This window comes from Arthrobacter sp. 8AJ, assembly GCF_902506025.1.
Lineage (GTDB): Bacteria > Actinomycetota > Actinomycetes > Actinomycetales > Micrococcaceae > Arthrobacter.
This window is the reverse complement of record NZ_LR733289.1, coordinates 3,786,654-3,841,870: the sequence shown is the minus strand read 5'-3', so window position 1 is coordinate 3,841,870 and position 55,217 is coordinate 3,786,654. Positions and strand designations below refer to the sequence as shown.

Annotated in this window: 54 protein-coding genes and 2 pseudogenes (1 of these 56 only partly in view); 32 read left to right on the top strand and 24 right to left on the bottom strand. The window is 67.2% G+C overall.

Going from position 1 to position 55,217, the window contains the following annotated elements:
- On the bottom strand, window positions 1–76 hold the beginning of the coding sequence (locus BACI349Y_RS17845; RefSeq protein ID WP_159633893.1) for an aldo/keto reductase. Its footprint begins 896 nt before the window's first position; 76 of the gene's 972 nt are visible here — the first part of the coding sequence; it begins with the start codon at window positions 74–76; the stop codon falls past the left edge of the window.
- 54 nt (window positions 77–130) lie between these two features.
- Window positions 131–952 (bottom strand): aldo/keto reductase, encoded by an 822-nt coding sequence (locus BACI349Y_RS17840; protein ID WP_159633890.1) that lies wholly within the window; start codon window positions 950–952, stop codon window positions 131–133.
- Between the two features lie 214 nt (window positions 953–1,166).
- Here BACI349Y_RS17840 and BACI349Y_RS17835 point away from each other — a divergent pair, with 214 nt between their 5' ends.
- Together BACI349Y_RS17835 and BACI349Y_RS17830 are read left to right on the top strand one after the other, a co-directional pair.
- Window positions 1,167–2,066 carry a helix-turn-helix domain-containing protein gene (locus BACI349Y_RS17835; protein WP_159633886.1) on the top strand — a complete coding sequence of 300 codons (900 nt, stop codon included), beginning with the start codon at window positions 1,167–1,169 and terminating at the stop codon, window positions 2,064–2,066.
- 152 nt (window positions 2,067–2,218) lie between these two features.
- A complete protein-coding gene (locus BACI349Y_RS17830; RefSeq protein ID WP_159633882.1) occupies window positions 2,219–2,425 on the top strand; it encodes a hypothetical protein in 207 nt (68 codons plus the stop codon).
- A gap of 76 nt (window positions 2,426–2,501) precedes the next feature.
- On the opposite strand, the gene BACI349Y_RS17825 is transcribed toward BACI349Y_RS17830, so the two are convergent.
- The gene (locus tag BACI349Y_RS17825; RefSeq protein ID WP_159633879.1) at window positions 2,502–2,714 is read right to left on the bottom strand and encodes a dodecin; all 213 of its coding nucleotides are present in this window, start codon (window positions 2,712–2,714) and stop codon (window positions 2,502–2,504) included.
- Window positions 2,715–2,827: 113 nt separating this feature from the next.
- On the bottom strand, window positions 2,828–3,532 hold the full coding sequence (locus BACI349Y_RS17820) for a FadR/GntR family transcriptional regulator (RefSeq protein WP_159633876.1): 705 nt from the start codon (window positions 3,530–3,532) through the stop codon (window positions 2,828–2,830).
- 173 nt (window positions 3,533–3,705) lie between these two features.
- Between BACI349Y_RS17820 and BACI349Y_RS17815 the strand changes: the two genes are divergently transcribed.
- The 7 genes from BACI349Y_RS17815 to BACI349Y_RS17785 all read left to right on the top strand — a co-directional run bounded on the left by BACI349Y_RS17815 (window position 3,706) and on the right by BACI349Y_RS17785 (window position 10,973).
- Window positions 3,706–5,202 carry a four-carbon acid sugar kinase family protein gene (locus BACI349Y_RS17815; RefSeq protein WP_159633873.1) on the top strand — a complete coding sequence of 499 codons (1,497 nt, stop codon included), beginning with the start codon at window positions 3,706–3,708 and terminating at the stop codon, window positions 5,200–5,202.
- Between the two features lie 81 nt (window positions 5,203–5,283).
- On the top strand, window positions 5,284–6,183 hold the full coding sequence (locus BACI349Y_RS17810) for an NAD(P)-dependent oxidoreductase (protein WP_159633870.1): 900 nt from the start codon (window positions 5,284–5,286) through the stop codon (window positions 6,181–6,183).
- Between the two features lie 168 nt (window positions 6,184–6,351).
- Window positions 6,352–7,818, top strand: coding sequence for a GntP family transporter (locus BACI349Y_RS17805; RefSeq protein ID WP_159633867.1), 1,467 nt, complete (start codon window positions 6,352–6,354; stop codon window positions 7,816–7,818).
- Entirely contained in the window at window positions 7,818–8,693 is an 876-nt protein-coding gene (locus BACI349Y_RS17800) for a class II fructose-bisphosphate aldolase (RefSeq protein WP_159633864.1), read from the top strand. Before BACI349Y_RS17805 ends, BACI349Y_RS17800 begins: the two co-directional genes overlap by 1 nt.
- 124 nt (window positions 8,694–8,817) lie before the next feature.
- Window positions 8,818–9,222 carry a DUF1304 domain-containing protein gene (locus BACI349Y_RS17795; protein WP_159633861.1) on the top strand — a complete coding sequence of 135 codons (405 nt, stop codon included), beginning with the start codon at window positions 8,818–8,820 and terminating at the stop codon, window positions 9,220–9,222.
- An 86-nt stretch (window positions 9,223–9,308) separates the two neighbouring features.
- Window positions 9,309–10,628: an acyltransferase family protein gene (locus tag BACI349Y_RS17790; protein ID WP_159633858.1), complete on the top strand. Its 1,320-nt coding sequence runs from the start codon at window positions 9,309–9,311 to the stop codon at window positions 10,626–10,628.
- 15 nt (window positions 10,629–10,643) lie between these two features.
- Window positions 10,644–10,973, top strand: a complete 330-nt coding sequence (locus tag BACI349Y_RS17785) for a GNAT family N-acetyltransferase (RefSeq protein WP_159633855.1) — start codon at window positions 10,644–10,646, stop codon at window positions 10,971–10,973.
- Between the two features lie 33 nt (window positions 10,974–11,006).
- Here BACI349Y_RS17785 and BACI349Y_RS17780 read toward each other — a convergent pair whose 3' ends face one another.
- A complete protein-coding gene (locus tag BACI349Y_RS17780; RefSeq protein ID WP_159633852.1) occupies window positions 11,007–11,330 on the bottom strand; it encodes a hypothetical protein in 324 nt (107 codons plus the stop codon).
- 193 nt (window positions 11,331–11,523) lie between these two features.
- On the opposite strand from BACI349Y_RS17780, the gene BACI349Y_RS17775 reads away from it, so the two are divergent.
- Window positions 11,524–12,297, top strand: a complete 774-nt coding sequence (locus BACI349Y_RS17775) for an SDR family NAD(P)-dependent oxidoreductase (protein ID WP_159633849.1) — start codon at window positions 11,524–11,526, stop codon at window positions 12,295–12,297.
- Here the strand turns inward: BACI349Y_RS17775 and BACI349Y_RS17770 are convergent.
- Complete coding sequence (locus tag BACI349Y_RS17770; RefSeq protein ID WP_159633846.1) at window positions 12,265–13,401, bottom strand: FUSC family protein; 1,137 nt, start codon at window positions 13,399–13,401, stop codon at window positions 12,265–12,267. The two genes, BACI349Y_RS17775 and BACI349Y_RS17770, sit on opposite strands and share 33 nt — an antisense overlap.
- A gap of 205 nt (window positions 13,402–13,606) precedes the next feature.
- Window positions 13,607–15,196, bottom strand: a complete 1,590-nt coding sequence (locus BACI349Y_RS17765; protein ID WP_159633843.1) for an MFS transporter — start codon at window positions 15,194–15,196, stop codon at window positions 13,607–13,609.
- A gap of 431 nt (window positions 15,197–15,627) precedes the next feature.
- On the opposite strand from BACI349Y_RS17765, the gene BACI349Y_RS17760 reads away from it, so the two are divergent.
- Window positions 15,628–15,885 (top strand): hypothetical protein, encoded by a 258-nt coding sequence (locus tag BACI349Y_RS17760; RefSeq protein ID WP_159633840.1) that lies wholly within the window; start codon window positions 15,628–15,630, stop codon window positions 15,883–15,885.
- Window positions 15,886–16,048: 163 nt separating this feature from the next.
- Here the strand turns inward: BACI349Y_RS17760 and BACI349Y_RS17755 are convergent, their stop codons facing one another.
- Complete coding sequence (locus BACI349Y_RS17755) at window positions 16,049–18,553, bottom strand: ATP-dependent DNA ligase (RefSeq protein ID WP_159633837.1); 2,505 nt, start codon at window positions 18,551–18,553, stop codon at window positions 16,049–16,051.
- A gap of 40 nt (window positions 18,554–18,593) precedes the next feature.
- Here BACI349Y_RS17755 and ku point away from each other — a divergent pair, with 40 nt between their 5' ends.
- The 3 genes from ku (at window position 18,594) to BACI349Y_RS17740 (ending at window position 21,217) form a co-directional block, all read left to right on the top strand.
- Window positions 18,594–19,766 (top strand): non-homologous end joining protein Ku, encoded by a 1,173-nt coding sequence (gene ku, locus BACI349Y_RS17750; protein ID WP_159633834.1) that lies wholly within the window; start codon window positions 18,594–18,596, stop codon window positions 19,764–19,766.
- Window positions 19,767–19,940: 174 nt separating this feature from the next.
- Window positions 19,941–20,789 (top strand): class I SAM-dependent methyltransferase, encoded by an 849-nt coding sequence (locus BACI349Y_RS17745; RefSeq protein ID WP_159633831.1) that lies wholly within the window; start codon window positions 19,941–19,943, stop codon window positions 20,787–20,789.
- Entirely contained in the window at window positions 20,786–21,217 is a 432-nt protein-coding gene (locus tag BACI349Y_RS17740; RefSeq protein ID WP_159633828.1) for an SRPBCC domain-containing protein, read from the top strand. Before BACI349Y_RS17745 ends, BACI349Y_RS17740 begins: the two co-directional genes overlap by 4 nt.
- Before the next feature lie 118 nt (window positions 21,218–21,335).
- Here the strand turns inward: BACI349Y_RS17740 and BACI349Y_RS17735 are convergent, their stop codons facing one another.
- The 5 genes from BACI349Y_RS17735 to BACI349Y_RS17715 all read right to left on the bottom strand — a co-directional run bounded on the left by BACI349Y_RS17735 (window position 21,336) and on the right by BACI349Y_RS17715 (window position 26,090).
- The gene (locus BACI349Y_RS17735; protein ID WP_015935750.1) at window positions 21,336–21,614 is read right to left on the bottom strand and encodes an HPr family phosphocarrier protein; all 279 of its coding nucleotides are present in this window, start codon (window positions 21,612–21,614) and stop codon (window positions 21,336–21,338) included.
- Window positions 21,615–21,679: 65 nt separating this feature from the next.
- Window positions 21,680–23,779 (bottom strand): PTS fructose transporter subunit IIABC, encoded by a 2,100-nt coding sequence (locus BACI349Y_RS17730; protein ID WP_159633825.1) that lies wholly within the window; start codon window positions 23,777–23,779, stop codon window positions 21,680–21,682.
- 2 nt (window positions 23,780–23,781) lie between these two features.
- Window positions 23,782–24,762, bottom strand: a complete 981-nt coding sequence (locus BACI349Y_RS17725) for a 1-phosphofructokinase family hexose kinase (RefSeq protein ID WP_159633822.1) — start codon at window positions 24,760–24,762, stop codon at window positions 23,782–23,784.
- Window positions 24,759–25,565 carry a DeoR/GlpR family DNA-binding transcription regulator gene (locus BACI349Y_RS17720; RefSeq protein ID WP_159633819.1) on the bottom strand — a complete coding sequence of 269 codons (807 nt, stop codon included), beginning with the start codon at window positions 25,563–25,565 and terminating at the stop codon, window positions 24,759–24,761. Before BACI349Y_RS17720 ends, BACI349Y_RS17725 begins: the two co-directional genes overlap by 4 nt.
- 267 nt (window positions 25,566–25,832) lie before the next feature.
- Window positions 25,833–26,090, bottom strand: a complete 258-nt coding sequence (locus BACI349Y_RS17715; RefSeq protein WP_159633816.1) for a DUF6458 family protein — start codon at window positions 26,088–26,090, stop codon at window positions 25,833–25,835.
- Window positions 26,091–26,263: 173 nt separating this feature from the next.
- Between BACI349Y_RS17715 and BACI349Y_RS17710 the strand changes: the two genes are divergently transcribed.
- From BACI349Y_RS17710 to BACI349Y_RS17700, 3 genes are all read left to right on the top strand, one after another.
- Window positions 26,264–26,881 (top strand): alpha/beta hydrolase, encoded by a 618-nt coding sequence (locus BACI349Y_RS17710; RefSeq protein WP_159633814.1) that lies wholly within the window; start codon window positions 26,264–26,266, stop codon window positions 26,879–26,881.
- Between the two features lie 202 nt (window positions 26,882–27,083).
- Window positions 27,084–27,821, top strand: a complete 738-nt coding sequence (locus BACI349Y_RS17705; RefSeq protein WP_159633811.1) for an HAD family hydrolase — start codon at window positions 27,084–27,086, stop codon at window positions 27,819–27,821.
- Between the two features lie 137 nt (window positions 27,822–27,958).
- Window positions 27,959–30,304 (top strand): glycoside hydrolase family 65 protein, encoded by a 2,346-nt coding sequence (locus BACI349Y_RS17700; RefSeq protein ID WP_159633808.1) that lies wholly within the window; start codon window positions 27,959–27,961, stop codon window positions 30,302–30,304.
- Between the two features lie 127 nt (window positions 30,305–30,431).
- Here the strand turns inward: BACI349Y_RS17700 and BACI349Y_RS17695 are convergent.
- From BACI349Y_RS17695 to BACI349Y_RS17685, 3 genes and pseudogenes are all read right to left on the bottom strand, one after another.
- Window positions 30,432–30,578 (bottom strand): annotated as a pseudogene (locus BACI349Y_RS17695) (lipoyl synthase); the annotation flags it as partial.
- A 2-nt stretch (window positions 30,579–30,580) separates the two neighbouring features.
- Window positions 30,581–30,841 (bottom strand): annotated as a pseudogene (locus BACI349Y_RS17690) (phage holin family protein); the annotation flags it as partial.
- The gene (locus BACI349Y_RS17685) at window positions 30,841–31,809 is read right to left on the bottom strand and encodes a hypothetical protein (protein ID WP_159633805.1); all 969 of its coding nucleotides are present in this window, start codon (window positions 31,807–31,809) and stop codon (window positions 30,841–30,843) included. The gene BACI349Y_RS17685 and the pseudogene BACI349Y_RS17690, both read right to left, overlap by 1 nt.
- A 185-nt stretch (window positions 31,810–31,994) precedes the next feature.
- Here BACI349Y_RS17685 and BACI349Y_RS17680 point away from each other — a divergent pair, with 185 nt between their 5' ends.
- Entirely contained in the window at window positions 31,995–32,834 is an 840-nt protein-coding gene (locus BACI349Y_RS17680) for a hypothetical protein (protein WP_159633802.1), read from the top strand.
- Window positions 32,835–32,942: 108 nt separating this feature from the next.
- Here BACI349Y_RS17680 and BACI349Y_RS17675 read toward each other — a convergent pair whose 3' ends face one another.
- Complete coding sequence (locus tag BACI349Y_RS17675) at window positions 32,943–33,983, bottom strand: NAD-dependent epimerase/dehydratase family protein (RefSeq protein ID WP_159633799.1); 1,041 nt, start codon at window positions 33,981–33,983, stop codon at window positions 32,943–32,945.
- 146 nt (window positions 33,984–34,129) lie between these two features.
- On the opposite strand from BACI349Y_RS17675, the gene BACI349Y_RS17670 reads away from it, so the two are divergent.
- The 10 genes from BACI349Y_RS17670 (at window position 34,130) to rfaE2 (ending at window position 45,083) form a co-directional block, all read left to right on the top strand.
- A complete protein-coding gene (locus tag BACI349Y_RS17670; RefSeq protein WP_159633796.1) occupies window positions 34,130–35,089 on the top strand; it encodes a sigma-70 family RNA polymerase sigma factor in 960 nt (319 codons plus the stop codon).
- Window positions 35,090–35,218: 129 nt separating this feature from the next.
- Window positions 35,219–35,755 (top strand): D-glycero-alpha-D-manno-heptose-1,7-bisphosphate 7-phosphatase, encoded by a 537-nt coding sequence (locus tag BACI349Y_RS17665; protein WP_159633793.1) that lies wholly within the window; start codon window positions 35,219–35,221, stop codon window positions 35,753–35,755.
- Window positions 35,755–36,843 carry a glycosyltransferase family 9 protein gene (locus BACI349Y_RS17660; RefSeq protein ID WP_159633790.1) on the top strand — a complete coding sequence of 363 codons (1,089 nt, stop codon included), beginning with the start codon at window positions 35,755–35,757 and terminating at the stop codon, window positions 36,841–36,843. Before BACI349Y_RS17665 ends, BACI349Y_RS17660 begins: the two co-directional genes overlap by 1 nt.
- Entirely contained in the window at window positions 36,840–37,874 is a 1,035-nt protein-coding gene (locus tag BACI349Y_RS17655) for a glycosyltransferase (RefSeq protein ID WP_159633788.1), read from the top strand. Before BACI349Y_RS17660 ends, BACI349Y_RS17655 begins: the two co-directional genes overlap by 4 nt.
- Complete coding sequence (locus tag BACI349Y_RS17650; protein WP_159633785.1) at window positions 37,871–39,136, top strand: glycosyltransferase; 1,266 nt, start codon at window positions 37,871–37,873, stop codon at window positions 39,134–39,136. Before BACI349Y_RS17655 ends, BACI349Y_RS17650 begins: the two co-directional genes overlap by 4 nt.
- On the top strand, window positions 39,133–39,858 hold the full coding sequence (locus tag BACI349Y_RS17645) for a D-sedoheptulose-7-phosphate isomerase (protein WP_442858419.1): 726 nt from the start codon (window positions 39,133–39,135) through the stop codon (window positions 39,856–39,858). Before BACI349Y_RS17650 ends, BACI349Y_RS17645 begins: the two co-directional genes overlap by 4 nt.
- Window positions 39,855–41,249 carry a PfkB family carbohydrate kinase gene (locus BACI349Y_RS17640; RefSeq protein WP_159633782.1) on the top strand — a complete coding sequence of 465 codons (1,395 nt, stop codon included), beginning with the start codon at window positions 39,855–39,857 and terminating at the stop codon, window positions 41,247–41,249. Before BACI349Y_RS17645 ends, BACI349Y_RS17640 begins: the two co-directional genes overlap by 4 nt.
- 43 nt (window positions 41,250–41,292) lie before the next feature.
- Entirely contained in the window at window positions 41,293–42,009 is a 717-nt protein-coding gene (locus tag BACI349Y_RS17635; RefSeq protein ID WP_159633779.1) for an SDR family oxidoreductase, read from the top strand.
- A 93-nt stretch (window positions 42,010–42,102) separates the two neighbouring features.
- A complete protein-coding gene (locus tag BACI349Y_RS17630; protein ID WP_159633776.1) occupies window positions 42,103–43,551 on the top strand; it encodes an aldehyde dehydrogenase family protein in 1,449 nt (482 codons plus the stop codon).
- Window positions 43,548–45,083 (top strand): D-glycero-beta-D-manno-heptose 1-phosphate adenylyltransferase, encoded by a 1,536-nt coding sequence (rfaE2, locus tag BACI349Y_RS17625; RefSeq protein WP_159633773.1) that lies wholly within the window; start codon window positions 43,548–43,550, stop codon window positions 45,081–45,083. Before BACI349Y_RS17630 ends, rfaE2 begins: the two co-directional genes overlap by 4 nt.
- 6 nt (window positions 45,084–45,089) lie before the next feature.
- Here rfaE2 and BACI349Y_RS17620 read toward each other — a convergent pair whose 3' ends face one another.
- Window positions 45,090–46,064 carry an IS481 family transposase gene (locus BACI349Y_RS17620; protein ID WP_159633770.1) on the bottom strand — a complete coding sequence of 325 codons (975 nt, stop codon included), beginning with the start codon at window positions 46,062–46,064 and terminating at the stop codon, window positions 45,090–45,092.
- A 157-nt stretch (window positions 46,065–46,221) separates the two neighbouring features.
- On the opposite strand from BACI349Y_RS17620, the gene BACI349Y_RS17615 reads away from it, so the two are divergent.
- A complete protein-coding gene (locus tag BACI349Y_RS17615; RefSeq protein WP_159633767.1) occupies window positions 46,222–47,130 on the top strand; it encodes a spermidine synthase in 909 nt (302 codons plus the stop codon).
- 48 nt (window positions 47,131–47,178) lie between these two features.
- On the opposite strand, the gene BACI349Y_RS17610 is transcribed toward BACI349Y_RS17615, so the two are convergent.
- Entirely contained in the window at window positions 47,179–48,075 is an 897-nt protein-coding gene (locus BACI349Y_RS17610) for a LysR family transcriptional regulator (protein WP_159633764.1), read from the bottom strand.
- 127 nt (window positions 48,076–48,202) lie between these two features.
- Here BACI349Y_RS17610 and BACI349Y_RS17605 point away from each other — a divergent pair, with 127 nt between their 5' ends.
- Together BACI349Y_RS17605 and BACI349Y_RS17600 are read left to right on the top strand one after the other, a co-directional pair.
- Window positions 48,203–49,582, top strand: coding sequence for an MFS transporter (locus BACI349Y_RS17605; RefSeq protein WP_159633761.1), 1,380 nt, complete (start codon window positions 48,203–48,205; stop codon window positions 49,580–49,582).
- Between the two features lie 75 nt (window positions 49,583–49,657).
- Entirely contained in the window at window positions 49,658–50,407 is a 750-nt protein-coding gene (locus BACI349Y_RS17600) for a 3-hydroxybutyrate dehydrogenase (RefSeq protein ID WP_159633758.1), read from the top strand.
- A gap of 4 nt (window positions 50,408–50,411) precedes the next feature.
- On the opposite strand, the gene BACI349Y_RS17595 is transcribed toward BACI349Y_RS17600, so the two are convergent.
- Both BACI349Y_RS17595 and BACI349Y_RS17590 read right to left on the bottom strand, forming a co-directional pair.
- The gene (locus tag BACI349Y_RS17595; protein WP_159633755.1) at window positions 50,412–50,675 is read right to left on the bottom strand and encodes a hypothetical protein; all 264 of its coding nucleotides are present in this window, start codon (window positions 50,673–50,675) and stop codon (window positions 50,412–50,414) included.
- 167 nt (window positions 50,676–50,842) lie between these two features.
- Window positions 50,843–51,217 (bottom strand): winged helix-turn-helix transcriptional regulator, encoded by a 375-nt coding sequence (locus BACI349Y_RS17590; RefSeq protein ID WP_159633752.1) that lies wholly within the window; start codon window positions 51,215–51,217, stop codon window positions 50,843–50,845.
- A gap of 121 nt (window positions 51,218–51,338) precedes the next feature.
- Between BACI349Y_RS17590 and BACI349Y_RS17585 the strand changes: the two genes are divergently transcribed.
- The gene (locus BACI349Y_RS17585) at window positions 51,339–52,202 is read left to right on the top strand and encodes an SDR family oxidoreductase (RefSeq protein WP_159633749.1); all 864 of its coding nucleotides are present in this window, start codon (window positions 51,339–51,341) and stop codon (window positions 52,200–52,202) included.
- Window positions 52,203–52,326: 124 nt separating this feature from the next.
- Here the strand turns inward: BACI349Y_RS17585 and BACI349Y_RS17580 are convergent, their stop codons facing one another.
- The 3 genes from BACI349Y_RS17580 to BACI349Y_RS17570 form a co-directional block, all read right to left on the bottom strand.
- Complete coding sequence (locus BACI349Y_RS17580; RefSeq protein ID WP_159633746.1) at window positions 52,327–53,403, bottom strand: ABC transporter substrate-binding protein; 1,077 nt, start codon at window positions 53,401–53,403, stop codon at window positions 52,327–52,329.
- Between the two features lie 65 nt (window positions 53,404–53,468).
- The gene (locus tag BACI349Y_RS17575) at window positions 53,469–54,335 is read right to left on the bottom strand and encodes an ABC transporter permease (protein WP_201302472.1); all 867 of its coding nucleotides are present in this window, start codon (window positions 54,333–54,335) and stop codon (window positions 53,469–53,471) included.
- On the bottom strand, window positions 54,332–55,171 hold the full coding sequence (locus BACI349Y_RS17570) for an ABC transporter ATP-binding protein (RefSeq protein WP_159633742.1): 840 nt from the start codon (window positions 55,169–55,171) through the stop codon (window positions 54,332–54,334). The genes BACI349Y_RS17575 and BACI349Y_RS17570 overlap by 4 nt, the downstream gene beginning before the upstream one ends.
- Window positions 55,172–55,217 lie beyond the last annotated feature (46 nt).

The window sequence follows — 55,217 nt, the reverse complement described above, 5'->3', positions numbered from 1 at the left end:
GCGGCCCAAAGTTCATGGTGCCGAGGCAGAGGCGGGAGACTTTCAGGCCGGAGCGGCCCAGATGGGTGTACTGCATGGAAGATCCTTTCAACGGTGGGCCTGCCAAACCGGTGGGTGGGCCGGCTGGAACCTACATCTGGGTGAAGGAGGCGACGGCGGGATCGGAGCCAATGCGCGCGCCGGACTCCAGTGCGGTGATGGCGGACAGTTCGTCTTCGGACAGCTTGAGGGACGAAGCCGCGAAGTTTTCCCGGATGCGGCCCGGATTCGCGGATTTGGGAATGACGATGTTGCCGTTGGCGAGGTGCCAGGCGAGCACTACCTGGGCGGTAGTGGCGTCGTGGGCGTCGGCGATTGCGGTGACGGCGTTGCCGTTAAGGTCACCGCCCTGCCCCAGCGGGCTGTACGCCTCCACGGCGATGCCCAGGCTGCGGCACTTGGCCGCAAGGTCCGCCTGCTGGTAGCTGGGGTGAAGCTCGATCTGGTTGACGGCGGGCACTGTTTCCGCGGATTCCAGCAGGGTGTCCAGGTGGTCGGAGAGGAAGTTGGAGACGCCGATGGCGCGGATCTCCTTGTTTTCGTACAGCCGCTCCATCTCCTTCCATGCCTGGACGAAGAGGCCCTGCGAAGGAACCGGCCAGTGGATGAGGTAGAGGTCGATGAAGTCCAGGCCCAGGGCCTTGCGGCTGTTCTGGAACGCTTCCTGCGCCCGGGCCTGCTCGCCATTGCGGAGCTTGGTGGTCACGAAGATTTCCCCGCGGGGGATCCCGGTAGCCGCGAGGGCCGCCCCTACGCCTGCCTCGTTGCGGTACGCCGCAGCGGTGTCGATGTGGCGGTAGCCCGCTTCCAGCGCATCCTCCACGGTCCGCTGTGTATCCTCCGGCGGGACCTGGAAAACGCCGAAGCCAAGCTGCGGAATGGTGACGCCGTTGTTGAGTGTCAGCTCTGACATGGGTGTACTCCTTGGACGTATGGTGCTGGGATCGATGCCGGTTGCTCGACGAGTGGGGAAACACAGTGAGAAATCGGTTTCCACCGGCTCACCCCTGAGCCTATGCACTTTCCGCCATCAAGTCAGCAGCCAAGGCTGATCCTGTTTTTCCTAGGACCGCCAGTCCTACCTTCGTTGTAGAGCAGGCCACGCCAACGCAGGCACAATGGTCTGCATGGGTCAAAGCGCCGAGTTCGGAAAATTCCTCAAAGCCATGCGGTCCCGGTTGAGCCCGGAAGTCGCAGGGACGGGCCCCAGTACGGGCGCCCGCAGGGTTCCGGGCCTGCGGCGTGAGGAAGTGGCGCGCCTGGCCGGGGTCAGCACCGACTACTACGTGCGGCTGGAACAGGGTCGCAATATCCACCCGTCACGCACGGTCCTGGACGCCGTTGCCAGGGCCCTGCGGCTGGACAGCAGCGAGCACGCGCACATGCTGGACCTGCTCGAGAACTGCGCGGGCGCTCCGCGCGAACCGGGTGCCAATGCAGCCCAGGGCGTCCGGCCGGCGCTGCGCCAACTCCTGGACGCGGTGGGTGAGGTGCCCGCGCTGGTGCTGGGCCGCCGCAACGACGTGCTGGCGGGCAACAGGATGGCGTTCCTCTTGTTCGCCGATTTCCCCGCGCTGCCGCCCGCGGAGCGGAACCTCACACGCTGGACCATCCTTGACCCGGCTGCGCGGGAACTGTTCAGGGACTGGAAAACCGTGGCGGCAGAAGCCGCGGGCTCCCTTCGCCTGGACGTGGGCCGGCACCCCAATGACCCCCAGGCGAACCACCTGGTGGGGGAGCTGGCGGTCCACAGCGAACACTTCCGCCAGTGGTGGGCGGGGCACCGGGTTGCCACCCGCGCTGCAGGCACCGTCCGGCTGCACCATCCCGCGGTGGGAGACCTGGAACTGAACTTTGAAAACCTGGTCCTGCCGGAGGACCCCGACCAGACGCTCCGGGTGTACTCCGCCCGGCCCGGATCGCCGTCGTCGGACGCCCTGGCACTGCTGGGAAGCCTCGGGGCAGCCCCGGATGCCGGCCTGGAACGGGACCCTGCCGCGGTGGCCGAAAGCGGCGACGCGGGCTGACCGGCCGTGCGCGCGCCCACGCCACTGTACATTCGTCCAGCGAAGTGGGGTGATTCTGGCCAGCCGCCCATTGGTGGCGGGCCGGCCCTTTCCTAGGGTGGGAGTACCAGCTTTCCCTGCCCAGTTCTTATCACCCCAGGATGGTCTCAACGATGAAACGCATCGCCCTGCTGAAGGAGCGCCAGGCCTCTGCCGGCGCCGCCTCCACCGCCACCGGTTCCCACTGCCCGGCTTCCGGCCTCTGGAGCCCCGACATCGATCCCCACACGGTCCTGTCCTTCTTCGAGGGCCACGTGTTCCCGGCATTCGACGGCGTGCCCACCGTCTGGCGGCGGCGCAGCCCCGGCACGGCAAACTAGGTCCTGCCTTAAGCGCAACTGACCCGCAGCCAACATCGTCAGGAACGTGTTGGCTGCGGGTCAGTCGTGTTTGGCGTTAGTGATCTTCCAGGCGGAAGCCAATCTTGATGGTGACCTGCCAGTCTGCGACCTTTCCGTCCTCCAGGTGGCCGCGGACCTCCTTGACCTCAAACCAGTCGAGGTTCCGCAGGGTCTGGGATGCCTTGGCAATGCCGTTGCGGACGGCGTCGTCCACGCCCTCGGTGGAGGTGCCGACAATTTCAGAAATGCTGTACGTGTGGTTGGACAACTTCGCTCCTCGTGATCGTCGATGCTCCCGGTTGCGGGCCGTTCCTGAAGCCTAGTAGGACTGCGGGAGCGTTGAACAGGGGCCCGGGGCAATCAGGACCGCGGCACGGGAGGCTACTTGGCGTCCAGCACCAGCTGCTTCAAGTCATCGAGGGTCTGCTGCATGTGCGCGTCCATGGCTTGGCGTGACCGGTCGGGGTCACGGGATTCCAAGGCCTCGGCAATGTTCTGGTGATGGCCGATTGCGTGCTCCTGGATCGCAGGGACGGCGGAGGTCTCGGTCCTGCGCTTTTCCAGCACGCGGTGCAGCGGCTCAAACAGGACCGACACGAACACATTCCCGGATGCCCGCAGGATGACGTCGTGGAACGCAAGGTCTGCTTCCACGAAAGCGGCAACATCGTTGATGCTGTGGGCGGCCTTCATCGCGGAAATGTAGTTGAAAAGGGACGTGATGTCTTCCTCGACAATCCGTCCTGCGGCAAGTTCACAGGCGCCCGTTTCGAGCATCCTGCGCAGCTCGATGAGCTGGATGGAGGCATCGGCGTCGTTCTTGCCCTCGGATGCGGCGCGCAGCACGGCTTCGAGGGAGGCCCAGCGGCTCAAAGGATTAACGAAGGTGCCCCGGCCACGCTCCACGCTGAGGATGCGCTGGGCCTGCAGCGTCTTCATCGCCTCGCGGACCGTCATGCGGCTGACCTCGTGGCGGGCGCTCAGTTCGTGTTCGCCGGGAACAGTGGAGCCGGGCGGAAACTCGCCTTCGATGATGCGGTCCAGCAGCTCATCGGCCACCACGCCCACCAGTGACTTCCTTGCCATGTTGCCCCCGATCGCTCTCTCCGGCCGACGCCTGGCGGATATGTCAGACAAGTGTACTTGCGCGTCCGTATGCCGTGTGCCACACTAATTTTCAAATGCAAGATGTCAGACATCTTACAGTTTCCTTTACATCTGGATCCGCGAGCCCGGATCGCTACACAACGGAGTGCACTGTGACGCATGAAGCAGACGTTCTGGCCGCCTATCCGGCAGACCTCGAAATTCCCGCCGGGCTGGTTGCCGGCGCGCTGGCCGCTTCCAACGCGGCGGTTCCCCGCGTCCTGGTAGTGCTCGACGACGACCCCACCGGCACGCAGTCCGTGGCAGACCTGCCCGTGCTCACCCGCTGGGAAGTGGAAGACTTCACCTGGGCTTTCGGCCAGGGCAAGCCCGCCGTGTACGTCCTCACCAACACCCGCAGCCTTGACCCGGCCGAGGCGGCAGCCCGCAACGAGGAAGTGGTCCGCAACGCCCTGGCGGCAGCAGGATCGCAGGACTCCGCCGGCTCCAGTCTTCGACTGGGCTTCGTCAGCCGCAGCGATTCCACCCTCCGCGGCCACTTCCCCCTGGAACCGGACGTCATCGCAGCCACGGTTGCCGATGTCAGCGGCGAGAAGACCGATGGCGTTGTCCTGGTCCCTGCCTTCCCCGACGCCGGCAGGCTCACCATCGGCGGCGTCCACTACATGCGCGGCACCGGGGACGCCAAGGGCACCCTGGTCCCCGTGTCCGAGACCGAGTTCGCCAAGGACGCCTCCTTCGGCTTCAGCACCTCCGTCATGGCGGACTACGTCGCCGAAAAGTCGCAGGGCAGGTTCCCGGCAGACTCCGTGATTGTCCTGGACCTGAACATCATCCGTGCCGGCTCCGCCGCCCAGGACCCGGCCATCTCGGCCAAGGCCATCGCCGACGCCATTGAACCGGCCTCCGATTCCACGCCCATCGTCGCGGATATCGTCACCGAGAACGACTTCCGCGCGCTGGCCCTGGGCCTGGAAGAAGCCGAGCGCCGCGGCAAGAAGCTGCTGTACCGCGTCGGCCCGCCGTTCGTCCGCGGCCGCATCGGCCAGGACATCCGCACTGCGCTGACCTCGGAGGAGGCCTACGCCGGCAACACGCCGTCGGAGGCCGGCGGCCTGATCGTGGTGGGCTCGCACGTGGGCGTCACCACGCGCCAGCTCAACGTCCTCACCGCGGAACACAGCTCCGCCCGGATCATCGAGATCGACGTCGAGAAACTCCTCGGCGAGGAAAATGAAGCCAAGGCGCACCTGGACCAGACCGTGGACGCAGTCGTCGAAGCCCTCCACACCGGCGACGTCATCGTGCACACCAGCCGGCTCCTCATCAGGACCGACGACCCCGCCGAAAGCCTGCGGATCGCACGGACCGTTTCCGCCGCCGTCGTGGATGTGGTCAACCGGACCCTGAAGACCTTCCCGCCGCGCTTCGTCATTGCCAAGGGCGGCATCACGTCCTCGGACGTGGCAGCCCACGGGCTGGAAATCCGCCATGCCATTGTCCGCGGCCCCATGCTCCCGGGCATCGTTTCCCTCTGGGAACCCGTGGACGGTCCCGCCAAGGGCATCCCGTACATCGTTTTCGCCGGCAACGTGGGCGATGACGACTCGCTGGCCCAGGTCACCCGCAAGCTCAGCAACACTTTCTAATCCCCACCGGCTCCCAACCCTCGCAGGCTCGGGCCGGGGCCCTCGCCGGCGTGGGCCCAGTAAATTTCAAGGAGAAACACCATGACCAGCAATTACACCGTCACCGTCCTGGGCCTCGGCGCCATGGGCCTGCCCATGGCCACCCGCCTGGCCTCGCAGCTGACCGTCCACGGCTTCGACATCGCCGAACCCCGCCTGGAACTCGCCCGGGAAGCCGGGATCGCCACCTTCAGCACGGCCCGCGAAGCCGCCAAGGGTGCCGACGCCGTCCTCCTGGCCGTCCGCAACGGCGAACAGCTCAACGACGTCCTCTTCGGCGACAACGGCGTGGCCTCCGTGCTCGAGCCGGGCGCCGTCGTCATCCTCGGCTCCACCGTGGGCACCGACGCCATCCCCGCCACGGTCGCCAAGCTGGCTGAATACGGCGTGGACCTGGTGGACGCGCCGCTGTCCGGCGGCCCCAAGCGCGCCGGCGAAGGCGACCTGCTGATCGTCGTCGGCGCTTCCCCTGAAGCCCGCGAAAAGGCCGCCCCCGCCCTGGACCTGCTCGCCTCCACCCTCACCGTGGTGGGCGACAACCCCGGTGACGGCCAGGCCCTGAAAACGGTCAACCAGCTCCTGTGCGGCGTCCACATCGCCGCCGCCGCCGAGGCCCTGGCCCTGGCCGACGCCCTGGGGCTGGACCAGGCCAAGACCCTCGCCGCCCTGGAAGCAGGCGCGGCAGGTTCCTTCATGCTCTCCAACCGCGGACCCCGCATCCTGGAGGCCTACAACGAGGAAGGTGCCGAGGTGCTGTCCCGCCTGGACATCTTCGTCAAGGACATGGGCATCGTGGGCAAGGCAACCCGCGCCGCCGGCCTGGCAGCCCCCGTTGCCGCCGCCGCCGAACAGCTCTACCTCCTGGGCCAGGCCCAGGGCCTCGCCGCCGCCGATGACTCCGCCGTCATCAAGGTGGTCGCGCCCGCCAAGCGCACCAAGTAAGCCACCCCTCCTGCCCTTGCGGCACAAGACGTACGACGACGGCGGTCCCCCCTCCGCCGTCGTCGTACCTCCAGCGTTGCCGGCGCAGTCCCGCATCGTTAATCCCCACCCCACCATTCCCTGATGCCGCCCTGCCCCGGGACCGGCACGTCAAAGGAGACATCCCCCGTGAACCACCTGATGAGCCCGCTGATACAGCGGGCGGCCGATGCCCCGGCCATCAAGCCCGCCGTTGAGCTGGGCACCCCGGTACTGCTCACCATCGCAGCGGTGGGCATCGCCATCCTGCTGGTGATGATCATCCGCTTCAAGATCCAGGCCTTCGTGGCCCTGCTCACCGTCAGTATCCTGGTGGCCGTGGCGGCCACCATCCCGCTGCAGGACATCTTCACCGTGGTCTCCAGCGGTGTGGGCAGCACCATGGGCAAGGTTGCCATCCTGATCGCGCTCGGCGCCGTGCTGGGCCGCATGATCGAGGTGTCCGGCGGCGTCCAGTCCCTCGCTGACCATTTCACCCGCAAGCTCGGAGCCAAGCGCGTTGCCGTGGCGCTGACCGCCGTCGGCTTCCTCGTGGCCATCCCCGTCTTCTTCGAGGTGGGCATCATCGTGCTGGTGCCCATCGTGTACGCCTTCGCCAAGATCGCCAAGGTCCACCCCGTGAAGTTCGGCCTCCCCATGGCCGGCATCATGCTCGCCATCCACGTCGCGGTACCGCCGCACCCCGGAATCGTGGCCGGCGCCGGCGTGCTCGGTGCCGACATCGGACTCATCGCCCTGATCTCACTGCTGATCTGCGTGCCCCTGGGCTTCCTGTCCTACTGGGTTGCGTCCATCATGAACCGCAAGGACTACGAGCTGCTGCCGGCCGTGAAGGCCCAGGTGGAGGAGTTCGGCTCCAAATCATTGGTCAAGGTGGGCCACGACGGTCCCGGAGCCGCCGCCATCGCACCCCCGCGCCCGGGCCTGATCATCTTCCTGATCGCAGCGCCCATCGTGCAGATCCTGCTCGGTACCGTTGGCACCCTGGTGCTTCCCAAGTCCGATCCGCTGTACGGCCTCGCTGCCTTCATCGGCAACCCCTTCCTGGCCCTGCTGGTGGCCGTGGCGCTGTCCTTCTTCCTGCTGGCTGTCCGCCGCAGCTGGTCCTTCAAGGAAACCGGCGAGATCTTCGAAGGCTCCCTTCCGCCCATCGCCTCCATCCTGATGGTGGTGGCCGCCGGCGGCGTGTTCGGCAACGTACTGCAGGTTTCCGGCATCGGATCGGCGCTGTCCAAGACCCTGGACACCCTCGGCGTCCCGCTGCTGCTGCTCGGCTTCATCATCTCGCTGGCCCTCCGCGCTGCCCAGGGTTCGGCCACCGTGGCCATCGTGACCACCACCGGCCTGCTGTCCGCAGCAGTCAGCGGCGGCGGCTACAGCCCGGCACAGATCGCCGTGATCGTGATCGCCATCGGCTTCGGCGCCCTGGGCCTGTCGCACGTAACCGACGCCGGCTTCTGGGTGGTAGTGCGCTACTACGGCCTCACCGTCTCCGACGGCCTGAAGACCTGGACCGTCCTGACCACCATCCTGGGCGTGGCCGGCTTCCTGCTGACCTTCGTCGCCTGGATCCTGGTGGGAGGCCTGGGCGCCTGATGCAAACCCGTCTGGACCACCTGGTCACCTCCGCCCTGCAGCAGGGTTCCGCAGTGCCGGCCTTCACCTGCTACGACTTCACCACCGCGCTGGCCGTGGTGGGCGCCGCCGAGGAATCCGGCAGGGGCGTGATCCTGCTGGTGGCACCCAAGACCGCCGCCACCGCGAACGGCCTCCGGCTGATCTCCGCGCTGCGTGGCCTGGCTGACGCCGCCGCCGTCCCCGTCGCTGTGCAGCTTGACCACGCCTCCGACCTCCAGGTGATGGCCGACGCCGTCACGGCAGGGGCGGATTCCGTCCTCGCCGACGGTTCGTCCCTTCCGTACGAAGACAACATTGCGCTGGTCCAGGCTGCCCGTGCCCTGCTGGGCTCCGACGTGGTGCTTGAGGCGGAACTCGGCGGCCTGGCAGGAGACGAGGACCGTGCCTTCGGCGTGGATCCACTGGATGCCGCGGGGGCCGGCCAGTCCGTCGCCGAGGTGGCAGGCCTGACCGACTCAGCGCAGGTGGAGGACTTCGTGTCCCGCACCGGGGCTGAACTGCTGGCCGTCGCAGTGGGCAACGTCCACGGCAAGTACAAGGGCGAGCCGCGGCTGCGCTGGGACGTGCTGCAGGACATTGCGGCGCGGATCCATATTCCGCTGGTGCTGCACGGTGCGTCCGGCATTCCCGCTGAAGAGCTGGTCAAGGCCGCGGCCATGAACGTTGGCAAGGTCAACTTCAACACCGAACTGCGGACCGGCGTCCTGGCCACCCTCCAGGACCAGCTTCCCGCACACCGTGCCGACGGTGAGAACCTGCAGGGCCTGCTGGCTTTGTGGAACACGTCGGCGAAGGGCTTCGCTGCCACCACGCTGGCGACGCTGGCACGGTAGAGGGAACGGAATCTTCCACGAACAGGAGGCCTGGATCAAGCAGCCGGTCCTGGCCTCCTCCTTTTAGCTTTCATCCCGCCTGCCAGGCGGGCGGAAGGTCTCGTCGGGAGGCTAGGCTCAAGCAATGATCCTGGCCTCCCTTCTCTTTGCCTTCCTTGCCGCCGCACTGCACGTCTTCATCTTCACCATGGAGTCGCTTACCTGGACCCGGTCCGCCACCTGGAAGCGCTTTGGGGTTGCCTCCCAACAGGACGCCGAGACCACCAAATCCCTTGCGTACAACCAGGGCTTCTACAACCTGTTCCTGGCCGTCGGAGCGTTCATTGGAGTGGGGCTCGTAGCGCTTGGCGGGTCGGGATCCGTGCAGGACGTGGCAGGCTGGACCCTGATCTTCAGCTGCTGCGGTTCCATGCTGCTGGCGGCCGCCGTCCTGGCGTTCACCGGACGCAAGTACCTCCGCGCCGCCGCAACCCAGGGCACCACGCCGCTGCTCGCCGTCGTGCTCGGACTGCTTGCAGTGCTGCAATAGGGGCAGAAGGGGCGTAAGTCCTTAAACCCGCGCAGGCAACGGGGGCACAATAGTGCCGTGGGCAGCGTCGAGCCGTTGTAGGTCCCATGCGCAGCACCGTGGGGCGGGGGACAGGAACCGGGGCGGACACGGTGGACCGTGATCCGGTCATCGACCTTGTCCGGTTCATCTGCCTGGCGCTGGTGGTGGTGGGGCACTCCATGATGGTCAGCCCGGTCCTGCACCCGGACGGAACCGTGACCACCGAGAACACCCTTGCCCAGCAGGACTGGTTCGAGCCCATCATCTGGATCTTCATGGTCATGCCCCTGTTCTTCGTCACCGGCGGCGTGACCGGACTGCAGTCCTGGCGCCGGCTCAAGGCAAGCGGAGGCACCGCGGCCCAGTTCATCCGCGCCCGGCTCCTGCGCCTCCTCCGCCCGGCCACCCCTTTGCTGGCAACGATGGTGGTGGGTTTGTCCGTGGCGGCGGCGCTCGGCGTGGACCGGCAGGTGGTCCAGCTCATGGCAGCCGGGGCGGGCATGCCCCTGTGGTTCCTGGCCGCCTACCTCGCGGCGCAGCTGAACATCCCGGCCCTGGCGGCACTGCATGCGCGGGCGCCCTGGCTTGGCTTCTGCCTGCTCACCGGGCTCGTGGTTGCCGTGGACTGCCTGCGGGGCGTCCTGCCGGACCTCGCCAACGCCAACCTGGTGTTCGTGTGGTGCGCGGTCCAGCAACTGGGTTTCCTGGCCGCCGACGGCCACTTTTCCCGTCTGTCCCGTTCCGAGCTGCTGGGCATTGCCGTGGCCGGACACCTGCTGCTGGGACTCGTGACCGGGCTGGGGCTGTACCGCGGAAACATGCTGGTGAACCTCAACCCGCCCAACCTGACCCTGGTGATCCTGGCCGTCCCGCAGCTGGCCACCATGGAACTGGCGCGTCCGGTCCTGGCCCCGCTGGCCGGGGTGGGCTGGATCGGCCGGCTGCTGGTGCTGGTTGGCGGCAGATCCCTCACGGTGTACCTGTGGCACCTGCCGCTGCTGGTGGGCATGTCCGGGCTGCTGCTCCTGGCGCCGATCCCCAAGCCCGGCGCCGGCACCGCTGCATGGTGGTGGTCGCGGCCCCTGGTGGTCCTGGCGCTGCTCATCCTGCTCCTGCCGGTGGCCGCCGCGTTTGGCCATCTGGAGGAACGGGCGACGACGGCCGTCACCCTGCGCTGCCGGCCCGCCACGGCGGGGGCCGCCGTCGTCGTGGTCTTCATCCCCGTGGCGGACGCCGCGCTCAGCGGACTGTCACTGGGACTGCTGGCCGCCGGCACGGTGTGTTTCTCGGTGGCGATCGTTTTGCTGGGCGGTTTTCCGCTGCGGCGCCGGCAACCATACCGGCGCCGCCATGGCCGAAGGACCATTGCCAGCGGACTGAAGTAGTGCCAGTGTCGAACCATGACCGAGAACACCACGTCCGCTGAGGACAAGTTCACCGCAAATGTCTCGCTGCGGCGCAATGACGCACAGCACCGGTACGAACTCCTGGTGGACGGCAGGCTGGCTGTCCAGGCCTTTTTCCACGATCTTCCCGGGCACATCGATTTCACCCACACCGAGACCGGCGAGGATTTCGAGGGACAAGGCCTGGGCAAGGTCCTTGCACACTTTGCCCTGGATGACGTGGTGGCCACCGGCAAGCGGATCATTCCGCACTGCCCGTTCATTTCCAGCTACCTGCGAAAGCACGAAGGCTACGAACAATTCGTCGATTGGCCGGAGCGCTGATCCCGGGCCGCCGGCATTCGTGCCGGCGGCGGGTCAGCTGGCCAGCGCCTGGTCGGTGATCCCCATGGCGGTGCCCGGATCATCGATAGTGAAGCCGCAGGCGCAGCGGTAAGTGACGATGCTGTCCGGGACGGACCCGGGACGCAGTGAAACTACGGTGTCCCCGTCAACATATACGGGCTGCCGGACCGGAAGCTCGTCATGGTCGACGCGCTGCATTGGCGTGCGGCAGTGCATGCGCGAATTCAGGGTCATCAGCAACCCTGCGTCCACGGGTACGGTTGTGGACAAGAGCTGCCCAGCTGCCTCGGTGCGCGCCCCAAACGCCGTCAGCTGGTGTTCCATTGCGGTGGTCATTATGTTCTTCCTTGGGCTTCTTCACGGAACCGCCGGCATTGGCAGCCCCGCCGCGAACTGCTTGCGGAGGTTCATCTATCACCGTAAGCAAAGCATGCTTACTATTTGTTGCACAAGTTACGGCTGGGAATCAGCCCCGCAGCCAGCAAGCCCTAACAGCCCACACAGCCGTCTCTCTGGCTAGGCTGGCAGCATGACGCCAACCACCACCCGAACCACAGCACTCGTTACTGGCGCCAGCGCCGGACTGGGCCACGAATTTGCCGAGCAGCTCGCTGCCCAGGGGCATGACCTGGTCCTGGTGGCGCGCAACGCGTCCCGGCTTGCAGAAACAGCGGAAGACTTCCGGCGGCGGTACGGCGTCACGGCGGAGGTGCTTCCCGCAGACCTGACGCAGGACGACGACGTCGCGGCCGTCGTCGAACGCCTTGAGGACGCCACGCGGCCGGTGGGGATCCTGGTGAACAACGCCGGGATCGGCCTGCTGCACAACTTTGAGGACAACCACGCAGCGGAGGAGAGGCGCCACCTGAAGCTGCACGCGGAAACGTCCATGGTGCTCACCCACGCGGCACTCAGGGGGATGCTGGAGCGCGGGGAGGGCCGGATCATCAATGTGGCCAGCGTGGCTGCGTTCCTGCCGCGCGGCACCTACTCGGCGGCGAAGGCGTGGCTGGTGAGTTTCAGCCGGTGGGCAAACCTGGCCTATCGCAAGCGGGGCATCAAAGTCACGGCAGTCTGCCCGGGCTTTACCCACACGGAGTTCCACGACCGGATGGGGATGGACAAGTCGGTGGCCCCGTCCTGGACGTGGCTGCGCGCGGAGCGGGTGGTCAGGGAAGGCCTGGCGGACAACGAACGCGGCAAGGCGGTGTCCATCCCCTCCAAGAGGTACAAAGTGGTTGCCGCCGTGGCCAAGGTGGCGCCGGCGCGGCTAATGGCCGGGCCGGCGCGGAAGCCGAAGTAGGCCGGGGCGCCTGGCCGGGAGCCCGGGAAGGGCCTTCCGCGGCCGGGCGCCGGACCTGCGGACGGCCAGCACCACCAGGATCCCCAGCAGCGCGCCCACCAGCGTCTCCACGGCCCGCTCAAGGATCAGGACCCGGGGTTCGGTGGGGGAGGCCAGCTGGGTTATCAGCAGGATGACCGGGGTGAACCAGACCATGGCCAGGCCATAGTGCCTGGTCATGAACAGTTCCGTGGCGAACTGGAAGAGGATCACCAGCAGCGCCAGCACCACCGCCCGGTGTACCGGCTCCTGAAGCGCCGGGTACAGCGCCGCCAGGGTCCAGGGTCCCGGGATGATGACGACGGCGGTGACCGCCAGTCCCAGGAACGTCCCGACAATGCGGTGGACGCCCCGCCGGACGCTGCTGGGCAGGTCTGCTCCGGCCAGGGGTACGGCGGCCGCGGCCATGGCCCAGTGCGGGTGGCCGCTGCCGCTGATGACGCCCACGGTCCCGGCGGCACCCACCGCCAGGATGTACCGGGCGGCGTGGACTGACAACTCCCGGCGCCCCGCCGCCGAACGGCGCGGGACGCTCCGGGTGGCCCCTGGCTCCCAGGACCGCCGCCGAACCCAGCCGCTGAAGCCAATCAGGATGGAGAACACCGAGGATGCCACCGCGATGAGCATGGCGGTGTACCAGGGGACTGCGGTGGGAACGGAAGCGCAGGCGCCCAGGGCGAGGATTCCAAAGAAGGGCCCGTTGGGTTTCAGCCGGACCCTGTCCGCGTACACCGACCCCACTCCGGCCAGGGTCGCTTCCACTGCCACGAGCCACCAGGAGTGGATGTGGTTGATGGAGAGCGTTACTCCCACCACCACGCCGGTGAGCAGCACCAGGGCGCCCTGGCCCTGGTGGCGGAGCCGGAGCTGGTGCGGTTCCGAGCGGCCGTACATGCCGGTGAGCGCGCCGAACACGGCGTAGATGATGAGGTCGGTACGGCCGGCGGCCAGCAGGAGCAGCGACGGTACCGCCACGCTGAGGGCCACGCGGAACGCGGCAAGGTGGTCGCCGTTGGCAGGTTCCAACCGGTGGAGCGCGCGTACCTGCTCCACAACGCGCTTCATGTCCCGACCTGTCCTGTTTCTATGGATCTACTGCAGCCCGAGGGCCCTTGCGACCGTATCACCGCACCCCATGCAGAGCCACATGCCGGCAGTCACGGGAGGACATCGGGCAGGCACGCAAAGGCCCGTCCCGCGTGCTTCCCCCAAGGAAGCACGCGGGACGGGCCTGTGAGCGTGGGCTACAAGAGTGCCCGGGAGGCTGGGCCTATGCCCCGGCCGGAACCCCGCGGTGTGCGTGGGGGTCGGTGCCGTCCTGGGTGTCGAACGGCAGTTCGTCCAGGTTGATCAGCGGGTTCTCGTCCTGGGTCGCCACCAGTTCCTTGGCCTCTGCCTGGGTGTCAACGCTGGGCATCGATCCCGGGAGCGGCCGGTTGGCGGATTCCTTCAGGAAGTAGATGGCCACGGCGCCCACCAGGGAGGTGGCCATCAGGTAGTACGCCGGCATCATGTCGTTGCCGGTGGCCCCGATCAGCGCGGCCACGATGAACGGGGTGGTTCCGCCGAAGATGGCTACGGCGAAGTTGTAGGCAATGCCCATCGCTCCGTACCGGCTGGAGGTGGGGAACTGGGCCGGCAGTGCCGATGCCAAGTTGGCCACGTAGAAGGTCACAGGGAAGGCGATCAGCGCCAGGCCGGCGAGGGTGGACCAGATCTGCCCAATGCCAATCAGCATGAACGCCGGGATGGCCAGGACGATAGTACTGACAGCGCCGATCCAGAGCACAGGACGGCGGCCAATCCGGTCGGAGAGCTTGCCGGTCAGCGGGATGCAGAGGCTCATGACCACCAGGACGGGAATCGTCAGCAGCGTGCCGTGCACCTCGTCGTAGCCCTTGGACTCGGTCAGGTACGTGGGCATGTAGGACGTCAGCGCGTAGCCGGCAGTGTTGGCAGCGGCCACAACAACCATGGCCACAATGATGGGGCGCCAGTAGGCCTTGACAATTCCCACGGGTCCCTTGGCCGTGGCGGTGTCCCCAGCGGAGGCGTTCTTGGCGTTTTCTTCCTGGGCATCAAGGGTGGCCTGGAACTGCGGCGATTCCTCGATCTTGCTCCGGAAGTACACGGCGATCAGGCCCAGCGGTCCGGCAACCAGGAACGGGATGCGCCAGCCCCAGTCCTCCATGGTGCCCTGGCCCAAGGTCAGCTGCAGAACAGAGACCAGGGCAGCGCCGATGGCGAAGCCGAGGTAGCTGCCCAGGTCCAGGAAGCTGGCGAAGAAGCCGCGGCGCTTGTCAGCGGCGTACTCGCTGACGAACGTGGTCGCGCCGGCGTACTCGCCGCCGGTGGAGAAGCCCTGGATGACCTTGAGAAGCACCAGGAGCGCCGCAGCCCAGAGGCCGATCTGGGCGTATCCGGGCAGGAGGCCGACGGCGAACGTGCTGGCCGCCATGATCATCAGCGTGGTGGCCAGGATCTTCTGGCGGCCCATCTTGTCGCCCAGCCAGCCGAAGATCACGCCGCCCAGGGGACGGGCGATGAAGGTGGCGGCAAAGGTTCCCAGCAGGAACAGCGTCTGGGTGGTGGGATCGGATTCAGGGAGGAACACCGGGCCCATGGTGGTGATGAGGTAGCCGAAAACGCCTACGTCGTACCACTCCATGGTGTTGCCAACGATCGTGCCGCCCAGTGCTTTTTTGAGCATGGGCTGGTCCACCACGTTGACATCGGATTCCTTGAGCCGGCGGCGTGGCAGCAGCCTGGGCTTCTTGGCAGCCGTGGGGGCTGCAGGGTCGGTTCCGCGGGCGCTCCTGGCGCCTGCTGAAGAGTCGGTCATGCTTCGGTCTGTGGGCATTTGGGCAACTCCTGTGGAGGTCATTTGCTTGCGACTTGTAGCTGCCCCGCTCCGGGCAGGCCTTCAATTTTACGGGATTCCTCTAGCGTCCGGGCAGTTTGATGGCGTAGCATGCTCCCTTTTGGGCCCGATATGGGGCCGGTTCCGGAAATTTTTCCCCCGGCTTTTCCCGCGTGATCACTGGGAAGCAGGCTGATGAACGGCGCCGTTACCAAAATTTTTCCAAGTTGCTCCGTTTCAAGCCCGCTCCCGCGGGAAACCGGCCGCAAAAAGTGACCGCTGCCACGGTCCCCGGAGGGGTTCCCAGCAGCCCCGGACGTGCCTATGGTAGAGCGATGAACACACTTCTTTCCGGGCAGTAGTCCGCGCGCCCGGGCGCTTTCGTCGGCATTCGTTTCAAGGAAGAACGAAGGAAAGAAGGGAAGAACCACATGGGTGAAGAATCCAACCAGTTCCACATCAGGCCTGAAGTGGCGGACCATCTTGCGGCAGCCATGGATGCGCCTGTTACGCCCGGCCCCGCGGCAACGGGTGCCGTTCCGCTGGCAGGGCAGGGCGGGTGGCCGGACGGCTTGGGAAAGCGCAGGCACCCGAAGGACCGCGGCGCCGGCCACGGCCGGATGGGGCACGAGGCCGCCGTGGTGGCGGTCCACCGCACCGGCCGGCCGCAGATGCCGCACTCCTCATAGCTGCCGGCGGCGCGCGGATCCAGCATGGCGACGCGCGCTGTCCATATCGACACGGAAGTTACCTGGCGCCCCCGACATAGGGAGGACGCCAGGTAATTTGCGCGCCGCGGACCCGCAAGCGTACCGACAAGCGTGCGCTCCGCCGGGAGTCATCGCGCCGGGCTCACCCTTCGCGGACCACGTCCGACGGGTCCTTGTCGAGGCGCCAGCCCCGCCACCGTGGATGCCTGAGCCTGCCCGGGCCCGTCCACTCGCTGTAGGTCACCTCGCCTACAAGCTCCGGTGACACCCAGTGGGCGTCGGCGGAATCCGGCCGGGGGACGTCGTGGAAGGGTGAGGTCTTCCGGCCCAGGCGTTCCACCGTCTGGCGGAGTTCCGTGAGCTCCCGGCTGCTGAAACCGGACCCGACCCGGCCCACGTACTGCAACTTGCCGCCGTCGGGAATGCCCACTAGCAGCGATCCCACGGTGTCCTGCCGGCCGCCCTTCCCTGGCCGCCAGCCGCCCACCACCACTTCCTGCGTCTGCTCCGTCTTGAGTTTGATCCAGGTCCTGGTCCGCTGCCCGCTCACGTAGCGGCTGTCCGTCCTCTTGGCCATCACCCCTTCAAGGCCGAGCTCCTGGGCGCTGTCGAGGAGGAGGTCCACGGATTCCTCAAGCACCATGGACAGGTCCACCGGGCAGCCGGAGGGACGGAAGAATTCCTCCAGCCGCTGCCGCCGTGTGCTGAGCGGCAGGCGCCGGAGGTCCTTGCCGTCGTCGAAGAGCAGGTCGAACAGCATCAGCTGGACCGGGATCGAGGTGCGGGCTTTGGCGACGTCGGCGGCCCGGGTGAGTTTCATCCGCCCCTGCAGCAGGCCAAAGTCAGGCCTTCCACCGGGCCCGACGGCGATGATCTCACCATCCGCCACGAACGGCTGCTCCGGCCAGCAGGCCCGGTCCGTGAACTCGGGGTAGGTCTTGGTGACATCATTGCCGTTGCGGGAGAAGATCCGGACCTTTTCGCTGTCCGCCACCAGCAGCGCCCGGACGCCGTCCCACTTGAGCTCGTACTGCCAGGTGCTGCCGTGCAGGTCGGCGGTGCTTCCCGAGGTTGCCATCATGGGCGCGTACTCCAGCGGGTTGGCGGGAGCGCTGAGCGTTGCTGCGGGAGCCTCGGACGCCTCTTCGCCGCCGGCGTCCTGCGAAGGTTCCGGCACTGCCCGGGCCGGCTGCCGTCGTCGTCCGCCTTGCTGCTCCTGGTCCATCAGGTGGATGAGCCATTGGTTTTCGGCGTCCTTGCCCTGCCCGCGTCCGGTGTGGATGAGGGCCACCTTCCTGCTGCCGCCCAGGCCGCCGCTTTCCGAGCCCGACAGGGTGACAATGACTTCCTTGCCGTTGATCCACTTGTGCAGTTCGTAGGTGCCGGTGTCCCAAATCGTCATCTCGCCCGCGCCGTACTGCCCCTTGGGGATGGTGCCGTGGAAGGTGAGGTAGTCCATGGGATGGTCCTCGGTCTGGACGGCCAGATGGTTCCTGCCACCGGATTCCGGGATGCCCTTGGGCAGGGCCCATGACGCCAGGACCCCCTCGTGTTCCAGCCGCAGGTCCCAGTGCAGGCGGCTGGCGTGGTGCTCCTGGATGACAAAACTGTTGCCGCCGGCCGGGATGCCTGCGAACGGTTCGGGGGTCGCCTTGGGGTCGCGCATGGAACGGTACCTGCCCAGCCGGGCGTCGGCGTCGTGGTGTGCGTCCCCCTGGTCCGGGTTGCCGGTTGTTCCACCCGCCTCCGCGCCTGCCGCGGCGTTCACGACGGCGGCGAACGGGTCCTTGCCGTCCCGCACCCGGCGCAGCACCTCCTGGTAGTCCAGGTGCTTAAGTGCGGGAGACTGGATTTCCCGCCATGTCCGCGGGGCGGCCACCATGGGCGTGGGCCTGCCGCGCAGCGAGTAGGGGACCACCGTGGTTTTTGCCGCGTTGTTCTGGCTCCAGTCCACCAGCACCTTGCCCGTGCGCAGGGATTTCTTCATGTCGCTGACGGCAAGGTCCGGGTGGTCGGCCTCGAGTGCCCGGGCCAGTTCACGGGCGAAAGCGGAGATCTGTTCCGAGGTCTGGCTGCCGTCCAGCGCCGCGTACAGGTGGATGCCCTTGCTGCCGCTGGTCACCGGGACCGGGTCAAGGCCCACGTCCTGCAGGATGGTCCGGGCCAGGAGGGCCACCTCCCGGCATTCCGGCAGCCCGGCACCCTCGCCCGGGTCCAGGTCCAGCACCAGCCGGTCCGGATTGAGCTGGTGGCCGTGCGGATCCACCCGCCACTGCGGCACGTGGATTTCGAGGGAGTTGATCTGGCCGAACCAGGCCAGCGTGGCGGCGTCGTTGACCAGGGGGTAGTGGATGGTCCGGTCCTTGTGGGTGATCGCGGCCCGGGGCAGCCAGCCGGGCGCTGAGTCCTCCAGGTCCTTCTGGAAAAACACCTCTCCCGGTTTGTCCGCGGTGCCTACTCCGTTGACCCACCGCTTCCGCGTGGCCGGGCGGTTGGCGGCCGCCGGTATCAGGACGTGTGCCACTGCGGCGTAGTAGGCCAGCACATCCGCCTTGGTGGTGCCGGTCTCCGGGTAGATGATCTTGTCCAGGTTGGTCAGCGTCAGTTCGCGCCCCGCCACCCGGACACGTTCCCGGCTACCTGCCATGGGGCTTCACCTCCGGCCCGCTCTGATGTTGACTGTATGAATGAGAGCCATCTGGAAAGGTGCCATCGCGTTCGGCCTGGTCAACGTGCCCGTGAAGGTCTACAGCGCCACTGAGGATCATGACATCAGTCTGCACCAGGTTCACAATGCCGATGGCGGCAGGATCCGCTACCAGCGCCGGTGCGAGGTCTGCAGCGAGGTGGTGGACTACTCGGACATCGAGAAGGCCTTCGAGGAGGATGGCCGCACGGTAGTGCTGTCCAAGGATGAGCTCAAGTCCATTCCCGCCGAGAACAGCCACGAGATCGAAGTGGTGCAGTTCGTGCCGTCGGAGCAGCTCGAACCCATGATGTTCGAGAAGAGCTATTACCTGGAGCCGGATTCCAAGTCGCCCAAGGCCTACGTTCTGCTGCGCCGCGCGCTGGAGGACACGGACCGGGTGGCCATCGTCCAGTTCGCGCTGCGCGAGAAGACCCGGCTGGGTGCCCTGCGGATCAAGGACGACGTCCTGGTGCTGCAGTCCCTGCTCTGGCCCGACGAGGTGCGCGAGGCGAGCTTCCCGTCCCTGGAGGCGGACATCAGGATCTCCGCCCAGGAACGGGACATGTCAGCGGCGTTGGTGGAATCCATGGCCGCCGACTTCGAACCAGACTCCTTCACCGACGAGTACCAGGTGCAGCTCCGCCAGCTGATCGACGCCAAGCTGGAACAGGGCGAATCGCTGGACACGGAGGAAACCTTTGGCGTGGAAGCCGGCGAGGGCGGCAAGGGCGAGGTTATTGACCTCATGGAGGCCCTCAAGCGGAGCCTGGACCGGAAGCGCGGCGGCGGGGAAGCCGCCTCCGCCGGCGGGGAATCCGACGCCGAAGCGGACGCAGGGGACGAGGACACCGAAACTGCCAAACCGGCACGCCGGACCTCCGGCACCAAGGCGGCCGCGTCCAGGACCGCGGCAGCGAAGACCGGCACGGACGATGCCAAGCCAGCCACCAGGTCATCAGCGAAGTCCACACCGGCTTCCGCCAAGTCCACGGCGTCCAAGTCGACGCCAGCCAAATCCACTGCAGCCAAATCCACTGCCGCCAAGTCCGCTGCAGCTAAAACAACCGCGTCCAAGTCCTCCGGCGCAGGCTCGGCGGACACCAAGGCGTCCGGCGCAAAGGCCGCGGCAAAGCCGGCTGCCAAGACCACCAGGGCGCGCAAGCCGGCCTGACCGGCATTTGGGACGGCACTCCGGAAGGGCCTGGCCGGCCGGTCCGGCGCGCTTTCGGGAAACCCTGTCTTTACAGCGGCCTCCAACGCGCCCACAATGAGTCGCATCGCAGCCTCCGCTGTGCCAACAGCGTGCTGTCACCCATGTGGACCTGACACGTAGAGGGGCACGGACATGAGCCAGCAGACCGATGCAGTGGAGGCGGACCGGGAGCTGAAGAAAAAGCACCGGGCCATGTGGGCGTCAGGGGATTACCCCGCCCTCGCGGACGAGATGCTCCTGGAACTGGGCGCCGTCCTGGTGGAGGCCTGCGGCATCAGGTCACGCCAACGGGTCCTGGACGTTGCGGCCGGAACCGGCAACGCGGCCATTCCCGCGGCCATGATGGGTGCCAAGGTGGTGGCCAGCGACCTTACTCCTGAACTTTTTGAGGCAGGGCGCAAAGAGGCAGCCAACCGTGGCGTCAGCCTGGAGTGGCAGGAGGGCGACGCGGAAGCCCTGCCGTTCGGCGATGCGGAGTTCGACGCAGTGATGTCCTGCATCGGGGTGATGTTCGCCCCGCACCACCAGGCGGCCGCGGACGAGCTGCTCCGGGTCTGCAAGCCGGGCGGCTCCGTCGGGCTGCTCAGCTGGACGCCGGAAGGATTCGTCGGGCAGATGCTGGCCGCCCTGAAGCCGTTTGCCCCGCCGCCCCCGCCCGGCGCGCAGCCGGCCCCGCTCTGGGGGAGCGAGGAGCATGTCCGCGAACTGCTGGGGGACCGGATCACCGACGTTCACACCCGCAAGCAGAACCTGGCCGTCAGGAGCTTCCACCAGCCCGCGGACTTCGTCAGGTATTTCAAGTCCCACTACGGCCCCATCATCGCCGTCTACAAATTCCTGGGCGAGGACCAGGAAAAGGTCAAGGCCTTGGACAAGGCCCTGACCGACCTTGCCGATTCCTTCGGTGATGCGCACGGCGATTCCCCGTTCCAGATGGAGTGGGAGTACCTGCTCTTCACGGCAAGAAAGGCTGCAGCATGACCGAAAACCACGTAGCAACGTCCGTCACCATGATCGACGCCGGGCCGGAACGCGTATGGGAGGTGATCACCGACCCCGCCGCCGTGAAGGAGTTCATGTTCGGGGCAACCCTGCAGACCGACTGGAGGGTCGGCAGCCCCATCACATGGCAGGGGGAGTGGGAGGGAAAGCCCTTCCAGGACAAGGGCCGGATCCTCGAGGTCGAACCAGGCCGGAAACTGGTGTACACCCACTTCAGCCCGTTGTCCGGCCAGGAGGACAAGCCGGAGAACTACCACACGCTCGAATGGACGCTGGAGGACCGGGACGGTGCCACGAAGCTTTCGCTGTCACAGGACAACAACCCCAGCGAGGAAGCAGCCGCGCACTCCAAGGGCATGTGGGACAAGCTCGTGGCGGACGTCAAGGCGCTCGCCGAGCGCGGCTGACTGCTCCCCGCCCGGGTGGGCTGGGGGTTAAAACCAGGCGGCCGCCGTCGGACGTTTCCCTTGGGAGGAAAGCCCGACGGCGGCCGCCGGCGTTGTGCTGCCTGGGGCAGCGCAGCTGCTACTCGGCGTCGTGATCCGTTTCGAGGATCTGCACCAGGCGCTCCAGCGCATCGTCTGCGCCGGCACCTTCGGCGCGGAGGACCACCACGTCGCCGTGTGAGGCGCCCAGGCTCATGAGGGACAGGATGCTGGCGGCATCCATGGCCTCGTCTGCCGGCTCGCCTTCACGGGCGATGGTGATGTCCAGGTCGAACTCTCCGGCTGCCTCGGCAAAGATAGCGGCGGGGCGGGCGTGCAGGCCCACGCGGCTGGCGACTGTTGCGGTGCGTTCTGGCATTTTTGCTCCTTTGTCTTTCGGCGTGCTGATGGTTCAGCGCCGGGAAGGTCTGTGGCTAAACCGGCTCAGACGGTTACGGGAACCGGTTCAACCGTATCAACGGTCTTCTTGACTGCCCAGCGCTTGAGGGCGATGACCGACAGGGCGGTAACCACCACACCGACGATGATCGAAACAACGAACATCAGGAAGTTGTCGATGGCGAAGAAGACGAAGATACCGCCGTGGGGTGCCTTGGATCCGACGCCCGCAGCCATCGAGATGGCACCGGTCACCGCACCGCCCAGCATGCTGGCGGGGATAACGCGCAGCGGGTCGGCAGCGGCGAACGGGATGGCGCCTTCGGAGATGAAGGACGCACCCAGCAGCCATGCTGCCTTGCCGTTTTCCTGCTCGGCCAGGCTGAAGAGCTTCTTGTTGAGGACGGTGGAGGCCAGGGCCATGGCCAGCGGCGGAACCATGCCGGACGCCATGACGGCGGCCATGATCTGCCACGGAGCCTGGTTGTCGATGGTGGCGGCACCAAGGCCGGCGACGGCGAAGGAGTAGGCAACCTTGTTGACCGGGCCGCCGAGGTCGAAGCACATCATCAGGCCCAGGATCACGCCCAGGGCGATGGCACCGGCACCGGTGAGGCCGGACAGCCAGGAGTTCAGGCCGTTGGTGATGGCGACGATGGGGCCGCCCAGGATCACGAACATCAGGCCCGAAGCCACCAGCGAGGCCAGCAGCGGGATGATCACCACGGGCATCAGGCCGCGGAGCCAGCGTGCCACCTGCAGGCGGCCCACCACGTGGGCGATGTAGCCGGCCAGCAGGCCGCCAACGATGCCGCCCAGGAAGCCGGCACCCATGAACCCGGCAACTGCACCGGCAACGAAGCCGGGCGCGATGCCCGGACGGTCAGCGATGGCGTAGGCGATGTAGCCTGCCAGCGCCGGAACCAGGAACCCGAGCGACAAGGCGCCGATCTTGAACAGGACCGCGCCGAGGTAGGCGCCCAGTGGACCCCAGGCGTTTTCGGGGAATTCGGTGGGCAGGTTGAACAGGCTGTTCTGGACCACGATCGTGTCCGCGTACTTGGTGATCAGGTAGCCGCCCATGAGGAAGCCGAGGGCGATCAGCAGGCCGCCGCCGGCCACGAATGGAATCATGTAGCTGACACCGGTAAGCAGGGCCTTCTTGAGCTTCTGGCCGATGTGCTCGCCCTTTTCCTCAGCCTCGTGCTCGGCCTGTTCCTCGGCACCGAAGTGCGGGACGCGGCGGGCGTTGGGGTTGTCGGCCGCGGCCAGGGCTTCCTGGACCATCTTGTCCGGTTCGTCGATGCCGCGCTTCACGGGGGCGTTGATGACGGGCTTGCCGGCGAAGCGCTCCTTGCCGCGCACGTCCACGTCAACGGCGAAGATGACGGCGTCGGCTGCGGCGATGACTGCGGGGTCCAGTGCCTTGGCCCCGGACGAACCCTGGGTCTCCACCTGCAGGTCAACGCCTACTTCCTTGGCGGCCGCGACGAGGGAATCGGCTGCCATGTAGGTGTGGGCAATGCCGGTGGGGCACGCAGTCACGGCCACCAGGCGCTTGGGTCCGCGGGCGGCGGAACCGGAGGCGCCGGCCGGGGCACCTACCGCGCTGGCGCCGGCGGCGCTGGCCGCACCGACGCTCGCGCCGACCGGGACTGCGTCAACGGGAGCCGCAGCGGCGTGCGCCGCAGGCTTGTCCGCCAGTGCCCCGTCCACGAGTTCGACGATTTCGGCCTGGCTGGAGGCGTTGCGGAGTGCCGCGGTGAAGTCCTTTTTGATGAGCGACCGGGCCAGCTTGGAGAGCAACTTCAGGTGCTCCTGGTCCGCTCCGTCCGGAGCGGCGATGAAGAACACCAGATCAGCGGGGCCGTCCTTGGCACCGAAGTCCACCTTGGGGTTCAGGCGGGCCATGGCCAGGGTGGGCACGGTGACGGCGGCGGAGCGGCAGTGCGGGATGGCGATGCCGCCGGGGATTCCCGTGGCGGTCTTCTGCTCGCGGGCGAAGGCGTCCGCGAAGAGTCCTTCGACTTCTGATGCGCGTCCGGTGGCAGCTACCTTGCTTGCCAGATGCCGGATCACCGTCTCGGGGGCGTTGCCCAGGTTCTGGTCGAGCTCGACCAGGTCCGTGGTGATGAGCTGGGTCACTGTCAATCCTTTCGAAGGGCCGTGATGGTTACGGCATCCGGGGTGGTTTGGTTTACTGCCGGAACGGTGGAACCCGGCAGCGAGGCAGCGGCGGCACCATGGGCCACCGCCTGACGAAGGCAGTCGGCAGGGGCGGCGCCCCGGCCATGGGCAAGCAGGTAGCCGGCAAGTGCGGAGTCGCCCGCACCCACCGTGCTGACCGCGGCGACCGGTGGGTGCGTGGCCAGCCACGCGCCGTCGGCCGTAACGAGGACAGCTCCCTTGGAACCGAGAGTTGCCAGCACAGCACCCACACCGGAACGGACGACGGCGGCTGCGGCGGCAGCGGCAGCAGCCGGATCCGCTTCCAGTTCGTCACCGGATGCCGGGGGGAAACCGGCAGCTGCGGCCAGCTCCGCCAGTTCCTCGGCGTTGGGCTTCAGGAGGTCGGGCATGCCTTCCGGGCCGCCGGTGAGGGCAGCCGCGAGTGGCAGGCCGGACGAGTCGACGGCGATCCGCGGGGCGGTGCCGTCGGCGGAAGAACGCAGGCGGCGGGCAGCCGTTGCGTAGAAGTCAGAGGGGAATCCCGGCGGCAGCGAGCCGGCCAGGACCACCCAGGTGGCGCCGCGCGAGCTTTCGACCAGCAGCTTGATCAGGGCTTCCTGCTGGTTCTCATCCAGTGCGGGGCCCGGTTCGTTGATCTTGGTGGTCACGCCGCCGGGTTCGGTGAGCGCCACGTTGGTGCGCAGCGGCTCGTCGATGGGAAGGGGAACGAAGGGCACTGCGTGCTCGCGCAGCCCGGCCAGGACGGGATCGCTGTCCGCGCCGGGGAGGACGGCAAGGGACTCCAGTCCCGAGGCGACCAGGGCGCGGGAGACGTTGACGCCCTTGCCGCCGGATTCCTGGCGGACGGAGACGGCGCGCTGTACCTCGCCACGCTCCAACGGGCCGGGAAGGGCGACGGTCCGGTCAAGGCTGGGGTTGGCCGTGAAGGTGACGATCATGCGACCACCACATCAACGCCGGCCTCTTCCAAGGCGGCTGCGAGTTCAGGTCCGGGTTCACTGTCTGTGATCAAGGTGTCCAGATCTTTCAGGGAGGCGAACTGGACCAGGGTTTCCGTGTCCAGCTTGGAGGAGTCGGCCAGCACCACAATGCGGCGTGCCGACTGGACGAAGGCTGCCTTGACGGCGGCTTCTTCAGGATCGGGAGTACTGACGCCAAAGGTGGCGTGGATGCCGTTGGTCCCGATGAACGCGATGTCAGGGCGGATCCGGGCGGCAGCGTTCACCGTTGCCTGCCCCACGGCCACCTGGGTGAGGCCGCGAACCCGGCCGCCCAGGATCTGCAGGGCAACGCCGGGGACGTTGGAGAGTTTGCTGGCAATGGGTACTGCGTGGGTGATGACCACCAGTTCGTGCTGGGGGCCCGTTCCGTCGGAAGGTTCGACGGCGGCGCGGCGGGCCAGCATGTCGGCAAGCAACTCGGTGGTGGTGCCTCCGTCCATCAGGACGCTGGCGGGCGAGTTCCGGGGGATCAGGGCAAGGGCGGCTTCGGCGATCCGGATCTTTTGGTCCGGCCGCTGGATGGCCCGTTCAGTGACGCTTTCCTCGGTGGTGCTGAAGCGGTCTGCCGCAACGGCGCCGCCATGGACACGGCGGACCGTGCCGGCGTTTTCGAGGGCTGCAAGGTCCCTGCGTACCGTTTCGGTGGTGATGCGGAAGCGCTCAGCCAGCAGGGTCACGCTGACCCGGCCGCTGCCGGCTACAAGCTCGGCAATCTGCTGCTGGCGCTCTTCGGCGAACACATACCCTCCGTTGCGTAGGTCCTGCTGTGAGTTTGTACGCCTGGCCGTCTTCTTCGGTCCTGCGTGACTGGCATCACATTGATGTTGAGTTACTTGACTTTATCTTTGGTTCTGTTGGTTTGTCAATGGAAACCAACATGAAACAAGATCCAGCATTTTCAGGCCCGGGCGCAGGCGCGAAAAAGCCGGGCTGGACACGTGGTGGTCCAGCCCGGCTTCTCGGGTTCATTGGTGGTGGCCCGGATCCCGTCCCCGGTGTCGGCCCGGCTAGATGCCGCCGTCCCGGCTTTCGTGGCGGGTGATGCGCTCGCCGGTGGTGGGATCGATGACCGAACGGGACTCGCTGACCCGGCGGCTGCGGCCGGGGGAAGCGAGGATGAGTGAGGCGATCAGCCCGATTACGCCTACCGCCATGAGGATGTAGCCCACCAGTTGCTGGTCCACGAACGGGATGAGTCCGGGCGCCACGGCCCAGGCAAGGATGGCGCCGAGGGCGATGAGGAAGATTGACGATCCGATTCTCATGACTTGCTCCTTATGGCCGCGGGCTGCGCGGCGCTGGTAGGGCGATACGGGAGGGTGGTGCGTACACTGCCAAAAGCCAAGCCTGCTGTCTATCAAGCGTCACGCTACCTCCCGGTGATTGCGGATTCAATGATCCGGGCGGGGCGTCGTGCTTCCGTAGTTAGGCTTGACCAGTGGAAACAGTTGTGTGGTCCAAGCCGGAAGGCCAGCGCGCAGGCACCCCCCTCCTGGTGATGATGCACGGTTACGGTACGGACGAGTCCCGGATGGTGCGCCTCTTCGAGTACCTGCCTCCCGAGTTCACGTTTGCCGCCCTGCGGGCTCCGATGCCCATCGGGGACCACTGGGGCTGGTTCCTGCTCGACTACTTCCTGGCGAACGACTTCGCGGATGTCATCTCCGCCGCCAACTCGGTGCGGGCCTGGATCAGTTCCGTCAGGGACCAGCACAGCAGCGTCACCCTGATGGGTTACTCGCAGGGCATGGCCATGGCCAGCACGCTCCTGCGGCTGCACCCGGATGACTACAAGGCCGTTGTGGGACTGTCCGGCTTTGTGCTCAACAACGAGCTCCTCTCGGTGACGGACTCCTTTGACGTCAGGCCGCCCTTTTTTTGGGGCCGGGACAAGGCGGACCTGGTGATCAACGAGGACGCCGTTGCCTACACCGCGGAGTGGCTGGAAAAGAACACGCTGCTGACGGCCCGGACGTACCCGGGAATGGGGCACGCGATGTCCAAGACCGAGATGGTGGACGTCAGCGCCTTCCTGCGCCACTACGTGCTGCGCTGACTGTGTAGCTGCCCCATCGGTGGGTACGAAAAAACAGTTGCCAGCGAAATTTGCAAGCGCTTACACTCGTCTACGGCCATGATCGGTCCTGCAGTGGGCGGACAAGGAAGTGATGCTGCGTGCATGAGGCGCAGCAGTATCCTCCTTCAGGCTGTCCCGGCAGGGCCGGCTGTCCACGAACCGAAAGGACACCGCACTGCCGATGACACTCGAAACTGCAGCTGGGACCGCCGGCTGGACCGGCGCCGCAGCAATCCTCTTTGACCTGGACGGCGTTCTGACGCCCACCGCCACCGTGCACGAGCGCGCCTGGCAGGAACTGTTCGATGGCTACCTGGCCTCGCATCCGGAGGTCCCCGGGTACCGGGAAAGCGACTACTTCGACCACATCGACGGCAAGCCCCGCTTTGACGGTGTGCGCGACTTCCTGGCTTCGCGGGGGATCACGCTCCCGGAAGGCCCGCTGGATGACGACCCTGCCCACGAAACCGTCCAGGGCCTGGGCAACCGGAAGAACGCGATCTTCAATGACATCGTGAGCGCCGGCGTCGAACCGTTCCAAGGCTCGGTCCGCTTCCTCGAAGCCGCCCTGGAACGCGGACTCAAGGTCGCCGTCGTCTCTTCCTCCCGCAATGCCCCTGCCGTCCTGAAAGCCGCCGGACTCAGCCACTATTTCCCCGTGGTGGTGGACGGTGTGGTGGCCGCGGAACAGGGCCTGCCCGGAAAACCAAGCCCGGCCACCTACGAATACGCGGCCAAACTCCTGGACCTCTCCAGTCCGGAGTGCGTAGTGGTCGAGGACGCTGTGTCAGGGGTTCAGGCCGGACACGCGGGATCGTTCCACTCCGTGATCGGCGTGGACCGTGGCGCCGGGCGGCAGACGCTCCTGGACGCCGGAGCCACCCTGGTGGTCAACGACCTCCAGGAACTCGTCCCCTAAACCCAGGCCTCAAACCCCGTTGCCTGCCCCGGGCAACCCTGCTGCTCCCCGGCAGCACCCATCCGAGTATTGCCCTTCCCCCGAATATTCCGTGCCGGCCAGTCCGGCACCACAGCAAGGCCAAAAGGACCCCGACCATGGCATTGATCTCCGCGGACCGCGAACGGTTCCCCGATACCCCCTGGCAGCTCGTCGAAACGCGCTACGGAACCGATGGCGCCGGAACCCTGGAGGCCCTGTTCGCCCTGGGCAACGGCCATCTGGGCATCCGGGGTGCCCATTGGGCGGCGGCCGACGCAGAGCTGCCAGGCAGCTTCATCAACGGCCTGCACGAAATCTGGGACATCAAGCACGCCGAAAATGCCTTTGGCTTCGCCCGGACGGGCCAGCGAATCCTCTACATCCCGGACGCCAACAACTTCACCGTGGTGGTGGACGGCGAAAACCTCAGCCTTGCCGAATCAGAGGTCCTGGACTATCGCCGGAGCGTCGACTTCTCCACCGGGATCTACGAGTGCCGCATCACCTGGCAGTGCCGTTCCGGCGCCACGGTGACCACCACGGAACGGCGGGCGGTGGGCTACGAATCCCGCGGCTGCCTGGGCATTTCCCTGGAGGTGGATGCGGACCGGCAAATCTCCCTGGACGTCACCTCCGCGGTGATCAACCGCCAGGACCAGCCGGTGGAAGACCACTCCGTCCACGATCCCCGCCGGGCGGGACGGCACGCCGGGCGGGTGCTGCTCCCCGTGCGGCTGGACGGCGGCGACGGCTCGCTGCGGTTGTCCTGGGAGGCAGCCGAGTCCAAGCAGCGGGTGGGGATCGCGGTGGACCACTGGACCTCCGCCGGCCACCAGCCGTTCGAAACGGTGGTGGACCAGGACGACAGCACCGTCCGGTACGTCCTTGCAGTGGACGCCGGTGACCCGTTCCGGCTGGAAAAGACCGTCAGCTACGCGGCCGGCCCCACCGTCCAGGACCCGGACGTGGATGCGGCCGCAGTGGCTGAGGAGGCCCTCCGCCCGGTGGACAGCATTTTTGCCGAAAGCATGGCCCACTACCGCGGCTACTGGGCCACCTCGGACATCGTGGTTGAGGGCGGCCGGCCCGGGCTGCAGCAGGCCATCCGCTGGAACCTGTTCCAGCTGGCCCAGGCCACGGCGCGTGCCGATGTTGCCGGCATCCCCGCCAAAGGCGTGACGGGCTCGGGCTACGAGGGGCACTACTTCTGGGACCAGGAGGTGTACCTGCTGCCGTACCTTACCTACACCAACCCCGACGGCGCCCGGCAGGTCCTCGAGTTCCGCCACGGCATGCTTCCCGAGGCCAGGATCCGGGCGAAGGAGCTGAGCGTGGACGGCGCCCTCTTCCCGTGGCGCACCATCAACGGGCTCGAGGCCAGCGCCTATTACGCGGCCGGTACCGCACAGTTCCATATCGCCGCCGCGATTGCCTTCGCCACCAACAGGTACCTTTGGGCAACCGGGGATGCCGGATTCCGGGATGGCATGGGCGCTGAACTGCTGATCGAGACGGCCCGGATGTGGATCTCCCTGGGCTTCTTTGGCAAGGACGGGCTCTTCCACATCCACGGCGTCACCGGCCCTGATGAGTACACGGCAGTGGTGAATGACAACCTGTACACGAACGTGATGGCCCGCTTCAACCTGCGTGCCGCCGCCGCGCTTGGGCACGCAGGCATCACCCACGAGGAGCGCCAGCTGTGGGAGGCTGCCGCCAACCGCATGCAGCTGCCCTTCGATGACCGGATGCAGGTCCACTCCCAGGACAACGACTTCATGACCCTGGAGGCCTGGGACTGGACCACGCCGCGGTCCAAGTATCCGCTGCTGCTGCACTTCCACCCGCTGGTCATCTACCGGCACCAGGTCCTGAAGCAGGCCGATACCGTCCTGGCCATGTTCCTGCAGTGGCAGGACTTCACTGCTGAGGAGAAGCAGCGGGCCTTCGACTTCTACGATCCCATCACCACCGGCGATTCCACGCTGTCCGCCTGCGTCCAGGGGATCATAGCGGCCGAGGTGGGCTATTCGAGGGAGGCCCTGGACCACTTCACCAATGCCGCCTTCATTGACCTTGACAACACGCACGGCAACACGATCGACGGCGTGCACATCGCCTCCACCGGCGGAGTCTGGAGTTCGCTGGTGTGCGGTTTCGCCGGCATGCGCGACCAAGGCCCGGTCCCGTACTTCGATCCCCGCCTTCCCGCGGAGTGGGAGGGGCTGACCTTCCACCTGAAGATCAGGGGCCGCCTGCTGCTGGTCCAGCTCGCCGCCGGCTTCATCACGCTGACGGTCCAGGACGGCGGTCCGCTGGAAGTTGACGTCCGTGGCCAGCGGCTGACGGTGGGCAACGAGCCGGTGCGGGTTCCACTGGAACCGGTCGCGGAACCGGAACCCACGGTGTTCCCCAGCGGATTGCCGACGGCGAGCATCCCGGTGGTGCGCGGCAACAGCTGAGCGGGGTGCCGGGCTGGGCGGACGCGCCGGGGGAGGCCCGGCGGCTTCCCATGCCGGGCCTCCCCAGTCTCCTGTTGTCTTCCGGCCTGGTGCCCCCCAAAACAGCACCAGGCCGGAGCGCAGTGGCCTAGCCGGCGAGGAGGGTGGCGGCTTCCTGGCGGGTGGTGCCGGAGTCCTGGATGCCTTCGGCGATGTGGGCGAGTTCGGCGGGGATGTCGCGGCCTTTTTTGCGCATGGCGGTGGCCCAGAGGCGGCCGGCGCGGTAGGAGGAGCGGTGATGGCGCCCAGGGCCCACATCAGGGCCAGGGAGAGGAAGAGCAGGACGAAGTGTCCGCCGATCCCGGCGCCGGCGAGCATGCCGGCGCCTTTGCCTGCGCGGGAGGTGGATTGTTTGAGTTCGGCTTTGGCCAGTTCCACTTCCTGGCGCATCAGGGTGGACAGGTCACGGGTCACGTCCCCGAGGAGGTCACCGAGTGAGGCGTTGTCCGCTTTCACATGCGCCGCGCTGGGCGGCGGCTCCGGAATCTGGCTACTCATCACAGACCACCCGTCTGGCCGCCCCGGGTGCGGTCCTGGGTGAGGGGATCGTTTGCCATGGGATCGTCGGCGAGGGCGCGGTCACGGAGCGGGTCGTCGGAGAGCTGGTTTCCTGACCAGGGCTCTTCCACGAGCTGCGGGCTGTCCAGGCCGCTGGCCGCACCTGCTGCTTCCGGATAGCTGCTGCCCGGTGCGCCGCCGTCGTATCCCGCCGTTGTGGTGGCCGGTGGGGGCAGCTGGACCGGCGGGGGCGGAACCGTCCCGCCCGCAACGGGGTATGACTGGTTGTACTGGTCGCCGTAGGCGGCGCCGGAGTACTGGCCGGACAGGCCCGCTGCACCGGTGCCGGCAGTGGATGTTTCGGGAGGGCCTGCGGTGAGTCCGCGGGTGAGGCGTCCGGCGAGGACGCCGGCGCCGGCGGCGAGGAGCAGGAAGGTTCCGGGCCGGTTGCGGGCGAACCGCTGGACCTCGTTCAGGAGGTCACCCGGCTCCCGGTTTTCCAGCCAGGTGGCCATGGAGGAGGTGCGTTCTGCGGCCTGGCGGACCAGGTCGCCGGCCATGCCCTGCTGGTCCGGGGCGTTGGCCATGCTGTGCAGCTGGGTGGAAATATCGCGGATGCCCTCCGCGGCCTTCTGCTGCTGCGTGCCCGCCTGGCTGGTGAGGCCGGACTTTGCCTGGTGCAGCAGGTCCTGCGCATTGGCTTTCGCCTCATGCGCCACGTTCGCGGCTTCTTCCTTTGCCGTCTGGGCTACATTCTGTGCCGATCCCGCTGCGGTCCGGGCAACATCGGCTGCTTCTTCCTTGGCTGCGTCCTTGCGGGACGTACCGTAGGCGTCACCAGCCTGGCTGCCGCCGGCAAGGGGAGCAGCGGTTGAGGGGAAGGTGGCGGGCTCCCGCTCGCCAGGGATTCCTGTATTGGCCGGGGGAGCCGTGTATGCGGGATCCTCGGGCCATTGGTTCTCTGTCATCTTCGCTCTCTTTCCAAGAAGGCCGGTTGTTGATCAAGAACCAGCAATACTGGCCGTAAAATGATAAGCATGATTACTAATGAAAGGTAAGTACCCTTGCTAAGCGAGTTATAACCGTTCCAAAAATGTCAGCCGGAATGGCGAGGGCCTGCCCGGTCACAACGAAGTGGAAAGTGGTGGGAAACGTGGATACAGCTCCATGGGTATGGGTGATAGTTGCCGTTGTTGTGGTGGTACTGATCGTGCTGCTGCTCCTGGCCGGTGGAAGGCGCCGGAAAGCCATGCAGGAGAAGCGGGACCAGGAGCACCGGGAAAAGGCCGCCGAGATCCGGCGCGAAGCCGAGAACATGGAAATTGACGCCCGTGAACGTGAGGCCAAAGCCATCCGGGCGCGCGCGGACGCCGAGCAGGCGCAGGTTGACGCTGCACGGCTGCGCCAGGAAGCAGAAAAGCGCAGCCAGGAAGCCCAGTCCCTGCGGGGTGACGTTGCCAGCCGTGCACGGAAGGCGGACGAACTTGATCCCGATGTAGGGCCCGATGGCAGGCGGCAGCAGCGCCCCGTTGTTCACGACGCCCGGGACGAGCGCCGCGAAGGATACGACGCCGGGCAGGGGCGTCCTGTAGTGAATGATGCCCGGGAGGATCGCCCTGTGCTGAATGACGCCCGGGACGAGCGCCACGAAGGACATGACGCCCAGCATTTTCAGGGCAGTGAGGTCAACCGTGACGGGCGCGGTCCGGCCCACGCGGGTCCTGCCCGGGACATGGGCTCAGACATGGGCGGGGATGCAGCTTATCCCGGTGCTGGGAGCGCGGACACCGGCCGTCGCGGGCGGTACGACTCTCCTGACGCCGGTGGTGGCCTTGGCGGGCACCATGACGCTCCGGCGGCGGGTGCCGAAACCGGGATCCCTGAGGCCGAGGCTGAGGCTGGGCGGAGGCGCCAGGCGGACGCCAGGGACGCTGCCGCCGGGCATGGCGTCCGGGATGAGCGCGGCGAGGGCGACCCTCGAACCGGCATCTGAATGCACCGGCATGTGAACGCGCAGCCGTATGAACGCGCTGCCATCTGACGCGCAGCCATGAAAGATGGAGGCCGCCGCCTTTTGGGCGGCGGCCTCCAGCGGTTGGCTTTAGGGGCGGCGCGGCTTCAGGACGGGGGAAGGACTGACCCCTTCCCCCTTTCCCATGCCCGCAAGCAGTTCCTTGACGGCATCGATCGACGAAACTTTCGGCTCCCAAGCCAAAATGCGTTCCGCGCGGCTGGTGTCCATGATGGGGGCGCCGGCGGCCATCTCCACCCACCCCGAATCGGTGGGTTGCACCCGGGCGCGCCACGTCAGGTCAACGACTGCATGGAGCAGCGCCATGGGGATGGGGAGGATCCTCTTGGCGCCAAGGATGCGCCCCAGTTCCTGCGGTGTCAGGACGGGCTCGGCGGCGATATTGAAGGCTCCGCTGGCACGCTGGTCCACCACCCGCCAATAGGCCTCGGCGACATCGTCGGCATGGACTGCCTGGAATACCAGGTTGTCCGGGACGGGCAGTATCGGCAGCCATGGCTTGGGCGGCACCAGCCGGGACAGGACGGGGCCAAGGAAGTACCTGCCGATTTCAGCCCCCGCGTGTTTCTGGAAGATGAGAGCCGGCCGCAGCCGCGCGACGGCGATGCCCGGGTTCGCGGCCATGAAGCCGTCCAGGAACTTCTCCTGTTCGGCCTTGTGCCGGCTGTAGTGCGAACCGGCCATTCCTCCCGCCGGCCACGACTCGTCCCTGCGCTGGTCCTTGCCCGACTTGCTGTAGGCGCCCACCGAAGAGGCGCAGGCAACCTGTTTGACTCCCGCCCGGCCCGCGGCATCCAGGACGTTTCTGGTTCCGATGACGTTGGTCCGGTGCAGCATGTCCAGGTCCCGGTTCGGCTGGATCTGCCACGCCAGGTGGACTACCGCATCAACCCCGTCCAGCGCCTGCTCCAGCCGGGGAATGTCCCGCTCCAGGCCCACATCCAGGGTGTGCCACTGCACGCCGGCGTAGGGCTCCCGGGACGTGTCGGGAAGCCTGCGGCTGATTCCCACCAGCTCCAGGCTTCCGGGCTTTCTCTTCAGCTGGCGCTGCAGGTTTCGCAGCAGTGCTGTTCCCGCGTTTCCGCTGGCTCCGGTGATGGCAATGCGCATGACGAGACTCCTAGGCGGGTTGGTCCGGTTGCCGTTTACATTCCGAGCTTATAGCGGAGAAGGATTGTTTTATAAGCAAGCTTATGATTTCCTACTTCTAAGTCTTGCCGCAGGCTTTCGGAACCAGACCGAGGGAAACCACACTCATGCCCGAATCCTTTGCCGCACTAGCCGTGGACGCTGCGCCCGTCCACCATCCACAGCCGGTATCCGTATCCCAGCAGACCCCTCCCGCCGCCTCAGGGCGGCTCCGGGAGACGTTCGAAAACGACCTGGTCCTAAGGTACCTGGACCTCGCAGAAGCTCTCGCTGCGCGCTTTGAAGCCCGTGGCAGGGAGAGGGCTGACCTGAACCAGGTGGCCTATCTGGGCCTGGTGAAGGCAGCGCGCGGTTTCGACCAGGCCAAAGGGGAGAGCTTCCCCGCCTACGCCGCGCCCACCATCACCGGCGAACTCAAGAGGTACCTCCGGGACCGGACCTGGGTTGTCCGTCCGCCACGCCATATCCAGGACCTGAGGACGCGCCTGTTCCGGGCAGAGCCGGAGCTGACCCAATCCCTGGGCCGCAACCCCAGCGTTGCGGAGCTGGCCGGGGAGCTGGACAGTGACCCGGCAGAGGTGCAGGAGGCCATTTCGGCGTCCAGCAGCATGCACCCGGACTCCCTCGACGCGGTGAACCCGAACTCGGATGCACCCTCCATCGGCGAGGTGCTGGCGTGCCCGGAAACTCCGCTGGAACGGCTTGAAGAGCTTGCCTGCCTCCGTGAGGCGATGCAGGACCTGGATGATTCCGACCGCGAACTTCTGTACCGGCGCTACTTCTGCGAGGAAACGCAGGTGCAGTTGGGAAAGCGGCTGGGAATGTCACAGATGCAGGTCTCCCGCCGCCTGGCCAAGGTGCTGGTGGAACTGCAGCGCAGGCTGGAGGAAAGCACGCAATCCGGGAGCCAGGAGGCCACAGCCGGCAACGGAACGCCAGGCCGCGCCGTACGGCCAGGCCACCCGGCCGGCCCTGTTGCACCGTTCCACCGGACCGGGAGGGCCGGGCATCCCGGCGCTCCCGTCAAGCGCGTGGACCGGCGCCACGGCGGTACCGGGACCAGGTAGCAGCCCTGCTGCGCGGCACGGCACAAACCCTATATCTTGCCTGCTCAACTGCGTCTTCGTGCGCCGCTGCCGCAGCCGGAAAGCCCGCGGCCTTGTTTAGGAGCAACAGCAGGAGGGAACTGGTTGGTTATGGGAAGCTCTGAAATGTCCAAGCTCCGGGCTGTCCTGTTCGACCGGGACGGGACCCTGGTGGTCGATGTGCCTTACAACGGTGACCCCGGCAAGGTACGGCCCGTAGCAGGCGCCAAAGCAGTGCTTGACGGCCTGCGGGCGGATGGAATTGCCACCGGCGTGATCAGCAACCAGTCGGGTATTGCCCGCGGCCTGATTACGGCCGACGACGTGGAAAAGGTCAATGCCCGGGTGGAAGAACTCCTGGGACCGTTCGATGTGTGGGAGGTCTGCCCCCACGCGGAGCATGACGGCTGCTCCTGCCGCAAACCCGCTCCCGGCATGGTCCACAGCGCCTGCCGCAAGCTGGGAATCCACGAATCGGAGGCAGCCCTCATCGGGGACATCGGTGCCGACGTCGGGGCAGCAGAGGCTGCCGGCGCCACCGGGGTCCTGGTCCCCACGCCCGTGACCCGTGCCGAGGAGGTGGCCGCGGCGCGGCTGGTCGCTTCCGATCTGGCGTCCGCCGTAAGCCTGCTGCAGGAGACGCCCTGATGGGGCGCGTCCTGGTGGCCCGGCTGGACAGCATGGGCGATGTCCTTCTGGCCGGCCCCGCGGTCCGCGCGGTGGCCAACGGCCGCGCCCAGCATGGCGGCAGCACCAACCATGTGGTGATGCTGTGCGGCCGGCAGGGTGAAGCGGCCGCTGCCATGCTTCCCGGCGTCGCCGAGGTCTACAGCTGGGACAGCCCCTGGATCATGAATCCGGCACCCCGGATGACCGGCCCGCACGCGGACCGGCTGATCGAATACGTCCGAAATTCCCGCATCACCGAAGCCGTTATCCTCACCTCCTTCCACCAATCACCCCTGCCGTTGGCCCTGTTGCTGCGCCTGGCGGGCGTGGAGCGCATCACCGGTGCCTCCACCGATTACGCCGGCTCGCTGCTTGACGTGCGCCTGAAACCGGGGGAGGACTTTCCCGAAGACCAGCCCGAAGCGGAACGGGCGCTGGGCATCGCCGAGGCCGCAGGCTTCCGGCTCCCTCCGGGCGATGACGGAAAGCTGCGCGTCAACTCCGTGACCGAAGTGGCAGCGCTCGTGGGTACGGAGCCCTATGTCGTGGTCCACCCCGGAGCGGCAGTTCCTGCCAGGGCGTGGCCTCCTCTGCACCATGCGGCCGCCGTCGAGCTCCTCCAGGGTGCCGGCTACCGCGTCGTGGTGACCGGCGGTCCCGGCGAGACGTCGCTGACGGCCACGGTGGCGGGCCCCTCCGCCCTGGACCTCGGCGGACGGACCGACCTTGCCACCATGGCAGGCGTCATGGCCGGCGCCGATGCCGTCATCAGTGGCAACACCGGCCCGGCCCACCTGGCAGCCGCGGTGGGCACACCCGTGGCGTGCCTGTTTTCACCCGTGGTCCCGGCCATCCGCTGGGCGCCCTACGGCGTGCCCCTGGAACTCCTTGGGGACCAGAACGCACCCTGCCGCATGTCCCGCGCCCGGGTATGCCCGGTTCCCGGCCATCCGTGCCTCGACTCTGTCTCGCCCGAGGAAGTCGTGGCGGCCGTGGAACGCCTGATCAGCGGAGTGAGCTCCTTCAGCACCCACGTCAGCACCCGTAGAAAGGCCCGCAACAGATGAGAATCCTGCTCTGGCATGTCCACGGTTCCTGGACGGACGCTTTTGTCCGCGGCCGTCACGAATACCTGCTTCCCGTCCTGCCCGAAGGCGGGGCCTGGGGACTGGGCCGCGCCGGCAGGGACTGGCCGGAATCAGTGCGGGAGGTGGACCTGGCGGCCCTCGACGGCGACGCCGTGGACGCCGTCGTCCTCCAACGGCCCGAAGAAATCGACGAAGTGGCCCGGGCCCTGGGCCGGATCCCCGGCGTCGACCTGCCGGCCGTGTTCGTGGAACACAACACGCCCAAAGGCAATTTCCCAAACATCAGCCATCCGCTCGCCGACCAGACCGTGATCCCGGTGGTCCACGTGACCCATTTCAACTGGTTGGCGTGGGACAACGGCGCCGCCCCCACCACGGTAATCGAGCACGGGATCCCGGACCCTGGACAGCTGTATACGGGCGAGCTGCCCGAGCTGGGCGTCGTGGTCAATGAGCCCGTCCGGCGTGGCCGGGTCACAGGGACGGACCTCCTGCCCGCCTTCGCCTCCGTGGCGCCCCTGCAGGTGTTCGGCATGAAGACCGACGGGCTCGCGGCAGCCACCGGAATCGGGGACGCGCGGCTGACGTCCCGTGGCGACCTCAAAACGCGGGACCTGCACCGGGAGCTTGCGCGCTGCCGGGTCTACGTCCACCCGATGCGCTGGACCTCGCTGGGGCTGTCCCTGTTGGAGGCCATGCACCTGGGAATGCCCGTGGTGGTGCTTGCCGCCACGGAAGCTCCCAGGGCAGTGCCGCAGGAAGCCGGCGTGGTCTCGGCAGACATGGATGAGCTGCTTCAGTGCGCCGGGCGCCTGGTCGCCAATCCGGATGAAGCCCGACGGCGGGGACTCGCCGCCCGGGAGGCGGCGCTGGAGCGTTATGGCCTGGGCAAGTTCCAGGACCGCTGGGATGAGCTCCTGGCGGACCTGCGCAGCCGGCCCCGGCACTCCGTCAACGAACGGCCGGACGAGCGGATCCTCGTCCCGGCGCGGGAGAGGAAGACCCCATGAAAATCGCGATGATTTCCGAACACGCCAGTCCCTTGGCGGCACTGGGCGGGGTGGACGCCGGCGGCCAGAACGTTCACGTGGCCGCGCTGTCCGAGGCCCTTGCCAAGCGGGGCCACCACGTCACCGTCTATACCCGCAGGGACGCAACGGAGCTCCCCGAACGGGTCCGGGTAGGACGCGGCCTCGAGGTGGTCCACGTGGACGCCGGGCCCGCCCGCCACGTGCCCAAGGACGACCTGTTGCCCTACATGGGGGAACTCGCGGACGGGGTGGCCAGGGACTGGGGGCAGCGGCCGCCGGATGTGGTTCACGGCCACTTCTGGATGTCCGGCCTGGCCGCACTGGACGCCGCCAGGCGGCCCGAGACCGGATACCGCGTCCCCATGCTCCAGACCTTCCACGCGCTGGGTACCGTCAAACGCAGGCACCAGGGCGCCGAAGACACCAGCCCCGAGGAACGCCGCTGGCTGGAACCGGGAGTGGGACGTTCCGCGGACCGGATCATCGCCACCTGTTCCGACGAAGTCTTCGAGCTCAAGGCCATGGGCATCGCCACCGGAAAAATCTCGATCGCGCCCTGCGGCGTGGACCTGAACTTCTTTTCGCCGGAGGGGCCGGTGGCCGCAAGGAAGCGCCGCTACCGCATTCTGTCGGTGGGCCGACTGGTGCCGCGCAAGGGCGTCGACCTGGTGATCCGCTCGCTCCCGTACCTCAAAGCGGCGGGATTCGAGGACGTCGAACTCCTGATCGTGGGCGGCGGCGGGGACTCCACCGTGATGCACAAGGACCCGGAAATCCGCCGCCTGCTGGACCTTGCCGCCGAGCTCGGGGTATCCGGACACGTGACGCTGCAGGGACAGGTGCCGCGGGCCGAAATGCCGGGCATCTTCCGAAGCGCCGACGCCGTGGTGTGCGCGCCCTGGTATGAGCCCTTCGGCATCGTGCCGCTGGAGGCCATGGCGTGCGGCGTTCCGGTGGTGGCTGCTGCAGTGGGGGGCCTGCGGGACACCGTGGTGGACCACGCCACCGGCCTGCACGTGCCACCCCGGGATCCCGAAGCCATTGCATCGGCCCTGTCGCTGCTCCTGGAAAACCCCACCCTCAGGGCAAAGCTGGGCCAGGCCGGAGAGCGGCGTGCCCGCACCCGCTATTCCTGGGACCGGGTGGCCGCGGAAACGGAAAAGGCCTACCAGCTTGCCGTGGCCGGGGCGCCGGCCAGCGCTTCAGCCGGAATCGTACCGATGGAAGGAGCCGCACTGTGACCGCCGAGTCATCCCTGCGTGAATCGTCCCTGCGTGAAGCAGACCTGCGCACCCTGACCGCAGCCCCGGCACTGCCCGCGGTGCTCCCCGGCGCAACGTTCGTTGATCCCGCCAGTGCCGACGCGGTCCGCCTGCACCTGGACAACGTGCTTCCGGCCCTGGACTCGCTGCGCAGCCAGTCCGGCCGGCTCGCCGCCTGGGGCGTGGAGCTGGCACAGCGGCTGCTGCGCGGCCAGCGGCTCCTGGCTGCCGGCAACGGCGGATCTGCTGCCGAGGCGCAGCACCTGACCGCGGAACTGGTGGGCCGGTTCGACAGCGAACGCGTCCCCTTCTCCGCCATCTCCCTGCACGCCGAATCGTCAGCCATGACCGCCATCGCCAATGACTACGGCTACGACGAAGTCTTTGCCCGGCAGGTGCGCGCGCACGGCCGCTCCGGCGACGTGCTGATACTGCTGTCCACCAGTGGGAAGAGCCCCAACCTGCTGCGGGCCGCGGACGTTGCCGCCCGGCTCAACATGACCACCTGGGCGCTGACCGGCGCCGGTCCCAACCCGTTGGCGGACGCCTGCGATGAGGCCGTCATGATTGACGCCCTGAACGCCAACGCCCAGGAAGGGCACCTGATCGCCCTGCACGCCGTCTGCCGCGCCTTCGACCTCGAGGTTGCCCGGCACACGCCGGCCCCTTTCCCCGGGATGGCGAACGGGGGCCGGCCATGAGGATCGTCGTCGTGGGTGACGTCATGCTCGACGTCGACCTTTCCGGTGAAGCCACCAGGCTGAGCCCGGACGCCCCTGTCCCCGTCGTGGACATTTCCGGCGTCCGCCGCCGTGCCGGCGGCGCAGGACTGGTGGCGCGCATGCTGGCCCAGGACGGCTGGCCCGTCACCCTGGTGACAGTGCTGGGGGATGACGACGCCGGCAGCCAGTTGCGCACGCACCTCGCCGGAGTGCAGCTCGTGGCAGGAACCAGCCGCTACCCGTCGCCGGTCAAGACCCGGGTGCGGGCAGGCTCCCATCCGGTGGTCCGCTTTGACCAGGGCTGCGAACGCACTCCCATCCCGGACGTCACCCCGGCCATGCTGCGCGCAGTGGAAGAAGCCGGTGTGGTCATCGTGGCCGACTATGGCAGGGGACTGGCGGCCAACCCCCAGCTGCGCGGGCTGCTGGGCCGCCTGGCCGGTTCGGTGCCCATCGTGTGGGACCCGCACCCCTCAGGCCCGGAACCGGTACCGGGGGTTGCCGTAGTGACACCGAACCTTTCCGAAGCGACCAAGGCGGTCCAGGCCGCCGGGAACGTCCCCACCTCTGTGGACGGTGTTGCGCAGGTCCTGCTGGAGCGGTGGCGCAGCCAGGCCGTCCTGGTGACCAAAGGCGAGGAAGGGGCGGTCCTGCTCCAGCAGGGGGATGCTTCTTCCCGCGCCGTTCCCGCCCCAAGGGTGGAAGCCGGGGACCCCTGCGGAGCCGGCGACCGCCTGGCGGCCGGCCTGGCAGTGCACCTCCTGGCCGGCCGCGGGCTTCCCGAAGCTGCGGCCCTCGCCGTCCACGACGCCGCCGATTTCCTGGCGGCCGGAGGCGTGTCGGCGCTGCCGGATACCCAGGGGCAGGATTCGGCCCCGGACCACCACGGGGGTGCACCGGCCCGGGGCCGGCGCACCACCGAACCGCTGCTGCTGGCCCGTTCCGTACGCGAAAGCGGCGGGAAGGTAGTGGCCACCGGCGGCTGCTTCGACCTGATCCACGCCGGCCACATCAGGTCCCTCGCCGCCGCCAGGGAACTGGGGGACTGCCTCATCGTGTGCCTGAACTCGGATGATTCGGTGCGGCGGCTCAAGGGCCCGCAGCGGCCCATCATCGGCCAGCACGACAGGGCCGAACTGCTCCTCGCGATGGAATGCGTGGACGCGGTGATGGTCTTCGATGAGGATACCCCCGAGGCCGCCCTGGACCGGCTCCGCCCCGATATCTGGGTCAAGGGCGGCGATTACAAGGGAGCCCGCCTTCCCGAGGCTGACCTGGTGGAAAGGTGGGGCGGCCGCTGCCTCACCGTTCCCTTCCACCCGGCCCGCTCCACCACAGGCCTGGCGGACGCGCTCGCCAAGGTGAGTTGAACTTCTTCCCACTTGTCTTGTTTTCCCCATTGAAAGGAACACCATGACCGCAGAATCAACTGCAACTGCCGCCACCACGCCCGGACGCGTCCTTGTCACCGGAGGTGCCTCCGGACTGGGGGCCGCCGTCGTCGACGCCGTCCTTCGCTCCGGCGGGACGCCGGTGGTCCTGGACCGCGACATCAGCGCCGTCTCGGGGGTGAAGGCGTTCGAAGTGGACGTCGCGGACCGCGCGGCCGTGGAGCACGCGGTCCGGGAAGCCGCCGAAACCCTGGGCGGCCTGGACGCGGTGGTCACTGCTGCCGGGATCGACCGCTGCGGCAAGCTCGCCGACGTGGAAGCCACCGAGTGGGAAAAGGTCATCGGGGTCAACCTGATGGGCACCGTTTCCGTGGTGCGTGCGGCCCTGCCCTACCTCAAGGAAACCCACGGCCGCGTGGTCACCGTGGCATCCACCCTGGGCAAGCGCGCCGTGGCCGATGCCACCGCGTACTGCGCCTCCAAGTTCGGCGTGGTGGGGTTCAGCCACGCACTGGCCGCAGAAACCGGCGGCGAAATCGGCGTGACCACCATGATCCCGGGCGGCATGAAGACCCGGTTCTTCGACGACCGGACCGAGCAGTACAAGCCGCAGGACGATTCCCGGCTCAACGACCCCGCCAACACGGCGCAGGCCATCCTGTTCGCCCTGAACCAACCCACGGGCTGCGAGGTCAGGGAAATGCTGATCTGCCACGAGGAAGAAGGCTCCTGGCCCTAAGCCGGGTACCGGCCGCCGCCAGCGGCACAGCAGGACCACCAGCACCCACATGCCAGCAGCGACATACCCATACCGAAAGGCGGGAGGAACACCATGCCCACCACAGCCACTGAAACAACCGCAGGCAAGGAAACAGTCGGGGACGCCGGCATCACCATCCAGGACCCGCGGACCGGTGAAGTGCTCTGGACGGTGCCCCAGGCGGGCCCGGACGCAGTGAATGATGCCGTGGACGTGGCCCGCAGGGCTGCGCCCGGATGGGCAGCGACAGCTCCGGCCGAGCGTGGTGCCGCACTCCGCGCCGCCGCCAGGGCGCTTGATGCTGCCGCCCAGGAGCTTGCGGGGCTGAATGCCAGCGAAACCGGGCGGCCGGAAGCGGAGGCACTGGCGGGCATCGCCGCCGCCGTGTCCACCCTGGAACAATATGCAGAACTGGGCCCGGTGCACCGCGGCCACAGCCTCCGCGGCAGCCGGCTCGCCTCCGACTACACCGTTGCGGAGCCGCGCGGCGTGGCCGTCCTGCTGACCCCCTGGAATGATCCGGTGGCCGTAGCCTGCGGCCTGATCGGGGCCGCCTTGGTGACGGGCAACGCGGTCATCCACAAGCCCAGCGAGCGCTGCCCCCGGCTGGGCGAGGCGCTGGGCGAGGTCCTGGCACCGGCCTTCCCTGCAGGCGTCTTCCTGACCCTCTCCGGTGGCGCGGACGTGGGGGCAGCCCTGTCACAGGCGGAGGTGGACGTGATCGCCCACGTGGGTTCCAGCGCCTCCGGCGCCCGGATCGCAGAGGCGGGGGCCCGCACCGGCGCACACGTCATCCGGGAAAACGGCGGCAATGATCCCCTGCTGGTGGACCGCGACGTGGACCCGGCGTGGGCTGCGGAGCAGGCTGCGATCGGTGCGTTCGCCAACAGTGGCCAGATCTGCACTTCCGTGGAACGCATCTACGTCCATAAAGACATCGCTGCCCCGTTCTGCAGCGCCCTGGAGGCTGAGGCCGCACTGCGGAACAGCAACGGATCCGTGGCGCCGCTGGTGGACCTCCGGATGCGGGACGCCGTCCACGGTCACGTCGCCGAGGCCCTGGGCCAGGGCGCCCGCGCCGTTGAAGGCGGTTCGCTGCCGGACGGGCCCGGCTCGTTCTACCCGGCCACCGTGCTCCTCGGCTGCACCGAAGGAATGCAGGTCATGACCGAGGAGACGTTCGGACCGGTGGCCCCGGTCCAGGTGGTGGACACGTTCGACGACGGCCTGCGCCTGGCCTGCAGCGGCAAGTACGGCCTGGCCGCCACCGTCCTGAGCAGCAACATCGCGCACATCCAGCAGGCAGTGGCCGCGCTGCCGGTGGGAACAGTCAAGGTCAACGCGGTCTTCGGCGGCGCTCCAGGCGGCGCGGCCCAGCCCCGCGGGGAGAGCGGCGCCGGGTTCGGCTACGGACCCGAGCTGCTGGACGAATTCAGCCAGGTCAAGGTGGTCCATATCGCAGTGCCCCCGGCGCCGGAGCCTGGCGCCGGACCCGTCATCGATGAACAGGACCTGCCATGAGCACGTCCCCGGACTCCAGTGACCTCTCCACCCAGCGGGCATTGACCGACTGGCTGCCCGGCAGGCTGGCAGCGGAACAGCCATCGATCCTGGTGATCGGCGACGTCATGCTCGATGGCTGGTGGAGCGGCAGCATCGAACGGCTGTGCCGCGAAGCCCCCGCACCCGTGGTGGACATCCAAACCCGCGAATCGGTCCCCGGCGGGGCGGCCAACACCGCCATGAACCTGGCGGCCCTGGGGGCGAAGGTGGCGGTGGCCGGCATTATCGGCACGGACGACGCCGGTGAGGACCTGCGCGGGCAGCTTGCCGCGGCGGCCATCGATGTCCAGCACCTCCAGTCCCATCCGGACATGGTCACCACCACCAAGATCCGCATCAGCAGCGGCGGCCAGGTGATGCTGCGCCTCGACGACTCGGCCAGGGCTGTCCCGGCCGACGCCCTGGACGCACTCGCCGCCTCGGTGCGTGCCGCCGTCGCACACCGGGACGCTGTCCTGGTGTGCGACTACGGGACCGGGGTGGTGGCGGACCCCGTCCGCGCGGCCCTGGCGGATGTCCTGGGGACCGGCACTGCCGGAAAGGACCGGCCGCTGGTGGTGGTCGATGCCCACGACCCGCGGGCATGGGCCGCGCTGCAGCCTGACCTGGTGACCCCGAATGCGCAGGAAACAGCGCGGCTGCTGGACCGGAAGCTGCCGGAAGGCCAGGAGCGGGTGGAGGCCGTGGCAGCGGAGGCCGGGGCGCTGCTCCGTGGCACCGGCTCGCGCGCCGTGGTGGTCACTTTGGACCGGGACGGAACCGTCCTGCTGACTCCCGACGGTGTCCGGCACCGGACGTGGGCGCGGCCGGCTGCGGAGAAACAGGCATCCGGAGCGGGCGACACGTTTGTCGCTGCCCTGACGCTGGCCCGCGCGGCCGGCCTGCCGCTGACCGCCAGCCTGGACCTGGCCCAGTCGGCGGCCGACGTGGTGGTCCACCAGCCCGGCACCTCAGTGTGCAGCACCGCCCAGCTCAGCCGGTACCTGGAAGCCTTCGCCGATACTGCCCTGAGTGCGGACGAACTGGAGCGGCAGATGGAGCTTCACCGCGCCCAGGGCCAGCGGATCGTGCTGACCAACGGATGCTTCGACGTCCTGCACAGCGGCCATACCCGCTACCTCAACCAGGCCAAACAGCTGGGCGACATCCTGGTGGTGGCGCTGAACAGCGACGATTCCGTCCGCCGGCTCAAGGGGGCCGGCCGGCCCATCAACAACATGGCGGACCGGGCAGCGGTGGTGGCCGCGCTGAGCTGCGTGGACTACGTGACGGTGTTCGATACCCCCACGGCCGCGCCGCTGATCCGCAGGCTCCGGCCCGAGGTGTACGCCAAGGGCGGGGACTACACCCCCGAGATGTTGGCGGAAACCCCCGCGGTGGAGGAGTACGGCGGCCGCGTGGCCATCCTGGACTATGTGGCGGAACGGTCCACCACCGCCGTGGTGAACCGGATCCGGGACGGCCAGGGGGCTGCCAGCCCTGCCACCTAGGTGTACTCAGCCAGTAGGTTGGTTGCACCTGCTGATAGGTGGTTTGCCTCCGAGGCTGCCGTGTGGCCGGTGGTTGTTGTAGAAGTTTAGCCAGGACTGCAGGGCGTCGACGCGGGCTTGGTTGGATGTGAAAGGTTGGCGGTAGGCCCAGCCTTCCTGGAGCGTGCGGTTGAAGCGTTCTGCTTTGCCGTTCTGCCAGGGGTGGCGGGGTTTGATCAGGATGTGTTTAGCGCCCAGGGCAACGAGTGCGTCCTGGAAGTCGCGGGAGAGCCGGTAGGCGAAGGCGTTGTCTGTCATGACCCGTTTCACCGGTGCTCCGTTGGCGGCCATGGCGGCTGCGGCCCTGGTGAGGAATTCGGCGCAGGTCGGGCCTTTCTCGTCGGGCAGGACCTCGGCATAGGCGAAGCGGGAATGATCATCGACGGCCACGTGGACGTAGTCAAAACCGACTTTCTGAGGTGATTTGCGGTGGTTGGCGCGGCTTTGCGCCGGGTCGGTCCGCCAACCGCCGCCGTCCGGGATCCGGCCTAGTTTCTTGACGTCGATGTGGATCATGTCGCCTGGGGCGTCGCGTTCGTAGCGGCGGTCGGTGGCCCGGGACGCGCGGATTCGTGCCCCGGTCACTGGGTCCAGGTCCCACAACCTGGGCATGCCCGCGCGGACCAGAATCCGGGAGACCGTCCGGGCGCTCGTGCCGCAGCGCACGGCCAGGTCCGCTGGTCCCTCGCGATGCTCGACGCGCTGGGTGAGAACATCCGCTACGACTTCCGCGGAGGTGGCGTGCGGGCATGACCTCGGACGGGAGCTGCGGTCTTCCAAACCAGCCCAGCCATCCGCGCGGTACCTGCTGATCCAGCGGTGCGCACAGGTCCTTGAGATGCCCATCTCTTTGGCTACATGGGCCACTGGCTGGCCGGCAAGGACGCGCTCGATAATGATCCGCCTACCGTTCGGAGTCAGGCGGGCATTACGGTGGGACATGAAGACCTCTTAGTCGTTGGCTGTGTGTGGTAACCACCAACCTAAGAGGTCTTCACCTATTCACGATGTAACCAACGTCCTGACTCAGTACACCTAGGCCCCGCCAGCCAGGGCCTGTCACATAGGGTTGAAGCATGACTGAAGCGGATCACGGGTAATGGGCAAACGCGGAAAGTCAGGAGGCAGGGCCGGCCGCCCGGCAGCCGGTGTGGTCGAGGTGCCCAAGGGATCCGTGGTGAACGGTCCGGTGGAGGGCGTCTACTACATCGACACCGGCGATTGCGAGCTGATCGCCGACCAGGACAACTCCACCGGCTGGCTCCTGAAGATCAACGGCGTCATGAGCTCGCACATCGACCTCGCCGACCCCCTGTTCCTGGACTTCGAGTACATGCGGTGGATGGCGGCGCTCATCGAGTCCCGCTGGCCGCCGTCGGCCGCGCACAAACTGCGCGGGCTGCACCTGGGCGGGGGCGCCTGCTCCATGGCCCGCTACTTTTCCGCCGCCTACCCGGACGCACGCCAGGTGGTGGTGGAGCTGGACGGGAAGCTCGCCGAGTACGTGCGCGGCTGGTTCGACCTTCCCAAGGCGCCCCTGCTGCGGATCCGCGTGGGGGAGGCCCGCGCCGTCACGGAAACCCTCACTGCCCAGACCAGGGACTTCATCATCCGCGACGTCTTTGCCGGCGCATTCACCCCCCGTCCGCTGACCACCGCCCAATTCACCGCGCATGCCAAGCGGGTCCTGGCCCCGGGCGGGCTCTATGTCGCCAATTCCGGCGACGCACCGGACCTGAAAAACGCCCGGGAGGAAGCCGCCACCATCGCGGCGGCCTTCAAACACACCGTGATCATCGCCGATCCCGCCATGCTGAAGGGCCGGCGGTACGGAAACATGGTGATGGCCGGCAGCGACGCGCCCTTCGGCGACGATCCGAAGCTGCGCCGCCGGCTCCTCGGCGGGGCAGTCCCGGCACACCTGTGGGATGACGCCCAGGTGCGGGCATTCGCGGCCGGAGCGCCGGTCCGCCACGACCCACCCCTACCGCCATCGATTGCTGAGTAACTGCCGTTTTCAGCGGTCAAAACGGCAATTACTCAGCAATCGACGGGCTTAACCCTTGCCCAACAGCGCGCCGCGGTGCTCGGCCATCCGTTCACGGAGTGCCTGCACGACGGCGGCCACCGCGGGGCGGCGCAGCGAATCAGGGCGCAGGACCATCCAGTAGGGGAGCAGTTCCCCGATCTTGTCAGGCAGCAGGCGGACCAGGTCATCGTGGAGGTCGGCCATGAAGCACGGCAGGAACCCGACGCCCGCGCCGGCCCGGGTCGCCTCCACATGGACGAACACGTTGGTGGAGGTCAGCCCGTCCTTCATGGCGGGAACCAGCCGCCTTGGCGCGTCCAGGTCGTCCACCTGCAGCATCGAGTCCACGAAGTAGACCAGCGGGTGCCCGTTCAGTTCTGCCACGGTGGCCGGCGTCCCATGCTCCGCAAGGTAGGCGCGGGAGGCGTACATGCCCAGGCGGTATTCGCCCAGCCGGATGGCCTCCGCGCGGTGCACCTGCGGCTCGCCCACCACCACCTCGATGTCCAGCCCGGACCGCTGCTGCAGTGCCCGGCGGGTCATGGTGACTACCTCCACGCTCAGGCCCGCGTGGTCCCGGCGCAGCCGCGCCACGGCCGGAGCGGCAATGTAGGCGCTGAAGCCATCCGTCGCGGTCATGCGCACGACGCCGGCAACCGGGTCGGGTGCCTGGCCGGCCGGTCCCAGCGTGCCCAGCACCGCCTCCACCTGTTCGGCCGCCCGCACGGCCCGTTCGCCGAGCTCCGTCAGCTCCCAGCCACCCGCGGCGCGGGACAGCACCCGGCCGCCCAGCGACTTCTCCAGTGCGGCGATCCTGCGCGAGACCGTGGTGTGGTTCAAGCCCAGGGCCTGGGCCGCCGTCGTGAATCTGGCGGAGCGGGACACCGCCAGAAGGACCAGCAGGTCATCAGGGTTCGCATTCATATCTGCAATTGTGCACACGTTGACTGCCTCTTTGGCCATTGAAGTGCATCCTTTGTGCAGCAATACTCATCTGAGTCACTTGTGCTGGAGATCACAGCGCGTGTCAATGTGGACACTAGGAGAAACAATGAGCGTAGAGCAGCGCCCGGCCAACAACGCCGGGCATGCACCCGAAGGATCAGGACTGAAGAGGATTGTTGCCGCCTCCATGGTGGGCACCGTTGTGGAATGGTACGAGTTCTTCCTCTACGCCACCGCTGCCACCCTGGTCTTCGGCAAGTACTTCTTTCCGTCAACGGGCAACGACCTGGACGGAATCATCCAGGCCTTCCTCACCTACGCCGTGGGCTTCATCGCCCGTCCCCTGGGCGGCATCGTGTTCGGCCAGATCGGTGACAAGCTGGGCCGCAAACCCACCCTGCAGCTCACCATCGTGATCATCGGCATCTCCACGTTCCTGATGGGCTGCCTGCCCGGCTTCGCCGACATCGGATACCTGGCCCCCGCGCTGCTGGTGGCCCTGCGCTTCATCCAGGGCTTTGCCCTGGGAGGCGAATGGGGCGGTGCCGTGCTCCTGGTGGCCGAACACAGCCCCAACAAGACGCGTGCCTTCTGGTCCAGCTGGCCCCAGGCCGCCGTCCCGGTGGGCAACCTCCTGGCCACCCTGGTGCTGTACATCATGTCCACCACCCTCAGCAGCGAGGCGTTCCTCGGCTGGGGCTGGCGCGTGGCGTTCTGGCTCTCCGCCGTGATCGTCTTCGTGGGCTACTACATCCGCACCAACGTCAGCGAGTCGCCTATCTTCCTCGAAGCCAAGGAGCTGGTGGAGAAGGAACAGGCCGTCAGCTACGGCGTCTTCGAGGTCCTGCGCAAGTACCCCAAGGGCATCTTCCAGGCCATGGGCCTGCGGTTCGCGGAAAACATCATGTACTACCTGGTGGTCAGCTTCGCGATTGTCTACCTCAAGAGCGTGCACAAGTACGACACTTCCTCGCTCCTGCTGGCGCTGCTGATCGCCCACGTCATCCACTTCGCCATCATTCCGCAGTACGGCCGGCTGGCGGACCGGATCGGCCGCAAGCCCGTCTACCTCGCGGGCGCCATCCTGGGTGCCACCTGGCCGTTCTTCGCCTTCCCGATGTTCGATACCCGGAACGCAGTGGTCATCGTCCTGGCCGTCACCATCGGTCTGTGCCTGCACGGCCTGATGTACGCGGGACAGCCGGCCATCATGGCCGAGATGTTCCCCACCCGCATGCGGTACTCTGGCGCATCCCTCGGCTCGCAGGTAACGTCCATCTTCGCCGGATCCCTGGCGCCGCTGCTGGCCACCCAGTGGCTGAAGGACACCGGTTCGTGGGTGCCCACCGCCATTTACCTGGTGGTGGCCTGTGCCATCACCACCGTGGCCGTGCTAAGCCTGAAGGAAACCAAGGGCATTGCCCTGGAGGATGTGGACAAGGAAGACGCGGCCCGCGAAGGTCTGCTGACCGCTGCACGGCGTTGACCTGGCTGGTGGGCTGACCGGGGCGTTTGACCGGTTGGGCGCACAAGTCGTTGGCTGTACACAAGGAGAACTGCAATGGACAACACATTGAATGGACGCAAGGCGCTGGTCACCGGCGGAGCCAGCGGAATCGGGGCCGCGTGCGTGCGCGCACTGGCGGCGCGGGGAGCCAAAGTGGTGGTGGCCGACGTCGACGCCGCCGCTGCTGCGGCCCTCGCCGATGAGGTGGGCGGGAGTGCCTGGGAAGTGGACCTGCTGGATGTCGACGCCCTGGCCGCACTGAGCCTGGACTGCGACATCCTGGTCAACAACGCCGGCATCCAGCGCATCAACCCCATCGAGGAGTTCGATCCCGCGGACTTCCGCCGGATCATCAGCCTGATGCTGGAGGCCCCGTTCCTGCTCATCCGGGCCGCGTTGCCGCACATGTACGCCAACAACTTCGGCCGCGTCATCAACCTGTCCTCGGTTCACGGCCTCCGCGCATCTCCGTTCAAAAGTGCGTATGTCTCCGCCAAGCACGGTCTCGAAGGACTCAGCAAGGTGACGGCGCTTGAAGGGGGCCCGCACGGTGTTACATCGAACTGCGTCAACCCCGGATACGTGCGCACGCCCCTGGTGGAGAAGCAGCTCGCGGACCAGGCCAAGATGCACGGCATCCCGGAGTCGGAGGTCCTCGCGAAGGTGTTGCTCACCGAAGCCGCCATCAAGCGCCTGGTGGAACCGGACGAGGTAGCCTCCCTGGTGGCCTGGCTGGCGTCCCCGGATGCCGGCATGGTCACTGGTGCCAGCTACACCATGGACGGCGGCTGGTCAGCCCGTTAGTACATCAGTCCAGGGGCTTGACCAGCCGGTGGTCAAAGAAGAAGACGCCGTACGGGGTCTTCACTCCCACTGACCGGCGGTCCTGCCACACGACGACCCCTTCGCGCCTGCCGCTGAAGGGGTCGTCGCCTATGACCGTGTCCCCTACCCGGTAAGGGCAGCGGGGGCTGAAAACCGTCAACGTCCGGCCCCATGCCCCCGAAAGGGCAGCCCCGAGGCTGACGGGCCGGCCCATGCCGGCAAGATCCTGTACGTAGTCCTTGGCCATGCGACCAACTCCTCCGAGCGGCAGCCCGCCGCCTGCTAACGGTGCTGGTTGGCGGAACGCTCCCAGCAGAGGATGGTCCTCCCATTCCGGCCGCCACCGTACGCCCACGCTATGCGCTATTCACACCAGCCACACCAGTAACAGGTACTCGAGTTTGGGTGCCGGTACTACTTGGCCTTCCCGGTCCCGTTGATGATCTCGTCGGCGTTGTCGAACGCCCAGGCCACCAGCGGCACCAGCAGCGCGCTCAACTCGTAGCCCCGCTCGGTGAGGCTGTAGTCAACCCGTGGAGGGATGACCGGCTGCGCGTCCCTGCTGACCAGGCCGTCGCGTTCCAGCGTCTTCAACGTCTGTGCCAGCATTTTCTCGCTGATGCCCTCGGCCCGCCGTCGTAAGTCACTCCACCGCTGCTCACCCTCGGACAGGGCCACCAGGATCAGGACACCCCATTTGCTGGTGACGTGGTCCAGTACGGTCCGGCTGGGGCACCCGGCCGCGAACACGCCGTCGGCAAATGCGGGAGGCAGGGGAGCTGCTTTCATGGGCCCAGCTTACCTGGAGGTCAGTACCTTACTTCAAAGTGCGTACTCTCTTTCGGGAAGTTATCTGCCGCCGGCCCGGTTGTGCCCACTGACAGAGCAAAAAATCCCGAAAGGAATCATTGTGAGCATCGTTGTTACAGGCGCCACCGGCCAGCTTGGCCGCCACGTTCTTGAAGCCCTCCTGGAACGCGGCGTGCCGGCCGGAGAAATCGTCGCAGCAGGCCGGTCCGTTGAAAAGCTCGCTGACTTCGCTGCACGCGGGGTTCAAGTGAAGGCGATGGATTATGCCGACGCCGGTTCAGTCGCTGCTGCCCTGAAGGGTGCCAAGCGCGTGCTGCTGATCTCCGGCAGCGAAGTGGGACAGCGGGTTGACCAGCACCGCACCGTCATCGAAGCCGCCAGGGCCGAGGGCGTGGAGCTGCTTGCCTATACCAGCATCGCCAACGCTGACACCACCGCCATGTTGCTGGCCGACGAGCACAAGGCCACTGAAGCCCTGCTGCGTGAATCGGGTGTTCCTTTCGTGCTGCTGCGCAACGGCTGGTACCTGGAAAACTACACCGAACAGCTTCCCGGGACCCTCGCGCAGGGCGCCGTTGCAGGAAGCGCCGGTGACGGCAAGGTCAGTGGTGCCTCACGGGCCGACTACGCCCATGCAGCCGCCGCGGTCCTGGTGGCCGACGACCAGGCCGGCAAAGTCTACGAACTGGGCGGCGACGACGCGTTCAGCATGGCCGACCTCGCATCGGAGATCAGCGCTGCGACCGGTAAGTCCATCAGCTACAACGACCTGCCCGCGGGGGAGTACGCAGGCCTGCTCGCATCCGTGGGCGTGCCGGAGGCTTTCGCTGAAATCCTTGCGGACTCCGACCTTGGCATTGCGCGCGGCGATCTCCTGGTCAGCACCGGCGACCTCCGCCGGCTGATCGGGCGCCCGACGACGTCCCTTGGCCAGGCGGTCAGGGCCGCCGCTGCTGCCGCTTAGGACGGCGGAACGCCAAAGGTGCCCGGCCCCATGAGGGGCCGGGCACCCATTTTTTGTTGTGCTTGCCGGGGCGCGGCGTTATTCGCTGGTTAGGCGCCGCCCGCGGTCAGGACATAGCGTGGCATCACTTCACGAGGTCGTTGGTGTACGTATCGGCCAGCTTGATCTCCTTGTTTCCCACGTCCGGGTTGGCTACCTGCTGGGTCTTCAGGACTGCCTTGACGCCGTCGTCGGTGAATGTGCCGTCCTTGCTCAGGGTCTTCTTGAGGTCCTCGATCACCTTGGCATAGAGGTCCTTGTCTCCGCCGGCGAAGCTTTCCGGCATCTTGGCCGCGATTTCGGCGCCCGAATGCCCGTCGATGTACTCCAGGGTCCGCTTGATGGCCTTGGCCAGCTTGGCGGCGGTGTCCTTGTTCTGGTTCAGCCACTCGGTCTTGGCGTAAAGGCAGGCGGAAGGCCAGGAATCGGTGGCGAACACTTCCTTCAGGCCCTCCGACGTGCGGACATCCTCCAGCACTACGGGATTGTGGCCGATGCGCTTGGTGAGGACTGACACGTCCGGTTCGAGCATGACGGCTGCATCCACCTGGCCCTGCTCGACAGCGGCAACGGCGGAAGACCCGGCGCCGATGGCGGACACGGCTGCATCAGTCTGTTGCATGTTGTTCTTCGCCAGCAGGAACTTCACGAACATGTCCGTGGAGGAGCCCGGGGCGGTGACGCCGACGTTCTTGCCCTTCAGGTCGGCAATGGATTTGATCTGGCCTTCGTTCTTCGGGGCCACCAGCAGCGCAAGGCCCGAGGACTGGCCCATGTCCACGAACGCCTTGATCTGCTGGTTCTTGGCCTGCATCTGGATCGTGTGCTCGTAGTAGCCGCTGGTCACGTTGGTGCTGCCGCCAATCATCGCGGTCAGGGCCTTGGAGCCGCCTTGGAGGTCCTGCAGCTCAACGTCCACGCCCTCATCCTTGTAGTACCCAAGTTGCTGGGCCAGGGTGGTCGGCAGGTAGGTCAGGAGGGTCTGTCCGCCGACGCCGATGACCACCTTGCCGCCTCCGCCGCCGGCAGCGGCGGATCCGCTTTGGCCGGGAGGGGCGGCCGCGGGGGCGCCACAGGCGGAGAGCGCCAGCGCAACCGAGGCAATCAGGGTCAGCGGCCGGAGGAGGACCCGGCCACGGCGCCGGGTTGCTTTCTGTGTCATGAGTGTCCCTTTCAGGCGGGTTGTTGAGTTTCTGCGCCGGTAAAGCAGCTGTCGGCCGGTCGGGGTCAGGAAGACCGGACCGGGCGCCACCTGAGCAGGTGCCGTTCCAGGCGGTTGACGAGGAGGTCGATGATCAGCACGACGATCATGAGGATGAACATCCCCGCGAACACGCCCTTGGTATCGAATACGCCCTGCGCCTGCGCGATGGCGTATCCCACGCCGCCCGAAGCGCCCAGGTACTCACCCACCACTGCGCCGGTAATGGCGAAGCCGACGCTGATATGCAGGCTGGAGAAGATCCAGGTCAGTGCACTCGGAATGAAGACGTGGCGCAGGAGTTGCTTTTCGCTGGCCCCCAGCATCCTGGCGTTGTCCACCAGGACCCGGTCCACGCTCTTGACGCCTTCCAGGGTGTTGAAGAAGACGATGAAAAACACCAGGGTGAAGCCGAATGCGACCTTGGACCAGATGCCAAGGCCGAACCACAGCAGGAAGATCGGAGCCAGGACCACGCGGGGGAGCGCGTTGAACATCTGGAGGAAGGGGTCCAGCAACCGTTCAAGGAAGCGGACGCGGGCGAGGATGAAGCCCAGGAGGAGTCCGACGGCGGCCCCGACCAGGAAGGCGAGGATGGCTTCCTGCATGGTCACCCAGAGATGGGGGAACACGAACCCTGAGGACACCCAGAGCCACACGGTCTGGAAGATGTCCGAGGGAAGGGGGAAGAAGAATTCGTCAATCACCCCGGCCCGGCCCAGGACCTCCCACGCTCCCAGGACGAGAACCGTGAGGAGGAGTTGGATGCTCCGCATGGCCAGGGGCGACATTTCTCCCCGGCGGGCGGGGCGGCTGACCGGGCTGCGGTCATGGGTGCTGCCGGGTGAGCCGTTCCCGCGGGAACCCGGCCTCCGTGAACCAAGGATGGTCATGCTGCCTCACCTTCCTCCGCCATGGCGCTTTCGTAGGTCTTTGAGACTTCGATTTTCAGGCGGCCCCAGATCTCCCGGTGCAGGGCAACGAAGCGTGGGTCATCCCGGATGTCCAGCAGGTCGCGGGGGCGGGGAATGTCGATCTGGTAGCTTCCCACCACGGTGCTCCCGGGGCCTGCGCCCAGGATGACCACTTCGTCGGACAAGGCAATTGCTTCGTCGAGGTCGTGGGTAATGAAGACCACCGCCTTGCCGGATTCCTGCCAAAGCTGCAGGAGTTCGTTTTCCATGATTTGGCGGGTCTGGACGTCGAGGGCGGAAAACGGCTCGTCCATGAGGAGGATGTCCGGGTTTACGATCCAGGCCTGGGCGATGGCGGTGCGCTTGCGCATCCCGCCGCTGAGCTGATGCGGATAGCGGTCCGCAAAGTTCTTAAGGCCCACCTTTTCGAGCCAGCGCCGCGATTCCGAGTGGGCCTCGGCCTTGGAAACGCCGGCCATGGTCAAGCCCAGGCTCACGTTGTCGATGACGGTCTTCCAGGGCAGCAGGGCGTCCTGCTGGAACATGTAGGACGCCCGGCGGTTCACTCCCGACACCGGTTCGCCGAAGCTCTTGACCTCGCCGAAGCTGGGTGTCAGGAGGCCTGCTGCCATGTTCAGGACGGTGGACTTTCCTGATCCGGTCGGGCCAACGATCGAGACGAAGCGGCCGGGTTCAACCCTTAGGTCGATGTCGCGGACTGCGAAGTAGGTCTCGCCTCCGGAGGTTGGAAATTGTTTGGTGCACCCGGTGAGCTCCACGGCATATCCGGACGTGGCTGGCTGTGCAGCTGGCATCTTTGCCTCTTCCCGGCCAACTCCGGCCGCTTGTTTCCCCCTGCTG

Coding starts and splice junctions, on each gene's coding strand:
- BACI349Y_RS17840 (WP_159633890.1), bottom strand. CDS start 952: ATGTCAGAGCTGACACTCAACAACGGCGTCACCATTCCGCAGCTTGGC.
- BACI349Y_RS17835 (WP_159633886.1), top strand. CDS start 1,167: ATGGGTCAAAGCGCCGAGTTCGGAAAATTCCTCAAAGCCATGCGGTCC.
- BACI349Y_RS17830 (WP_159633882.1), top strand. CDS start 2,219: ATGAAACGCATCGCCCTGCTGAAGGAGCGCCAGGCCTCTGCCGGCGCC.
- BACI349Y_RS17820 (WP_159633876.1), bottom strand. CDS start 3,532: ATGGCAAGGAAGTCACTGGTGGGCGTGGTGGCCGATGAGCTGCTGGAC.
- BACI349Y_RS17810 (WP_159633870.1), top strand. CDS start 5,284: ATGACCAGCAATTACACCGTCACCGTCCTGGGCCTCGGCGCCATGGGC.
- BACI349Y_RS17800 (WP_159633864.1), top strand. CDS start 7,818: ATGCAAACCCGTCTGGACCACCTGGTCACCTCCGCCCTGCAGCAGGGT.
- BACI349Y_RS17795 (WP_159633861.1), top strand. CDS start 8,818: ATGATCCTGGCCTCCCTTCTCTTTGCCTTCCTTGCCGCCGCACTGCAC.
- BACI349Y_RS17790 (WP_159633858.1), top strand. CDS start 9,309: ATGCGCAGCACCGTGGGGCGGGGGACAGGAACCGGGGCGGACACGGTG.
- BACI349Y_RS17785 (WP_159633855.1), top strand. CDS start 10,644: ATGACCGAGAACACCACGTCCGCTGAGGACAAGTTCACCGCAAATGTC.
- BACI349Y_RS17780 (WP_159633852.1), bottom strand. CDS start 11,330: ATGACCACCGCAATGGAACACCAGCTGACGGCGTTTGGGGCGCGCACC.
- BACI349Y_RS17775 (WP_159633849.1), top strand. CDS start 11,524: ATGACGCCAACCACCACCCGAACCACAGCACTCGTTACTGGCGCCAGC.
- BACI349Y_RS17770 (WP_159633846.1), bottom strand. CDS start 13,401: ATGAAGCGCGTTGTGGAGCAGGTACGCGCGCTCCACCGGTTGGAACCT.
- BACI349Y_RS17765 (WP_159633843.1), bottom strand. CDS start 15,196: ATGCCCACAGACCGAAGCATGACCGACTCTTCAGCAGGCGCCAGGAGC.
- BACI349Y_RS17760 (WP_159633840.1), top strand. CDS start 15,628: ATGGGTGAAGAATCCAACCAGTTCCACATCAGGCCTGAAGTGGCGGAC.
- BACI349Y_RS17755 (WP_159633837.1), bottom strand. CDS start 18,553: ATGGCAGGTAGCCGGGAACGTGTCCGGGTGGCGGGGCGCGAACTGACG.
- ku (WP_159633834.1), top strand. CDS start 18,594: ATGAGAGCCATCTGGAAAGGTGCCATCGCGTTCGGCCTGGTCAACGTG.
- BACI349Y_RS17745 (WP_159633831.1), top strand. CDS start 19,941: ATGAGCCAGCAGACCGATGCAGTGGAGGCGGACCGGGAGCTGAAGAAA.
- BACI349Y_RS17740 (WP_159633828.1), top strand. CDS start 20,786: ATGACCGAAAACCACGTAGCAACGTCCGTCACCATGATCGACGCCGGG.
- BACI349Y_RS17735 (WP_015935750.1), bottom strand. CDS start 21,614: ATGCCAGAACGCACCGCAACAGTCGCCAGCCGCGTGGGCCTGCACGCC.
- BACI349Y_RS17725 (WP_159633822.1), bottom strand. CDS start 24,762: ATGATCGTCACCTTCACGGCCAACCCCAGCCTTGACCGGACCGTCGCC.
- BACI349Y_RS17715 (WP_159633816.1), bottom strand. CDS start 26,090: ATGAGAATCGGATCGTCAATCTTCCTCATCGCCCTCGGCGCCATCCTT.
- BACI349Y_RS17705 (WP_159633811.1), top strand. CDS start 27,084: ATGACACTCGAAACTGCAGCTGGGACCGCCGGCTGGACCGGCGCCGCA.
- BACI349Y_RS17700 (WP_159633808.1), top strand. CDS start 27,959: ATGGCATTGATCTCCGCGGACCGCGAACGGTTCCCCGATACCCCCTGG.
- BACI349Y_RS17685 (WP_159633805.1), bottom strand. CDS start 31,809: ATGACAGAGAACCAATGGCCCGAGGATCCCGCATACACGGCTCCCCCG.
- BACI349Y_RS17675 (WP_159633799.1), bottom strand. CDS start 33,983: ATGCGCATTGCCATCACCGGAGCCAGCGGAAACGCGGGAACAGCACTG.
- BACI349Y_RS17670 (WP_159633796.1), top strand. CDS start 34,130: ATGCCCGAATCCTTTGCCGCACTAGCCGTGGACGCTGCGCCCGTCCAC.
- BACI349Y_RS17665 (WP_159633793.1), top strand. CDS start 35,219: ATGGGAAGCTCTGAAATGTCCAAGCTCCGGGCTGTCCTGTTCGACCGG.
- BACI349Y_RS17660 (WP_159633790.1), top strand. CDS start 35,755: ATGGGGCGCGTCCTGGTGGCCCGGCTGGACAGCATGGGCGATGTCCTT.
- BACI349Y_RS17655 (WP_159633788.1), top strand. CDS start 36,840: ATGAGAATCCTGCTCTGGCATGTCCACGGTTCCTGGACGGACGCTTTT.
- BACI349Y_RS17650 (WP_159633785.1), top strand. CDS start 37,871: ATGAAAATCGCGATGATTTCCGAACACGCCAGTCCCTTGGCGGCACTG.
- BACI349Y_RS17640 (WP_159633782.1), top strand. CDS start 39,855: ATGAGGATCGTCGTCGTGGGTGACGTCATGCTCGACGTCGACCTTTCC.
- BACI349Y_RS17635 (WP_159633779.1), top strand. CDS start 41,293: ATGACCGCAGAATCAACTGCAACTGCCGCCACCACGCCCGGACGCGTC.
- BACI349Y_RS17630 (WP_159633776.1), top strand. CDS start 42,103: ATGCCCACCACAGCCACTGAAACAACCGCAGGCAAGGAAACAGTCGGG.
- rfaE2 (WP_159633773.1), top strand. CDS start 43,548: ATGAGCACGTCCCCGGACTCCAGTGACCTCTCCACCCAGCGGGCATTG.
- BACI349Y_RS17620 (WP_159633770.1), bottom strand. CDS start 46,064: ATGTCCCACCGTAATGCCCGCCTGACTCCGAACGGTAGGCGGATCATT.
- BACI349Y_RS17615 (WP_159633767.1), top strand. CDS start 46,222: ATGGGCAAACGCGGAAAGTCAGGAGGCAGGGCCGGCCGCCCGGCAGCC.
- BACI349Y_RS17610 (WP_159633764.1), bottom strand. CDS start 48,075: ATGAATGCGAACCCTGATGACCTGCTGGTCCTTCTGGCGGTGTCCCGC.
- BACI349Y_RS17605 (WP_159633761.1), top strand. CDS start 48,203: ATGAGCGTAGAGCAGCGCCCGGCCAACAACGCCGGGCATGCACCCGAA.
- BACI349Y_RS17600 (WP_159633758.1), top strand. CDS start 49,658: ATGGACAACACATTGAATGGACGCAAGGCGCTGGTCACCGGCGGAGCC.
- BACI349Y_RS17595 (WP_159633755.1), bottom strand. CDS start 50,675: ATGGCCAAGGACTACGTACAGGATCTTGCCGGCATGGGCCGGCCCGTC.
- BACI349Y_RS17590 (WP_159633752.1), bottom strand. CDS start 51,217: ATGAAAGCAGCTCCCCTGCCTCCCGCATTTGCCGACGGCGTGTTCGCG.
- BACI349Y_RS17580 (WP_159633746.1), bottom strand. CDS start 53,403: ATGACACAGAAAGCAACCCGGCGCCGTGGCCGGGTCCTCCTCCGGCCG.
- BACI349Y_RS17575 (WP_201302472.1), bottom strand. CDS start 54,335: ATGACCATCCTTGGTTCACGGAGGCCGGGTTCCCGCGGGAACGGCTCA.
- BACI349Y_RS17570 (WP_159633742.1), bottom strand. CDS start 55,171: ATGCCAGCTGCACAGCCAGCCACGTCCGGATATGCCGTGGAGCTCACC.